Origin of the sequence: uncultured Pseudoalteromonas sp. (assembly GCF_963922945.1) — a bacterium.
Classification (GTDB): domain Bacteria; phylum Pseudomonadota; class Gammaproteobacteria; order Enterobacterales; family Alteromonadaceae; genus Pseudoalteromonas.
This window is the reverse complement of the sequence record NZ_CAWUKC010000024.1, coordinates 1-42,626: the sequence shown is the minus strand read 5'-3', so window position 1 is coordinate 42,626 and position 42,626 is coordinate 1. Positions and strand designations below refer to the sequence as shown.

Sequence of the window (42,626 nt, the reverse complement as noted above, 5' to 3'; positions counted from 1 at the left end):
GTATGTGACTTAGGCTAAAAAAGCACGACAACGCAGTCAAAGCGAACTACACGAAGCAGATGTTCATCTAAGTAGTTTAGCCTAAGACAAGGCATCCAACCCGACTTATCCCTATGAGCATACGGTTTGTATGTGATTAGGGTTAGAACTCTGTACCAAGCTATATCTGCAAGTGTAGAAGTGCTAGCAAGGCGGTAGAACTATTTATGCCAAGGAGCATACGGGTTTGTATGTGACTTAGGCTAAATAGTTTTACCAACGCAGCTAAAGCGAACTACACGAAGCAGAAGGTGATTACATTTGCTCCATAACTTCAATGCCAAGTAAATCCAATCCAGTTTTCAGCGTATCTGCCACTAAATTACATAGTACTAAACGGCTATCACGTACGTTTGGCTCTACACCCTCTTTTAGTACTGGGCAGGCTTCGTAGAATGTCATGTATAAGCTAGCTAATTCGTATAAGTAGCTACATAGTACATGTGGAGTGGCTTCATTGATCATTAAATCAAGGATTTCTTCAAGCTGAAGCAGTTTAAGCGCTAGCGCTTTTTCTTGCGGCTCTGTAATAGCTACTTCAGCATTTAGCGTAGCGGCATCTACACCAGATTTACGGAAAATACTACGCACGCGAGTATAAGCATATTGTAAGTAAGGTGCTGTCGCGCCTTCAAAGCTTAACATGGTGTCCCAGTTGAATATGTAATCGCTAGTACGGTGCTTAGAAAGATCAGCATATTTAACTGCGCCAATACCTACTTTACGCGCAATTTCGTTTCGCTCTTGCTCGGACAAATCAGATTCACGCTCTGCAAGTTTTGTTGCTGCGCGGCTGATTGACTCTTCCAGTAAATCAGCAAGTTTTACTGTACCACCTGTACGGGTTTTAAATGGTTTACCATCGGCGCCCATCATGGTGCCAAATGGGCAAAACTCGTAGCTTGTTTCATCACGTAAAAGGCCTGCTTTACGTGCAGTAAGCTCTACTTGGTTAAAATGAAGGCTCTGGCGCGCATCAACAAATATTAAAATACGCTCAGCGCCTAAGGTATTTGAGCGATAGTTACATGCGGCTAAATCGGTAGTTGCATATAAAAAGCCGCCGCCAGATTTTTGCACGATAAACGCCGATGGCTCGCCATCTTTATTGGCAAGTTCATCTAAAAACACTACCTGTGCGCCTTGCGACTCTACAGCTATGTTTTTATCTTTTAATAGGCTAATAATATCGTTAAGCTCACTGTTATAAGCACTTTCAGCCATAATATCATCTTGAGTAAGCGTTACGTTTAATCGTTTGTAAACTTCTTCAGAGTGCTTAACAGAGGTCGCTATAAATAACTTCCATAGTTTTTCACAATGCGCGTCGCCGCCTTGTAGTTTAACTACATAGTCACGGGCTTTATCGGCAAAGCCTTCTTCATCGTCAAAACGTTTTTTAGCATCGCGGTAAAAGGTTTCTAAATCAGCAAGCGCTACCGACTCTAAGTCTACGCCTTGGCTAATTTGATCTTCTAAATGCGCAATTAGCATACCAAACTGTGTGCCCCAATCGCCCATGTGGTTTTGACGAATCACTTTATCGCCTCTAAATTCAAGGGCACGTACAATAGCATCACCAATAATGGTTGAGCGTAAATGGCCAACGTGCATTTCTTTTGCAAGGTTAGGCGATGAGTAATCTACCACAACAGTTTGTGGGTTAGCGTGCTCGTTTACAGCCAGTTTTGCATCGCTGTTAGCGGCTTTTACACTGTGGGCTAAAAACTCAGGCTTTAAATGAATATTAATAAAACCTGGACCGGCAATCTCTTTTTTTTCAGCAATGTCGGTTACATCTAGGTTATCAATAATTTTTTGTGCAAGCTCGCGTGGGTTGCTTTTCATTTTTTTAGCGGCGCCCATTGCACCATTAATTTGATAGTCACCAAATTGTGGGCGTGTGCTTTGTGTAACCGCTGGGTTTGTATCTTCTGGTAGGCCTGCTGCAGTCATGGCTGCAATGGCTTTTTCTACTAAAATAGTACGAATGTTCATTATATTATTTACCTTTGTAAGCCCGCTGAGCAGGCTTTCAGTTAGCTTAAGTCTGTCGATTTTAGTTTTCGCGCGTGTGGCTAAAGGTTACATCAGGGTAACGCTCTACCGATAAATTAAGGTTTACACGGCTCGGCGCTATGTAAGTTAAATTATCACCACCATCCAGTGCTAAGTTGCTTTCGCACTTGCGTTTAAACTCTTCAAACTTTTTAACATCATCGCAGTGTACCCAACGGGCCGTATTTACGTTTACGCCTTCATAAATAGCATCTACGTTGTACTCTGCTTTTAAACGCGCTACAACCACGTCAAACTGAAGCACACCGACTGCGCCCACAATCAAATCATTATTAATAAGCGGTCTAAATACCTGAACTGCGCCCTCTTCAGATAGCTGTACTAAGCCCTTTAATAACTGCTTTTGTTTAAGCGGATCTTTTAATCGAATACGACGGAATAATTCGGGGGCAAAGTTAGGAATACCACTAAATTTTAGCTTTTCGCCTTGCGTAAAGGTATCACCAATCTGAATAGTACCATGGTTGTGTAAACCGATAATATCGCCCGCGAATGCATCTGCTGCACGTTCACGATCGCCGGCCATAAAGGTTACCGCATCAGAAATACTAATTTGCTTACCAATGCGCACATGGTTCATTTTCATGCCTTGGCTGTATTTACCCGACACAATACGCATAAAGGCAATGCGGTCACGGTGTTTAGGGTCCATGTTAGCCTGAATTTTAAACACAAAACCGGTAAAGTTTTCTTCGGTTGCAACAACTTGGCGATCTTCTGTTTCGCGCGGTAATGGCGTAGGTGCCCACTGTGTTAAACCGTCTAGTACATGGTCCACACCAAAGTTACCAAGCGCAGTACCAAAGTATACAGGCGATAGTTCACCTGCTAAAAACAGCTCAAGATCAAACTCATTTGAAGCGCCAATCACCAGCTCCAACTCATCACGTAGTTGCTCTGCTAGTTCTTCACCAATTTCTGTGTCAAGCTCAGGGTTATCAAGGCCTTTTACAGTACGAACTTCTTGAATGGTGTGACCTTGGCCTGTTTTGTATAAAACAGCTTCGTCGTTATGAATGTGATAAACACCTTTAAATTCTTTACCACAACCAATAGGCCATGTAACTGGAGCACATGCAATATTTAACTCGGTTTCTACTTCATCAAGTAGCTCCATTGGATCGCGAATATCACGGTCACACTTATTCATAAAGGTAACAATAGGCGTGGTTCGTAGGCGCGTAACTTCCATTAATTTACGGGTACGGTCTTCTACACCTTTTGCAGCATCAATAACCATTAAGCACGAATCAACCGCGGTCAAAGTGCGGTATGTATCTTCTGAGAAGTCTTCGTGTCCAGGGGTATCAAGTAAATTAACCAGCGCATTGTTATATGGAAACTGCATGACAGAGGTAGTAACTGATATACCACGCTCCTTTTCCATTTCCATCCAGTCAGACTTTGCATGCTGATTAGAGCCACGGCCTTTTACAGTACCGGCTTTTTGAATCGCCTGTCCGAATAAAAGTACTTTTTCGGTGATGGTGGTTTTACCAGCATCCGGGTGCGATATAATTGCAAAAGTCCTTCGCTTGCTAATTTCGTTGATAATATTCTGGTCTGCCATTAATAAGTTCTTTTAGTTTGATGCCAAGTTACATGCATAACATTAAGTGTATGCAAGGCAACCCGTTAAGTTGATCGTTATTAACTGGGCTTTGAGCAATTTAGTGTGAATAAATTGACAACAATTAACGCCATATAGCTAATTTTTTAATAGTGGCAATTGTAACAGGAGTCGGTATAAAAGTGTGCTATCTAACTTAAAAATATCTTGGCTTTGTCTAATCACTATTTTAGGGGGCCATCTAACTGTAATTTAATCGGTAGATACATTAAATTTTAACAATGATTTTTTCACTTAAAGCACAATTTATAGGGTAATTTTTTAAAACTTAACATATAAACTTAAAGTGCCAAGAATATAAAAGTCTCCTTAGCAATAACTTATTAACGGCCCATGTATTAAAACATTATATTTTTACTCTAAATTAACGCTAATCGACCTTAGCTTCTTGAGAATTAAACCTGTAACGCATATCATTGATAGATTGCACGGAGGATAAGTAGTTTGGTCATGAAAACCAGTAAGTTAAGCATTCGATTATTATGGTATATAACCCCTTTGGTGATATTACCTTTGCTATTTTTAGGTGGCTTTACCCTAACTAATGTAACCAATTCGACCCAAAAACAAGCCGATCTTATAATGAGTCGTTTTGTTGAGCAGCAACAACAAAAGGTTTTCAACTACATAGACTCGTTTCATTCAACTGCAAAACTATTATCAACCTCCCCTGTTTTAAACGATTTTTTATCGAACGACATTCATGCTGATGGCAGCTACACGCGCCGTTTAGGGGCGCTCATGGATGTTTTTGCCAGTTATAGCGAAGCCTACCCAGATATAATTAGTATCAATTTAGTGTCGGCCAGCGGTAAAAGTGACGCTTATTATTCAAATAATTTAACGACTGCACCACAGTCATACCCCTTTTTTAAGCAAGTATTGCAAAGCAATTTACGTCAGCAGCAATTTATGGTGCAAAACAGCGATGGCACCACCAATTTATTTTTTGTACAACGCGTGCAAAGTGTTGATTACTATTTAAAGCGGCCACAACAGCTCGGCTTTATAGTATTACAGGTTGAGCCATCTATATTGAACACCAGTATTTTAGAAGCGCCTTATAACAACACTCTTAATTTATTGCTTACAAACGATGGGCAAATTTTATTTAGCTCAGACTACAGCTTACGCGGGCAATACATTACCGAGCACGAGTTAGAGCAAGTGCATAACTTAGCCGATATAGGTATTCTTTCAACGATTGAGCTTTCGAGTATAGATAAAATTGAGAGAATGATATTTGCCGTGCAAATGAGTGGCGGTTATTACTTTGTATCAACTATTCCAAAAGGTGTACTTTATCAGTCAGGCAAGGCTATTAGCTTAATTACAGGCTTAATTGTTATTATCTCAGTGATCACTTTGCCGATTCTTATCTTTGTGGTTGTACGCAATTTATTGCTCAACCCTATTGAGCTTTTAGGGGCTGCCAGCCACCGTGTAGGGGATGGTGATTTATCGGTAAACTTGCCAGCTCATACCAATGATGAAGTCGGAGTATTGTTTAACGATTTTAATCACATGATCAATCAAATCAGGCACTACCAAGAGCAGCTTGAAGAGTACAAACACCATCTAGAGGACAAAGTAGAAAGCCGTACTAAAGCGCTTGAGGCAATGAACAGTCAGCTTGAACTTGCTATAGCTCAAGCAGAGCAAGCCAACCAGCTCAAAAGTCGCTTTTTAGCGAATATGAGTCACGAAATTCGCACCCCACTTACAGCCATTATGGGCTTTACCGAACAGTTACTAATTAACGACAAAGTAGTTAATGATAAACAGCATTTAAATACCATTTTACGAAACTCTAAACACTTATTAGAGCTTATAAATAATATTCTCGACTTATCAAAAATAGAAGCAGAAAAGCTCGCTGTAGAGCAAGCCCCCCTTAATGTAGTGCAACTGGTTCACGATATAGAGTCGATTATTGAACCGCTAGCGCACGAAAAGCAACTTGAATTTAGCATCCATTATGCACTGCCCCTACCGCGCACTATATACAGTGACATGACCCGCTTAAAACAAATTTTAATAAACATAGCCAGCAACGCCGTTAAATTTACAGAGCAAGGTAATGTCTCTATTTGTGTGCATTACTTACAAGATAAGCAGCAGCTTGAATTTGTTGTAAAAGACACCGGCATTGGTATGTCTGAGCATCAAATAGAGCGCATATTTAAACCTTTTGAACAAGCTGATGCCACCACTACACGCCGCTTTGGTGGCACAGGGTTAGGCTTATGTATCTCTAAAAACTTAGCGCAATTATTAGGTGGCGACGTTACGTTAAAAAGCGAGATTGGCAAAGGTAGCCGCTTTGCTATTACTGTAGATTGCCATGTTGATGAGCCTAAACAAACACTGGAGCTTCTAACAGATCGAGCGCAACTTGTTCCTGAGAAAGATCCATTGTTATCATTCGCTAGTTCAAGCTTTGATGCCAACATATTAGTGGCCGAAGATAACCCAGATAACCAGCTACTTATAAAACTGCTTTTACAAACCTGGGGCCTAGAGCCTGATATGGCTAATAATGGTGCACAAGCAGTAGAAATGGCATTAGTTAACGACTACCAGCTTATTATTATGGATATGCAAATGCCCGTTATGGGTGGCCTTGAAGCTACTAAAATGCTACGCCATGCAGCCTACGACGGCCCGATCATCGCGCTTACCGCCAATGTAATGAACCATGATATAGACACCTATATTGAGGCGGGTTGCGATAAAGCACTGGCAAAGCCAATCGATAAAGATGCGCTTGAAAACGTCTTGGTTAGTTACTTAAACCTTGAAAAAGATAATCAGAATAAGTGGGACAGCTTACTAAAAAGTGAAAAATTTCAACAGATTAACGATAACTATGTAGCTAACCTGCCAAGTTATCTGCAAAAGGTGAATAGCTTAAAAGCCAGTAACGATGCAGAAGCACTTCGAAGCGTAGCTCATAGCTTAAAAGGCAGTGCGGGATGCTTTAATTTTGACGATATTTACCACAGTGCCGCTTTATTAGAAGAGAACTTACTAAGTAACGACCAAACACAACGCCCTACTTTGATTGTTAATTTGATCAATGCACTAGAGCAAACGATTGCGAAAAGCAAAACAACAGCTTAACGCTTACAAAAACCCTAAGTTAAGCGCCATACCCATTAGTATGGCGTCCTCGTAACCATTTTTAGTCACATCATCGCTTGGGTAATAGTTTTTACGTACCGACATTTGCGTAAAGCCAGCATGTTCATAAAGCTTTATTGCGCGCACGTTAGATTCTCGTACTTCTAAAAACAGGTTTTCTGCATTTTGCTCCTCACCATAATTAATAAAGTGACAAAGCAACTGCTTAGCAATTCCTTTACCTTGCTCGCTAGGTGTAACGCAAATATCCATCAGGGTAAAATCAGGGCCTGCCTTTTCACCAATATAAAAGCCCACCAAATTGCTGCCATCAAACGCCGCTTGATTAAAATAACGACCGCCCATGCAAGAGCGCATTGTTTTTAAAGACCAAGGGTGAGAGTGGCATGCAGTTTCAATTGCCATTAATTGCGTAATTACGCTGTCATCTACGTGTTTAAAGTGTATCAAGGTGTGTGCTCATTAAAGCCCATAAAGCGCGCTTATCAGAAGCACTGAGCTGTGAGGTTGGTAGTGTAAGCTTATCGTCGGTTAACTGTAAGTCAGCCCCATTTAAAACATGATTAATTGCTATAGGCGCTGCACTTGACTTTATATCCGCGATTAACTGCTCATTTAAAATTAAAGGCTCAGCGTTTGAACTTGGCGAAGTGGGTGTACTTTCAGAACGATAATGCTGATTGAGTTCGAGGTTTTCTATACCAAAAATAGCTGCGTAACGTGGATGCATGACAACTCAGTAAAATTAACACTTGAACAATATAGGGAGTAATAAAAACGATGTAAAGAAGAAATGGCAGGGGCGGAGAGATTCGAACTCCCAACCGTCGGTTTTGGAGACCGCTGTTCTACCAATTGGAACTACGCCCCTGCAATGACGACGAATTATAGAGACCTTTTAGAAAAGGTAAAGTAAAATATTAACTTTTTAGTTTAACTGCTTTTTAATTAAACAAAACGCTGAATTAGCAAGCTAAAATTGCATTATGAAAGTCTCTTTACTCCCTCAAGCTCAGCTTAAATCTTGTGCTGTATATTATTTTTTAGGTATTAAGCCTGAGTGTAATATACAAATTTAAATTTTTAGCTATCTATTTTTTCAGCGAACACCTCGTAGCTCGTAAACATATAAACAAATCAATAACATTAGCAGCATTTATGATACAGTTTAGCGTATAGGGGATCCGCGCCTTACCACCTAATTGCATATTTCATCATGTATCTTACTTAGGCGGGTCATTCACAATGCAAATATGGAGGAGCTTTACTATCAGCAATTGCTGATCGTTCACGCCAATGTTTTATGAAGTTTAAATCAAAAAAATACAGTATCGATTCAACAGATTACCAAGTAGGACAAGATAACGTTAATAAATGGGGAATGGATATTCACACAAATGTGTTTTCTGTTTCTATTGGGTTATCTCTACTTTTTATAATTACCTTACTTGCCCTTTCGCCGAACGAAGCAAAAGAGGCTATTAATTCAATAAAGAACGCCGCGCTAGCTAATTTTGACTACGTATTTATGTGGGGCGCTAATATATTACTTTTATTCGCTATTGGTATTGCCGCTTCACCACTGGGTAAAATACGCCTTGGCGGCGACTCAGCAACAACAGATTACTCCACCTTATCGTGGGTATCTATGCTATTTGCTGCGGGTATGGGAATAGGCCTTATTTTTTGGGGGGTTGCTGAGCCCACCGCCTTTTTTACTGACTGGTTTGGCACACCTCTTAATGCAGAGCCCTTTAGCGAGCAGGGCCGCGAAATCGCTTTAGGTGCGACCGTATTTCATTGGGGACTGCACGCATGGGCAATCTACGGGATGACTGCTTTATGCTTGGCTTATTTTGTTTATAACAAAGGGTTGCCGCTATCAATGCGCTCTGTATTTTATCCACTTTTAGGAGACAAAGTATGGGGCAAATTAGGAGATTTTATCGATGTCATGGCTGTATTAGTAACCCTTTTTGGGCTTGCGACCTCGTTAGGCTTAGGTGGCGCACAAGCTGCAAGTGGTATTAGCCACGTACTCAGTTTCGAGAGCTCACTGCTATTACAACAGGGTATTATTTTATTAATTATGAGTTTGGCTATTCTTTCTATTGTGCGCGGTATGGATGGTGGTGTTAAGCTACTCAGTAACATTAATATGGGTATAGCTTTGGTATTTTTGAGCCTAGTATTTCTTTTAAACTTTACCACCGTACTTGACTCTGCCTACACAGCAATAGTGGGTTATGTTAAAAATATCCTTCCTCTAAGCTTCAGTACAGGGCGAGAAGATACGCAGTGGCTACACGGCTGGACAGTATTTTATTGGGCTTGGTGGGTTGCCTATGCCCCTTGTTTTGGCATGTTTGTTGCGCGTATTTCAAAAGGGCGTACCATACGCGAATTTTTAATATATGTCTTGCTCATTCCTACCCTTGTAACTACCGCGTGGATGTCGGTGTTTGGCGGGGTGGCTATTGATCAAGTTATAAATGAAATAGGAATGCTTGGTGCAAATCAAGGGATAACAGATGTAACGCTTAGCTTGTTTTATATGCTCGATGCCTATGCAATGGGTACTGTGCTTTCGCTTTTAGCTGTGGCATTAATTATTATATTTTTTGTTACCACTCTCGACTCTGGCTCTATTGTAATAGACAGCCTCACCTCTGGCGGAAAACTAGAAGTGCCAATAAAGCAAAAACTAGTATGGGCTGTTATTGCCAGTATTATTGCTATGTTAATGCTGTGGATCGGGGGTACAGATTCAATTCAAGCATTGCAATACATTACGATAATTGCCGCCCTACCCTTTACTATTGTTTTAATTTTAGGCTGTATTAGCCTAATTAAAGGGCTACTTACAGAGACCGAGCAGCCTACACCAATTCCTGCAAAATAAACTCACTGAGCTCACTTCACTTAATTAGTTTAGTGGGCTAGCGCTAACGTTTTTTAGGCATAAAAAAAGTCCGTGTAAGCGGACTTTTTATTACTTAGATAACAAAACTCTGTTAGCTACCTAAAAGGTATTGACCATTAGTAAGAACAGGTGTTATTCCCACTCAATAGTGGCCGGTGGTTTACCAGAAATATCGTAAACAACACGCGAGATACCGTCAATTTCGTTAATAATACGGTTAGAAACCACACCTAAAAACTCATACGGTAAGTGTGACCAGCGCGCCGTCATAAAGTCGATAGTTTCAACACAACGCAGTGATACAACCCAATCATACTTACGTGCATCGCCCATAACCCCTACCGACTTAACAGGTAAGAATACAGTAAACGCTTGGCTTACTTTATGATAAAGCTCAGCTTTGTGTAGCTCCTCAATAAAGATAGCATCAGCACGGCGTAGTAAATCACAATACTCTTTTTTAATTTCACCCAGTACACGTACGCCTAAACCAGGCCCTGGGAATGGGTGGCGGTAGAGCATGTCGTACGGTAAACCAAGCTCTAAGCCAATTTTACGTACTTCATCTTTAAATAATTCACGTAATGGCTCAACTAAACCCATTTTCATGTCATCAGGTAATCCGCCCACGTTGTGGTGAGATTTAATTACATGTGCTTTACCTGTCGCTGAAGCGGCTGATTCTATTACGTCTGGGTAAATAGTACCTTGGCCTAACCACTTCGCATTTTTAAGCTTTTTAGCTTGCTCATCAAATACTTTAATAAACGTATGGCCAATGGCTTTACGCTTTTCTTCCGGATCTGATTTGCCTGCAAGATCAGCTAAGAATTGATCCTCAGCGTCTACTTTCACAATGTTTAAGCCAAATTTATTGCCAAACATGTCCATAACTTGCTGGCCTTCGTTCAAACGAAGTAAGCCATTATCAACAAATACACAGGTTAGCTTATCACCAATGGCACGGTGAATCAGCATTGCTACAACAGATGAGTCAACACCACCCGATAGACCTAAAATAACTTCTTCATTGCCAACCGTTTCTTTAATACGCTCAATGGCATCATCAATAATCTTGGCAGGTGTCCATAGCTTTTCACAGCCACATATATCAATAGCAAAACGCTCTAATAAACGTTGTCCTTGATGAGTGTGCGTTACTTCTGGGTGAAACTGTACGCCATAAAAACGCTTTTCTTCATTAGACATCGCAGCGTGCGGGCATGTTGGAGTTTTTGCTGTGGTGTTAAAGCTTGCTGGCACTTCCATTACTTTGTCGCCGTGGCTCATCCACACGTCTAAAACACCGTTGCCACCATCGGTAATATGATCTTCAATAGCATCGAATAATGCACAGCTGCCCACTTTTTCTACTTGTGCATAGCCAAACTCTTTTTTATCTGAGCTGTGTACGCTACCACCAAGTTGAGCCGCCATGGTTTGCATGCCGTAACAAATACCTAGTACTGGCACGCCAGCGTTGAACACGTATTCAGGTGCACGCGGGCTGTTCTCTAATGTGGTTGACTCTGGGCCACCAGATAAAATAATACCTTGCGGATTAAATTCGCGAATTTGCTCTTCGGTTACATCCCATGCCCACAGCTCACAGTAAACGCCAATTTCGCGAATGCGACGCGCGATTAATTGAGTGTATTGCGAACCAAAGTCTAAAATTAGAATTCGTGAATCGTGAATATCTTTGCTCATGAAGGATCTCGTAAAGTAGATGCTAGACTCCACTAATTTGCTTAGTGGCTATTAAAGAGGGCTGGTAAATCCAGCCCCGTAATTTAAACGTGTTGTTTAACCTAAGCGGTAGTTAGGCGCTTCTTTGGTAATTTGCACATCGTGAACGTGCGACTCACCCATACCTGCAGATGTAACGCGTACAAACTGAGGTTTTGTATTAAGCTCTTCTATCGTTGCACAACCCGTTAAACCCATTGCGCTTCGAAGGCCACCCACTTGCTGATGAATAATCGTTGCAATTGGGCCTTTATAAGCAACGCGACCTTCAATACCTTCAGGTACTAATTTGTCAGCTTGGTTAGATTTTTGGAAGTAACGGTCTGATGAACCTTCTTTTTGATCCATCGCACCTAAACTACCCATACCACGGTAAGATTTGTAGTAACGGCCTTGATAAAGTTCAACTTCACCTGGTGCTTCTTCAGTACCTGCAAGCATTGAACCCACCATTACACACGATGCACCAGCAACTAATGCTTTAACAATGTCACCAGAAAAACGAATACCGCCATCGGCAATAACTGGAATATCACGACCTTGTAAACCATCTACCGCGTCAGAAATAGCGGTAATTTGAGGCACACCACAACCTGTAACGATACGCGTAGTACAAATTGAGCCTGGGCCAATACCTACTTTAACCGCATCAACACCAGCATCTGCAAGTGCAATTGCGCCTTCAGCTGTGGCAACGTTACCAGCAATAATTTGTAAATCAGGGTAAGTTTCACGAGTTTGTGAAACACGGTCGATTACACCTTGTGAGTGACCGTGTGACGTATCGATGAGTAAAACATCCACACCCGCCTCGACTAATGCAGCAATTCGCTCATCAGTACCTGCGCCTACACCTACAGCAGCACCTACACGTAAACGTCCTAGCTCGTCTTTACATGCGTTAGGTTTATCCTGCGCTTTTTGATAATCTTTTACTGTGATCATGCCTTTGAGTTTAAACGCATCATCTACCACTAGGATTTTTTCAATGCGGTGTTCGTGCATTAAACCTAAAATTTCTTCGCGCGACGCACCCTCTTTAACCGTTACCAGTTTGTCTTTTTTAGTCATTACACTAGAAACAGGCTGTTCAAGCTTAGTTTCAAAGCGCATATCACGACCAGTTACAATACCTAGTAGGTTATTTTCGTCGTCAGTAACCGGGAAACCCGAGAACCCCTTTTCTTGCGAAAGAAGCGTCGCATCTGCAATAGTTAAATCAGCAGAAACAGTAACAGGAAATGATACTATACCGGCTTCATAAGTTTTAACTTTACGTACGTTTCTTGCTTGTTCTTCAATGGTCATGTTTTTGTGGATAAAACCAAGACCACCTTCCTGTGCGAGGGCAATAGCTAAACGAGCTTCTGTTACAGTATCCATAGATGCTGAAATAAGCGGCAAGTTAAGTTTGATACCACGCGTTAAGCGAGTTGAAATATTTGCCGTGTGTGGCAAAACAGTAGAATGACCAGGTACTAAAAGTACGTCATCAAAGGTAAGAGCTTCTTTAGCGATTCTAAGCATTTTGGCAACTTCTCACATGTGGATCTAAGATAAGGAATTGCGGCCAAATTTTAACAGCGTTACGGGCATTCGTAAATAATATTTCGCAAATATTTATGATAAACTTACCTTATCACTTGCCTTATAAATAATTTTTGGTTGTTTTTATGTTTTCGAAGCCTTCGCAAACGGTTTATACCGTATCGCGCCTTAATAGAGAGATCCGTACAGTTCTTGAGCAGGGCTTTGCATCATTAGTTTTAACAGGTGAAATTTCTAACTTTATTACCCCTGCTTCTGGGCATTGGTACTTTTCGTTAAAAGATGACAAAGCACAAATAAAAGCGGCCATGTGGCGTGGCAATAACCGCTCTCAAAGTTACCGCCCTGAAAACGGCGCACAAGTAACAGTAAGGGCACGTGTATCACTTTACGAACCACGTGGTGATTACCAACTTATTGTTGAACATATGGAGCCTGCCGGTGAAGGGCAACTTAAACAAGAGTTTGATGCATTAAAAATGCGCTTAGCCGCAGAGGGGCTGTTTAGTTCGGCCTATAAAAAACCACTGCCGCAAAATATAAACCGTGTAGGCGTAATAACCTCAGCAACGGGCGCTGCTATAAAAGATATATTAACCGTACTAAAACGACGCGCACCGCAATTAGAAGTCATTATTTATCCAGCCATGGTGCAAGGCAAAGAAGCCCATGTGCACTTAATTAACCAAATACAATTAGCTAATGCACGCAATGAGGTCGACGTACTTATTTTAGGGCGAGGTGGTGGCTCGTTGGAGGATCTGTGGTGCTTTAACCATGAGCAACTTGCCCGCACAATTTACCAAAGTATGTTACCCATCGTAAGCGCGGTAGGTCATGAAATAGATACCACCATTAGCGATTACGTAGCCGATGTTCGCGCAGCGACTCCCTCAGCAGCTGCTGAGCTTGTAAGCCCTAATACACAAGAGCTACATAACCAAGTGGTTGCACTGGTTAATCGTTTAAATAACGCTTTTAAACACGATATTGCCGATAAGCGCGCACTGGCTACACAACTTCAGCACCGCCTTAACTTGTGCCACCCGCGCAATCAGCTCAACCAAAAAGCACAGCGCTTAGATGAATTAACAATTGCTCTGCAACAGGGTATGCGCAACCGTCTTTATCTACAAGAGCGTGCGCTTAACAATTTAATACCACGCTTAATGCGCCAATCACCCGATAAAAAGCTCACACAAGCTAGCCATCAACTCAAGCAGCTGCAAACTCGACTTGAGCAAGCAATTCAACATAAACTACAAAATGCGCAAAATAGCCTAGCACTGCAAGCAAGCAGGCTCGATTCAGTGAGTCCGCTTAGTGTTTTAGCGCGGGGTTACAGCATAACCAAAACACCACAAGGAAAAGTGGTTAAATCGGTAGAGCAAATAAAAACGGGCGATGTATTAATAACCGAGCTAAGTGATGGCGCTGTAAAGTCAACCGCATTGTAAAGGTTTAACTAAAGCTCTGTTGTCATTAATATGGTTAACTCACTGTCATTCGAGGTGGAGGCCGTTCTTTTGAACTGTCGCCAAAACGATTGCTGCATTAATTTATCATTTAGCTCTCGCCAATGAGTATGATCAAACCCCTCGTCATCTGTAGGTGCAGCGAGTTCAAATTTACACACTGTGCTTTTACACTCTGCGCTAACAATATCAGGCATAGCGGTTAGATCTGCAGTAAGTAAAAAGTCTTGCAGTGCTATTTCAGTTTGATAAGCCCATTCTTCATTGCGTACTTGCTCATCAAATTGCGTTTGTAGAACAGCTTGGGCATCAGACGGATTCCGCTGCTTTGCCGCGCTTTTAATTTGTGCTTTTTGCGCTACTAGTTGCTGTTTGAGCTGCGACACTTGCTCTTCTAAAGGAAGCTCATCTAGCGGTTGTAGTTCTGGTTTAGGGGGATTATCTTTTTGCTCTATACGAGCGCTTTGCTCAGGAGCTGTTGGTATAACACGCTTTGCAGTTGCTTCACTGCTTTTAGGCAGCTGAGCAAAAGTTGTCTGCTTTTTATCAGCATCTTGTAACTTTGCAGAGGTTGCGCCACTTGGAGCTAAGTTAAAGTAGCTCCACGTTAAACCAACACCCGCAATAAACCCTATGACTAATGTTAATAAGCTGTTTTTATTCATTTTAATTCCTTTTATAATTACTTTTACTTATGCCTTCGTTACAGCATGGCGCTGGTATGGGATTCGTTTTCAGGTTCTGGCGTGGCCAAAAAGTTTTGATTCATACTTTGTGCCGGACAAGGACAATCCGGTCTACCAATAATTTTAGCCGGTACGCCCACAGCGGTAGTATGCGGCGGCACTGCGGTTAAAACAACGGATCCTGCGCCAATACGTGCCCCCTCGCCCACTTCAATATTACCCAGCACTTTAGCACCGGCACCAATAAGCACACCCGCTCTAATTTTAGGATGACGGTCTCCTTGCTCGTTACCAGTACCACCAAGCGTAACAGATTGCAGTATTGATACGTTATCTTCGATTACCGCCGTTTCACCAATTACGATCCCCGTTGCGTGGTCAAACATAATACCTTGCCCTACTTTACACGCGGGGTGAATATCAACGCCAAATACCTCAGATGTACGACTTTGAATAAAGCGTGCAAGCTCTTTACGGTTTTGTTGCCACAAGCAGTTAGCCAAACGATGCGCTTGAATAGCATGAAAGCCTTTTAAATTTAAAATAACGGTAAGATAAGTTTCGGCCGCGGGATCCCTGTCTTTAACAGCTTTAATATCGTGGGCTACATGAGTAAGCATACGATCGCACCTTACAAATGCTTGATCAAACAGCTCACGAATTGTAAATGCCGATACCACAGCATCTGCCAGTTTATTAGCAACAATAAAGCTTAACGCCGAACCTAAACACTCATGATTCAAGATGCACGAGTATACGTGACTTGCTAAAAGAGGTTCGCGAGTTACAACTTCATTAGCTTCACTACGAAGCTGTTGCCAAATTTCATGACGCATAATACTGCCTTACATTAATATAAAAAGAGCCTTTGCTAAGTTTAACGGATTTAACAGCTTAAGTGTTAATCCCTTAACTATTTGTTCTGGTTATTAGTTATAACATGTTTCAAAAGGCTTTATATATGTTTATAAAATAGTCAATTATTAGAGGAATTTGTTTAAAGTTATACAAAATTTAAATCACTCACGCACAGCTGGTTTTTACCTTGATTTTTGGCTTTATAGAGCAAATCGTCAGCTTCCTTTAGCAACTCCTCGCTAGTGAAGCTATCACATGGAACTACTGTGGTCGCGCCCATACTTACAGTAAGTTTTTTATTAGGTAAGGAATGTTTATTTTCAATATTTAATGCTAAAAACGCTTTTTGTAGTGAGTATAAAATATTACAAGCTTGGTCTGAATTTGTATTACCGTACACTAATACAAACTCTTCACCACCAAAACGCGCACATAAATCACTCGGTCGTTTAGCAAAATCTTTCAGTAAGTTAGCAACCTTTTTTAAACAAGTATCACCTTGCTGATGCCCATAAGTGTCGTTAAGTAATTTGAAGTCATCAAGGTCTATAATCACAAGCGAAAGCGGCATATTTAAACGTTTACAGCGGTTCCATTCTTTTATTAAAAACTCATCAAAATAACCTCTATTTGCAATATTAGTTAAGCCATCTATTCCTAACTGTTTTTGTACTAATTCCTCTGCAAGTTTTCTCTCTGTAATGTTTTGATGGCTAATAGCGTAATACCCATTTTCTATATGGTTAAACGATACTACGCGCATCATAAACCAGCGCTTTTCATCTTCACTATGGCACGGGTATTCTAAATAAAAATCGTCACGGGTACCGGAAATTACTGAGGTAATACCGTTTAATGCCTTTAAGCCAAATTCATCGCCTTTTTTTGCTGCTTTTTCGCATTCGGTTAAGTAATTTTGCTGCTCCCATACTTCGCAACAGGCGCAATCATTTTGCTCACCAAAGTTTTGCCAACTCCTATTTATGTAAACTATGTCACCCACAGAGTTAATAACCACTACTTGGTCGGGCATGGTATCGAGTACCAACTTAAAAAACGCTTTATCGTTAATCACGAGCTTTCCATTTTAGCTTTGTTGTTAACTAGTATAATCAATAACAATTTTTTAACACAATATTGTTACTTTGCATCACGCTAATTGCTTAATTTATTAATGTGAAGTAATACACCGTATGACAGTTAAGTGATCTATAAAAATTCATAAAATTTACTTTTATATTAATAATCAAGTACTAATGAAGCATGACACAACTACTGTCATATGCCAAACTAGCTACTGACATACTATTGACGGCGTAAAAATAAAAACAAACGCTAAATTAGCATCATCAACTCAACAAGGATAACGATGATGAAAAACGATATATTAAATACAAAACGACTTGGTTATAAATTTTACTTTCAGGATGGCGACAACCAAATTGCCTGTTTTGGTAGTTACTTTACTGGTAAAGAAGAAGTGTACATAAATGATGATTTATTCAGTAAAAAGCGCACTATTAATTGTGCAAGCACACACTCTTTTGATTTTGAGGGTTCAAAGTACCAAGTAAAATTTGACATGCTTAATATACTTACAGGGCGTCTGGAGTGTACTCTTTATAAAAATAGCAGTTTGATAGCCAAACAAGTTCAAAGTAGTCTTTCGGACGACCCTAAAAAGGCAGCATTTTTTCTTGCCGGCTGTATATTAGGTGGGGCGGTGTTTGGCTATACAACGGCAACAATTGTTGAACTATTTGTAGGGAAGTTTTAACGTGCAATTAAATCCTACAACAGTTAAATCGCTTAGAAGTAAGTTAGATTGGACGCAGCAACAGCTCGCAGATGCCTGCGATGTAAGTTTGCGGACCATTCAACGGGTAGAAAAAGAAGGCGCCGCTTCTAAAGAAACCACTATGGCGCTTTGCGCGGTACTTGAAGTACGCCAAGGCGAGCTGATTAAACTTGATGAGCCTATAAACGATGATGTTAAAAGTACTCCAACTAAAAGCTTTTTAGCGGGCGTTGTTATTAGCTCCTTAATAAGCTTTGCTCTTGGGGCTGGCTCAGTGCTTTTAGCGACTAACTAATACCTTACGCTAATTAAATAAAAATGCCCCAGCGCTATAAGCACTGGGGCATTTTTTATATATTGAATAAAGCGCTTAAATTACTGAAACACTTTTTCAACGGCCATGACTTCAATATTTTTAGCTGGGATTGCTAATTTGTAATCGGCAATCACTTTATCCTCAGCAACAAGTTCTGCTGGTTTTTGTGTGTTGTAAACCATTGGCGAGGTTTGCTCTGACACTAAACGCTTTTTCATGTCTTCGCCGTCACCGGTAATAAACACATACTGCACGTTATCTGTTTGCAGGTTATCTTTAATCACGCGATTAACATCAGCAAGCGTTAGCTTTTCAAGTTTACTTGTCACGTATTTTACAAACGAATCCGTGTTATAAAATTCGCTATCAAGTGCATAGCCTAACTGGCGGTTTTGACTTGCGACAAGCTGAGGTACGTAGTTAATTAAAAAGTTACGTGTTGCTTCAAAGTCTTTTTCGGTTAAGCCATTTTTAATAAGCTTATCCAGCTCATACAATGCGGTACGTGTTGCAAAGTGTGCATCATTATTAGAGCGCAGTGGTCGTAACCAAATTTGGAATATTTGCTCAGAGCGCCCTAAGTTTGCATCAGGCTTAGTTTGAAACATGCCACGTGGGAAATATTCAATGTAGGCGTAATCACCGTAGTTCATACCGCGTGTTTGACGAATTCGCTCATACAGGTATGAATTAGAGCTACGGTGCTCACCAAAGTACGAACGCACCAGCCAAAGGGCTGTCCAATCTTCACTACTACGAATAGTATCAATTGGGAAACCAAACGATACCGCAGTTGATTGCGCCGATTTTTCTACAATTGTTGCATGGTGGCCTTTAAGCTCTGGCGCATCAGGAATAGTTAAACGACTTTGCTCGCCTTTGGGTAAGGTTGCTAAATCGCTCATCATTTCGGCTTTAAGCGCGTTAGGCACAGCGCCAATTAAACCCAGTGTTAGTTTAGATTGGGTAAGCTCTGTGTTGTAAAATGCTTTTACATCATCAAGCGTTAGTGCTTCTAAATCAGAAATATCACCATAGTTATAGCTTTCGTATGGGTGGCCTTTGTAAAGTGCGCTGTATAGCACTTCTTTACCTAGCTCTTCATCGTTAGAGGCTTTTAAGCCCGACTTAATACCGTCGATCATTTCTTTTTTAAGGCGTTTAAAGTCATCGTCTCTAAAGCCTGGGTTAAGTAACTGATCGCTTACAAGCGCATACCATGCAGCTGCGTTATCTTTATGAATACGCCCTTGGAATGACAGCATTTCTTTATCTATTTGATAACCAAAGCTGCCAGCAAGCGGATAAAGCGCTTTTTGTATATCTTTGTAACTCGTACTTTGCGAGCCACCTTGAGAAAGCATAGCGGCGGTAAGCGCAGCAACCCCTTTTTTACCTTGCGGGTCTGCAGCAGCCCCGGTATTGAATAAAAAGTTTACGTCAATCAGTGGCGAGCTATTGGTTTTATCAAGCACTTTAAATACGGGCGCTTCAGGCGCTTTATCAAGCTTTGCAACTAACGCGTTTAAGCTTGCTTCTTGTTCAAACCCTGGCGCTTTATCAAGTGCCGACATAGTTACGGTTGTACGCGCATTATCTACAAAATATTTATTAGCCACAGCTTTAATGTCTTGTGCTGTAATGTTGTCGGCCGATTTATAAAGCTGGTTAATTACCTCAGGATCGCGCTCAAAATGCATGTAACTTGCAAGTGTTGACGCAATCGCTTGTGATGAGTCTAAGCCGTTAATAAAGCTGTATTTAAGATTAGACTTTAAATCACTTAGTTTTTGCTCATCAACAAGTTCGGTACGTGCTTTTGCATAAGTGCGGTTGATAGCATCACGTGCTTTTGCTAAATCATCTTCGTTTTCTACTTTTACAAATACATGCAATAAACCAGGATCTTTTGTCTCTGGATTGTAGGTAAACATTTGGCTAGCAATTTGTTTATCAACAACCAATTCTTGGTATAAGTCTGAGTTGTTTGAAAAATAAAGCTGCGAGATCAAATCCAGCGCGGCTCTATCTTTTTTCGCAGGCTCCCAGGCCGCACCTTTGTAAGATACAAGCAACCAATGGCCAGGCAAACCTTCGTTTTTCTCATGTACATATTTAGGCGCTTGTTGTGCAGGCTCGGCTTTTATATCGGCAACGTAATCACCTTTTTTCCAGCCACCCCAATGTTTTTTCACCATCGCCATCGTGGCTTTAGGGTCTACATCACCGACAATTACGAGTGATACATATTCAGGCTTATAAAACTTATCAAAAAATTCTTTACCGTACGCCATTTGATCAGGCATGGCTTCAATATCTTCAAAAAAGCCCATGGTGGTATGTTTATAAGTGTGCGTGTCAAACGCCTCTTCGCGAACTGCGCTCAATAACTTACGAATTGGGCTGGCGTTATTTTTTAAATACTCCCCTTTAACCGTAAGCGCTTCGGTTCTAAATTGCTCTTCGGTGTAGGTTAAGTTTTGAAAAATATCGGCTTCAATTTCAAGTACTTTATCAAGGTGCTGCTTTGAAAAGTTTAAATGGTAGTTTGTGTAATCGTTAGTAGTGTAAGCACGGTTATCTACCCCTGCATTTTTAAATATGGCAGTGTATTCGTCTTGCGGAAACTTTTCAGAGCCTTTAAACATTATATGTTCAAAAAAGTGCGCAAAGCCGGTTTTACCCGCTTCAACCTCATTACGTGAGCCAACCGATACCGGAATTTGCAGCGAGACTACATCGGGGTAATCGGTTTTAACCACCATTACACGTAAGCCGTTATCTAGTTCTTCGATTAGGTACTCTTGCGAAAATACACGTTCGTCTGCGGCTGTTGTTTGCTGTTGTTGTGCCGCCTGGGTGTTTTCGCTTTGCTGTGCCACACAGCCTGTTAGTGCCAGCGATACCGCCAAGCTTGTTGCTAATAGTTTAAATTTCATTGTTGTCCCTTTTTAAATTGAACAAATTTATTATTAAATTTAATGCTAATTCATCGTTGATTATGCCTTAAAGCGAGTGATTGTAAGAGCTTTACGGCATTTTTAATGTAAACAACTGTGTCAATTACCTAATTTATGAACATTTAAGTATGAAAAAAGCTCATGCTGATTGAAAAACTTTCAACGAATAAATCTATCTAGACGTCTAAATGGCTGCTATATTAAATTTCATACAACTAATTAAGCTGGAATGAGGATTATGGCTTTATCACTTCAAGAAAAAATAGAGGACACCAATCAAGGTGTTTACCTCATTGGTACTACGCCGCCTAAAATTGGCACTGATAAAGCGCAATTAAATACCATCGCAAAAAAACTATTAGGTCGTTTACATGAAATTGAATACGACGGCGTTGTTATTTACGACATCCAAGATGAAAGTAGTCGTACAGATAAAGCACGCCCATTCCCATTTAAACAAACTGTAGATCCTCGTGAGTACAGCCACTTATTACGTAACTTATCTGCGCCTGATGTCATTACTTACAAAAGTGTGGCACAGCGTGGTGTTGAAGAGTTTAAAGGTTGGTTAGATGAAACTAAAAACGACTACAATTTAAAAAATGTGGTTTTAGTGGGTAGCCCCTCATCGGAAGGTGATATAAAACTAAGCTTGCCTGATGCCTATAAAACGCTAGAGAAGCAATCTGATGACTTCTTTTTAGGGGGCGTTACCATAGCAGAGCGCCACGCAAGTAAGCGTAATGAGCATGAACGCCTGATAGAAAAAACCGGCCAAGGGTGTCAGTTTTTTATATCGCAAGCGGTTTACGACGCACAAGCAACCATTGAGCTTATTACTAGCTATGCACGCACCTGTAAGGCACAGAGTATTACACCAAAACGAATTATTTTAACGTTTACACCATGTGGTGGCGATAAAACCTTAGAGTTTATGCAATGGCTGGGTATCTCAGTGCCAGAGGCCACCAAATGGCGCATGCTTGATGCAGAAAACACATTAAGTGAGTCTGTGCGTATTTGTAGAGAAAATCTCGATTTAATACTTAAAAGCTGTGCGCATCTTGATGTGCCACTGGGCTTAAATATTGAGAGCTTAACAAACCGTAAAGAAGAAATTGACGCATCAATAAACCTATACCGTTTATTAAAAGCGATTATGGAATTAAACCTAGCTGAAAAACAAATCGCTTAATGTTTTATTAGGCTAATTTGGCTTACTGGCAAGCCCTACTGCTTGCCTTTTTAGCTTGAGCTTAGGTGAGATGCGTTCACTTTCACACTTTTTTAGTCAATTTATAGGCTTGCTTATTTTTATACATTTCTTTATCGGCCAAGTTTAATAACGACTCAAAGGGCTGCTTTTCCTGGCTAGTATAACTTTCGCCTACGCTCAAAGTGAGCGCGCATATACCATTTTGTAACAATATTTTAGAGTATTCAGTACTTATTTTATCAATAATAGGATCCAGTTGACTTAGCTCACTCAGCTGCATAACCACTACAAACTCATCTCCCCCTAAACGACCGACTATATCAGCTTCTCTTAAATGAGTTGTTAGTGTATTTGCTAAGAGGATTAATGCTTTATCGCCGACTTCATGTCCGCAGGTGTCGTTTAATTTTTTAAAGTCATTTATATCAATAAATAAGCAACATACATTAAAACTTAATCGCTGCGCTAAATTTAGCTTTTGCTGAGCAAGCATGCAAAGTGCACGACGATTATAAATATGGGTGAGGGGGTCGAGCATGGCTATTTCGCGCATTTGCTCAAAACTATAAATAAGGGCTAAGTCGTCTTCAATTAAATCCCTAAGCTGCTCTATCAGCTCAAAGTATTCGTCGGTATAACTGGTTTTTTTTGAGTCTTTCAAGCACAAGGTGCCAAATACTTCGCCTTCTGGCCAATGTATTGGCAGCCCAAGGTAGGATTCAACACCGTCTTCAACCACCTCAGGCATGGTACTCCACTGCGCATCATTACTGGCATTATTTACATATAAGGTGTTGTTGTTTTCGGCTACATATTTACAAAATAAGGGGGTTTCTGGGGGGAGTATTGAATTAGTTTCAAAATGTGAGCCGCCTTCATTAGCTCTAATAACAACGCGATAACCTTTGCTAGTAGCCTGTACTATATAGCCGCAAGGGGCAGAAAAAAGCCCAGTAATAAGATCAATGGTTTTTTGCCACTTATGCAGGGAAATTTGTCCATCCACACCGGAAAATGCCCATTGATCTGTATCGAACATAACTACACCTCAGCTATTTAGTAGCCTTAGTATAGTCAAAAAAATACGCTAAAGACTACTTTCTGCGACGTTTACTGGATGCTCTTTGCCCAGTAATACGCTTTTTATCACGATCTTTGCGCGCTTTATTGGTGTTTTTACGATTATCTTTAGGTGGCTTATTTAAATCAGGCTCATAACCTTGTAGCCATTGCGGTGTTAGGCGCGTATCTAGTAATACTTCTATTTCCTCGAGTAGCCATTGCTCATCAATGCTTACCAGTGACATAGCCAGGCCTTGCTCGCCAGCGCGACCAGTTCGACCTATACGGTGTACGTAGTCTTCGGCTATATAAGGTAGCTCAAAGTTTATTACGTATTTAAGCGTCGGAATATCTAAACCACGGGCAGCCACATCGGTGGCAACTAATACCCGCGTTGTGCCTTCTTTAAAGTTTTGTAATGCACGGTCGCGTGCACCTTGCGATTTATCGCCATGGATAGACTCAGTTTTTAAACCGTCTTTGCACATTTCTTTGGCCAGTTTATCGGCCATTTGTTTTGTGCGGGTAAATATAAGTACTTGGCGCCAATTTTTCATGCCAATCATGTGTGATACAAGCTCGCGCTTTCGCTCTTCATCAACGGCGTAAATAACTTGCTCTACTTCAACAGCAGCGGAGTTACGTTTATCAACTTCAACCAGCTCGGGGTTTTTAAGTAGTTTTTTACTCAGCTCAAACACGCTGTCATCGAATGTAGCTGAGAACAATAAGGTTTGGCGATCACCTGGAATATGGCGCAGAATACGTTTTATTTCATCAATAAAGCCCATATCTAGCATGCGGTCAGCTTCATCGAATACTAACGAATCAACACTTGCGAGCTCCACACTGCCTTTAATTATATGATCGAGTAAGCGCCCTGGTGTTGCGACTATTACTTGCGCTGTTTTGAGTGCTTTAATTTGCGGGCCAATACTTGCCCCGCCATACGCTAAGGCGCCTAGAATATTGCTGCCTTGGGCGTATTTTTCAAAGCTTGCAAACACTTGCTGAGCAAGCTCACGTGTAGGCGTTAAAATAACCAATCGGGCTATACCTGGCTCATCTTTTTTTGGTGTATTTAAAAGCTTATGCAGTAGCGGTAATACAAAAGCAGCCGTTTTACCTGTGCCTGTTTGCGCGCTACCCATTACATCGTTGCCCGCTAAAATATACGGAATAGTTTTAGCCTGAATTGCGGTTGGCGTGGTGTAATTATTTTGCTCAATTGCAGTGAGTAATAATGGATCGAGCTTAAGAGATGAGAACGAAGTAGCAGACATAGGCTTAGCTTTAAAATAACAAAGAGCGCTATTGTACGCATATTACGGTACTGCGTAAATTAACCAGCCCAGAAAAGTATTGAGCTTAGCGTGTTCCCTGCACCAATAATAAGGCGCTAAATAGCTGTGTATTTAGCGCCTTTTGATCGTTTTAAACCGGTTTTAAGGTGGCTTTGCGCTCATTATAAAACGCGATTAAGTCATCAACCGTTGCTTGACAGTATTCACGAATACCCGACACCACCATGTGTTTTTCACCAAAGCCTACTTTTTCGCCGTTTTCTAATAGGTTAAAGCGCAAGGTAATTTTACCGCGCTTACCTGTATACTCAAAACTTGGCTCAGCAAACTCAAGCGTTGGCGCTTGAATATTAATATTTTCAAGATTAATGATCATCGACTCGTAAATAACCATAGGGCGCGCAGGATTAATCATTACATCTTGCTTACCCATTAGCGGAATAATTACATGCGGAAATGCAGCACCAGAAAACTCAACATAGTTTTTTATTAGGCTATTTGTAAGTGTTGGGCATTTGCTGGTTTGACCTTCGCGCTTTACCTTTAATATCACTTTATCGCCGTTGGTTACATCAAACTCATCAGCCCCTTCGGGAAAGTTAAGTTTGGTGTTTTCATCAACCATACCGGCAAAGGTAAATTCCATTCGCTCACTGATACCGTAGCGGTCTAACACTAAAGAAAAAAGTAAGTCTCCTGGCGCGCAAAACTTTTTGGCATCTTTGTCATGAAGTGGGTTGTAATCATCGGCCACACATTTTGCGAAACGACACCCTTGCTCACGAGAGATAGAAACATAATCAGCATGCTGCTGAAAGTAAGGACTTAACATAGATTGTTCACTGCTTAAACTGCTTATAACCTGCCCATACTACCAGAAAAAATTTAAAGAGAGGTCGAATCACTTACAAATTCATACAATTAACTTAAGGGTAAATATTGCGCATACCTGTTTTAATTAGTAATTTAGGCAGCAAACTAAATAAGGGACTAATTATTATGTTACGTGTTTTTGCAGCAATAAGCGTGCTCACTACTTTGGCTGGATGTTCTAGCGTGACTTTTCATACCGATATAGATAACGATGTTTTATCTAAGGAAATTGGTACGTACGTTAAAAAACGAGATTTACAACAGTTTTATAGTGACCAAGAAGCACACGAAAGTGGAGCCACACTTTTAGGCCGAATTGAAGGCGAAAGCTGCAATGGAGACGGTAATATAAGCTACAACCGCGCAAAATCAAATGCTATAGATTTACTTAAAGCAGATGCTATGCGCAGAGGGGGTAATGCCTTTACTATTAATTCTTGTAGTGAGGTTTCTGTATCGTATTGTGACCTGTCTGTTTTATGCAGCGGACAGGCCTACGACTACTAATAAATCATATATTAAGCGCAAAACTAAGTAGTACGCGCTTTCCTGACTCAATTTTAGATACGCTGTGCTCGTACTTATCGGGTCTAAATAAATACACACGGTTAAACCAATTAATAATGCATTTTGAGCATTTAAAAACCCCACCCGCTTTAGGTTTTACTAGTACAAAATTAAGTTTGTAGTAACGCCCTTGCTGCACAGGGTCTATATGGGTCATTACGCTGTGGTTTGTGGGGTAAGTAACTAGGTTTATTGAAAAAGTATTACTGCTAAATAAAGCTTTGTTTTTAACAGGTGCAATCATACTGCCTCCTTTTAATCTACATGCAGCATTGTAGCATTTGCTAAAGCGCCACGGCTTGCGCTAAACAATATCAAAATACCATGACATATAGCCAAACAACCTGAAACAAAAAAGCCGAGCTTATTTACTAAACTCGGCTTTTAACATGCACTATTTAGTCATTATGCACTTGGGTAGGTGCGGTACGCACGCTCAATATTTTTTGCCTGCTTTTTAGAAATACCTAAATGAGCAAGCGCTACACGTAAACGCGCACGTGATAGGTCTGAGCCTAAAATTTCCATTGCATCAAGCACTGAGGTAGATGAAGTTTTACCCGTGATTGCTACAAATATTGGCTCTAAAAAATCTTTAATTTTAAGCTCGTGGAATGTAGCAACTTCTTTTGCAATGGCAAAAATAGCTGACTTTTCGAAGCTACGTAGGCCTTCTAATTGCCATACAAAAAATTGTAGCGCTTGGCGTATTACATTTTCGTCAGCTTTGCCCGCCGTTAACAGTGCTGGGTCGTAAGTTGGAATGCCGCCTACGAAATGGCCTGCTAAATCAACCATATCTGAAAGCGTATTAATGCGTGTTTTAGCTTCTGGTAATACTTTAGCTAACATTTCGCCATTAAACTTCCAATCAACAAAGCGTTGTACAAGCTCTTCATCGGTTAGGTTTTCGCGGATCCACATGCCGTTTAACCAACTTAATTTTTCTACATCAAACACTGGGCCGCCCAGTGATACACGCTTCATGTCGAAGTGTTCAATCATTTCGTTAAGAGTGAATTTTTCACGCTCATCAGGCATTGACCAACCCATGCGGCCTAAGTAGTTAAGCACAGCCTCTGGCAGGTAACCCATTTCTTTATAGTAATTAATAGAAGTTGGGTTTTTGCGTTTAGAAAGCTTTGATTTATCAGGGTTACGCAGTAGTGGTAAGTGGCCTAGTACGGGTGCCTCCCAACCTAAATCTTGGTAAAGTTTTAATAGTTTAGGTGCTGAGTTAATCCACTCTTCGCCACGGAAAATATGGCTTATTTGCATGTGGTGATCATCCACAACGTTTGCTAAAAAGTAGGTTGGGAAACCATCGGCTTTTAATAGCACTTGCATGTCTACATTTTCCCACGGGATCTCAATTTCACCGCGTAGGTAGTCGTTAAACTTAAAGGTGCCTTCGCTTGGTATTTTCATACGTATAACGTAAGGCTTACCTTCAGCCAGGTTTGCTTTTATTTCATCGTCGGTAAGGTTTAAACCTCGGCCGTCGTATTTAGGGCGCAGGCCTTGTGCCATTTGCTCTTCGCGCATTTGATCAAGCTCTTCACTGGTTGCAAAACAGTAAAACGCTTTACCTTGCTCAACTAATTGGTGTGCGTATTTTTTGTATAAATCGCTACGCTCAGATTGACGGTACGGGCCAAATTCACCACCTACATCAGGACCATGGTCCCATTCAAGACCTAACCAACGTAAGCTATCCATAATCGCTTGCTCTGACTCTGGCGTGCTACGAACTTGGTCTGTGTCTTCAATACGAAGAACAAACTCGCCGCCTTGTTGTTTAGCAAAACAGTAGTTAAATAAAGCAATATAAGCGGTGCCAAGATGCGGGTCACCTGTTGGAGATGGGGCAACACGAGTACGGATTGTCATGATAATGTCTCTTTTAATAAGTGAGATAAAAATTAAGGGGGTCGTTTAAGCCGCTACTTTATTTAAGTAAGCAATAATATCGTTAGATTCGTAAAGCCATTGTACCTGGCCATCTTTTTCTATACGAAGGCATGGCACTTTTATTTTGCCGCCTTGCTCTAACAGCTCTTGACGAAATTGTTGATTATTTTTTGCATCACGCGTTTCTATTTTTAAGCCTTCGCGTTTAATTGCACGACGAACTTTTACACAAAACGGGCATGCTTTAAATTGGTAAAGTTTAAATTGTGAGGTTTGTTGATCAAGCTTTGCCTGCGCATCGGTAGCACGCTTTTTACTACGAGGAGTAAATACAAAATTAAAGAATAAAATGATACAACCTAAAAACCAACGAACTAATCTCATGTTTTGTGTCTGCCTACAACAATTTAAGGAGCCAGATTTTAGCACAAATTTTCAATCAAAAAAGCTCAATACTATTATCGATGCTCACTTGTTCATTTACCTCAAGCTCGCTATATGCAGTCACTTTATTCCGGCCAGTATTTTTGGAATGATACATTGCCATGTCGGCTTGGTTAACAATGCTTGATACGGTATCAGGGTTTGTTAGTTCTAAAAAGCCAATACTAATAGTGAGTTGGCCAACTTGAGGAAAGGGGTACTCTGCAATATTTAAGCGCAAACGGTTAAGTGCAACGTGTGCTTGCTCTTCGGTTTTGGTTTGAAATAATACCGCAAACTCCTCCCCACCATATCTAAATACATAATCTTCTAGCCTAAAGTTATTTTTTAACAGTCGAGCCACAAGTAAAATCACCTCATCCCCAATAACGTGGCCATAACTGTCGTTAACACGCTTAAAGTGATCTATATCGACAATGGCTAAATACCATCGTCGCTTTTCGGTTACATCATCTCGCGGTAATAAAAAGCCATTGCCTGAAACAATTTCAATGACTTTTTTATCAAAGGTTTGTCTATTTAAAAGCTCAGTTAAGGGGTCTAATCGCGATTTATGCAGTAGCCCTAGCTGGTTGGCATAAATATTTAAAATATGCACGGCTAGCATAGAGGTGCTTTGGGCTAACTCTTTTGTGGTTTCTATCAGTAATATGCCAATGACTTTACCAAAGTAATACACTGGCACATACGTTGTTATGACACCCAATGCACGGCTTATTCTTATTTTATTTTGAGTCACTTTATTAAGCAGCGCTAGTGCTTCGTTAGGATCAAGTAGTTCAAGGCGAGAATCAGGGTTGATTAGTGTAGGCGGGCATTGCGTATTAAAGTGCTTATTAATATAAATAGCAAAGTTTTTAACTTCGAGCAGGTCGCCAATAATCTGCACTAACGATGCATCTAAATCACTTTCTTCTTCTTGCTGAGTTAAACTAATAATCCATTCATGACCGCACTTGTTCGCCTTCATTCATTTGCCTAAATTGTTCTAACTTCAATCAGTTTAGACAAAACACTCAACTTTGCTAAATAATTACCCAATACTTTTTAACTAATTAAAGAATAAAATCTAAAATAAAACTAAATCGTCTCTGTGTAGCACCACTGCACCACTATCAAAATCGAGTAGCTCACCTATCTGCTCTGAGTGAGCACCTTTAATTTTATTAACTTCAACGTGGTTAAAACGCGTTAACCCGCGGGCAATTACTTGGTTATTGGCGTCAATTAAATCAATTAAGTCGCCTCGCTCAAAACGACCAAATGCATTTGTGATACCTTTGGCCAATAAACTCGCCCCTTTGTTTTGCAGTGCAGTAATAGCCCCTGCATCAATGACTATTTGTCCTGTGCTTTTAGGCCCAGCCATTAGCCACTTTTTTCGCCCATCTTTTGGCGCAGTAAGTTTTAAAAACCGCGTGCCGGGTAATTGCTCACTCATGCATTTTAAAATAACATTTTTGCCAGCGCCTTTTGCAATAATAACCTCCACCCCTGCGCGCCTTGCTACGTCGGCGGCTTGTAGTTTTGTAGCCATACCGCCGGTGCCTAAACTTGTACCGCTGCCACCAGCCAGTTGGCGTAACTCATCATTTATGTGGGTTACTTCATCAATTAGCTTTGCATCCGTATTGGTGCGCGGATCGCTGGTAAATAAACCTTCTTGGTCGGTAAGCAGTAATAGCTTGTTGGCATTAGCTAAAATAGCCACAAGCGCCGATAAATTATCGTTATCGCCTACTTTTATCTCGCTAGTTGCTACTGCATCGTTTTCGTTAATAATAGGCACTACATTGTGACTAAGTAATGCATTTAAGGTGTCGCGCGCATTTAAATAGCGTTCGCGGTCATCTACGTCGGCACGGGTAAGCAGCATTTGCCCTACGTTTATGCCATACAAAGAAAATAAACTTTGCCAAATATGTATAAGCTGACCTTGCCCTACGGCTGCCAACATTTGTTTATCTATTAGGCCGCGGCCACAGGGTTTAATAAGTTGTTCGCGCCCCGCAGCAACCGCGCCACTCGATACTACTATAACTTGGTGGCCTTGCTTTTTAAGTTCGCTACATTGGCGAACCAGCTCAACCATATGGGCTTTGTCTAATTTATCGGTGCCGCCGGTCAGTACACTTGTACCAAGCTTTACAACTATTACCTGTTCCCTTTGCATTATTTTTTACTATTAAAATTTTTAGATAATTTAACTTATACCAGCTCGGTATTTTTGAACAAGTTAAAATTATTCATGCTAGGATCGGCGTTAATTTAATTTGATAAAATCTCATTTATGCCAGCCAGTTTATGCCTAATTATTGCCACCTTTTTATGGGGTAGCTCTTTTATTGCACTTAAGTATGCCATTGCCGTTTACGACCCTGCACTAGTCATATTTTTACGCATGCTAACCACCTTAGTTTTATCGCTGTGTTTATGGCGTTATGTTATTCGCTTTGAGTATTTAAAAGGCGATTGGAAGTACTTATTAGGCATGTCGCTGGCTGAGCCTTGCTTGTACTTTTTGTTTGAAGGCCACGCAATGGAATACACCTCGGCCTCTCAGGCGGGTGTTATTGTTTCGTGCTTACCTATTATTGTGGCATTGATGGCGTTTTTTATGCTTAAAGAGTATATAAGTAAAGCCATTGTGATTGGGTTTACCTTATGTATTGGCGGCAGTATTTTACTTACTTTGCTTTCACCAAATACCGAGCAAGCCCCTAATCCATTATTAGGTAACTTTTTAGAACTAATGGCGATGGTTTGCGCGGCGTTTTACACCATTAGCATCAAGCACTTAGCTAATCGCTACTCGCCACTTACTTTGATTGCTTTACAAGGCATAAGCGGTAGTTTATTTTTTGCACCGTTTTTATTTTTTATCGAGCTACCAAGCGAAAACCAACACGATTTAACCGCCTTATTAAGTATTTTATATTTAGGCTCGTGTGTCACCCTTGGCGGCTACGGCATGTATAACTACGCGATAAGTAAAGTATCGGTGTTAACCGCGGCAGCGTATTCAAATTTAATTCCTATTTTTACCCTTATTTTATCAGCCATTATTTTGGGTGAAGTGCTCGATTTTTGGCAATGGGTGAGCATATTTATCGTGTTTGCAGGGGTGATGATAAGCCAACGACATCAAGAGCTGGTGGTCGACATACCGCTTAATGAAGCTAGTGCTCACCCTATCAACTCAGCCGATACAAGCCATCTTAAATCAGTACCCGATGCCAACGAGTCAAAAGGGTAACAGGTTAATAAGTAAAGCCCAGGCGTTTGTAAAAACGCCTGTTGGGATTGATGAATAACCTCAATCCTTTTTACTTTATAATGCTGAATTACGCCATTTTGCAACTGCAGCGTAAACGTTTCACCCACTTTGGTGTGTTGTAAAAATGCAAAGTGAGTGTCGTTGTGACCCGCTATTAACGCACCGCCATGCTTATCACCAAGCTCTGCCCCTGGTAAAAAGTGACTAGGAGCAAACGCTAAATTACGCCCGCTTGCCCCCGCTAAAACGGCCAATATTTTACTATGCTTAAGCCAGCTAAGCTGTGCTGTTACATAGGTATCGGCGTAAAACCATGGTTTAACGTGAGCGTTTGGCTTAACTAATACCTCTTGCCAAGCCTGCGCTATCAATATTTGCGCTAACCATGCCTTTGCTTGCATGTATATGCCGTGACCAAATAGCCCAAGACCGATGATTAATAAGCCCGCACTTAGCCACTTTTTCATTTAAACACTCGAGTATATTTTATAGCGGTAAACCCAGCTAATAACATGCACCCAAGCAATATATGCAACCTACTTTGCCCATCGGTTTGCGGTAAACGCATAGCGAGTCCTTGTGGAGCTGCGTTTTTAGCTAGTGCAGTTTGCTCTGCAGGCTCTTTAACTAGCGAGTGTTCAATAGCTATAAAGGCCGTAAATGGACTAAGTAATTGATGTGTGAGCGCAAGCCCTTGCACCTCATTTTTAACTGACTGAGGGTCATTATACAAAAGCAAGGATTTCATTTTTTGGCGCGCCCACAGCTTATCAATCCCTTTTGCGTTTGCGCTATTTTGTGCGCTTAGTTTTATATTTAAAGGGCCTTGAGCAGTTTGCCCATTAAGCGTAATTTGATTCGTATCATTTAATTTTATAGCCACCATTATTGGCTCGCCAAAATATAAATCGGGCAGGGGTGATGGCCAAAAGTCTAAGCTATTAGTGCTTTCATCACTTAGCGTTAAATTAGTGATCGCAGGATGCGCGAGCTTATCAAATAACTGCTGCATTTTAGGCTGCACTTCATGTGTGCTACCTATAAACGTAAATGATCCTTTGCCTATATCTGCAGCGCGGCGCATAAAAAAGCTATTAGGTGCGCTACCAATACCGACAGTAAATAAGCGGCTATCGCCCAATTTACGCTGAATATTTTTAAATAAGGCATCTTCGTTACTGACACTGCCATCCGTTAAAAATACCACTTGGCGTACAAAGCCTTCAAAACGGCTACCATCAAGGACGGCATCAAGGGCACCTTGTATTTCGGTGCCGCCATCTGCCTCTAAGCTATAAATAAAGCGCTCAGCGCGGCGCAAATTAAAATCGCTGGCAACGAGGGGTTTATCACTCATGGGGGTAACCACGTTATCAAAGCCAATAATGTTAAAGCTGTCGTCGCTATCGAGTAAAGAAAGCGCATAAAACAGCGCCTTTTTAGCTTGCTCCATAGATTGCCCATGCATAGAGCCAGAGGTATCTACAACAAACACCATTTCACGTGGTAGGCGCTGCGTTTGCGTAAAGTGATCTGCTGGTGGCATTAGCATAGCAAGTCCGTAGCGGTCGCCATTTTTAAACTGCTGAGTAAAAAATGCCGCCTGAGCGCTTTCTTTTTGCAGCGGTTTAAACTCAAGAACAAAGTCGCGGTTTGTCGCATTTTGCTCATTTAATGCAACGGTATATTGGCCAAATGCAGGATTATGAATGTCTACGTTATAAAATTTAGAATTTATTTCTACCAGCTCCAGCCCTACGTCTATATCTATATTTAAACTAAATTTACTACTAGGTACATCGCCTTGGCTATGCTCTGAACTTTGTATATTGTAAACAGGGTTTAACCAGCCGCTCGGCGCCTGATTTAATACGGTTTTGTCGGTGTTACTTTGCCCAATTTCACCGCTAATTGCGTGATAACGTGGCGTAATAGTCGTCGGAAAACGAATCGCAAATGTACCACTGCTATAATCAATTATTTCTTGGTACTCAAGCTCTATAATTACCTGTTCACCTGGGCCAATATTAGCTACGTTAGTAATAAACATATTCGCGCGTTGCTGGCGTACGAGTGCTGCTTGTTTACCTGCTTTTTTAGCTGCTTGGTATTTTTTTTCGGCCTCTACTTTTTTATCAATTTGGCCTTTGATGACTCGCTCACCTATACGCATTGTCATCGCATGCACGGCGCTTTCATCAGGCAGTGGAAAAACGTAGCGCGCATTAACCGCAAACGGATTATCATTTTGATAAGTTTGCCTAACAACCACGTGGTTTATCAGCCCGGTCAGGGTCATGTTTGCATCACTTTTTAATATAATAGCGGGTGCTACAGATGCGCCACTGCTGTCAAAAAGTTCAAGCTTAGGCGACTGTGCATGGCTATTAAAGCTAACCAGCAGCACACTCACCAAGAAAATAAAAATGCTTACTTTTGTAAGCATTTTGGTTGGGTTACTCAACATAAAATCACTCCATCGAACACTTAACTTTACTCAAATAAAAATGGCTTTAGTTACTTGCCGTTTGGCCATTTACTGGGTTGATTGAGCGAGTCGTAAGTGTTACGCGTCGATCAAAAAAATTATCTTCAACGGTGTTGCTATTAGCTAATGTATGCTGCTCGCCAAATGCTTGGGCGCTTAAACGTTTATGACTAATACCGTGCTTTATTAGGTAACTTTGCACTGCGTTTACACGTTTTTTAGAGAGCACCAAATTTGCTTGCTCATCTCCACGCTGATCGGCAAAGCCACTTAAATCTAATGCTAGTTGCGGCTGATTTTTTAACAGCACCACAAGCTGGTCTAACTGCGTAGCAAAGTGCGGGGCAATCGCACTTGAGCCAGTTTTAAATTGCACAGTCATGGCAAGTAAGCTATTTATTTGCGATTGTGTTAGCTGCTCATTTTGATTAGCAAGTGCCTCTAACTGTTGCTCTAGCCTATTGTTGTGGTTAAGCACGTGCATGTAGTCGCTAGTTTTTTCCTGCATCACTGTTATTGCCCTTTGCTGCTGGGCAATTTTGTCATCAGCGACTTTTGAATCGCCAATTAAGCCCCCTGCAAATGCGCCAATAAAGGCCCCAATCGGCCCACCGACGACCCCCCCAATAATGGCGCCAGTACCTAAACCAATCGCGGTTTCTTTATGTGCTTCTTTAGCAGGTGTGTGAGCAGTTGCTGCAAATGCAGGTGAACAAACACTGGCGACTAGCGTTAATGCGATTAATGTTTTCTTCATGATGTAATCCTTAAACTTGTTTTAATTTGCGATGTTTTGTTTTGATGGTTGTATTAAAACAGCTACAAGTGGCAACAAAGGGGAACAAAAATGGCAAAGTGCTGAGCAATTGTGGCAAAAAAAAGGCAATTGCCTTTTTAAGCGTACATAACTGAAAAACTTCGATATAGTGCAAAACAAGTAAGATAAAATAATGATTAAGATGAAAAAAATAGCCATCGTTGAAGATGAAACCGCCATCCGTGAAAACTATATTGAAATGCTTAGCGCGCAAGGTTATCAAGTTAGTGGTTTTGCAGATCGTGTCAGCGCGGAGCGGGCATTTAAAGACGCCCTACCCGATTTAGCCATTGTTGATATTGGGTTAGGCCATGAAATAGACGGCGGTTTTTTACTTTGCCAAACTTTGCGTACGCTTTCTAAAACACTGCCTATTATTTTTTTAACCGCCCGCGACAGCGAAATAGATACCGTGTGTGGCCTGCGTATGGGCGCAGACGACTACTTAACCAAAGATATTAGCTTAGCCCATTTAGCTGCCAGAATAGGCGCGCTATTTAGACGCATGGAAGCACTTGAGCAACCCGCCGATGCCAATGCATTAATTACACGCGGCCCACTTAAGCTCGACACCCAACGCATGCAAGTGTTTTGGCAGCAGCAGTTGGTTGATTTAACCGTGACCGAATTTTGGATGCTGCACTCCCTTGCGCAGCACCCAGGCCATGTAAAAAGCCGTAACGATTTAATGAGCGATGCAAAAATTTACGTAGACGACAGCACGATCACCTCGCATGTAAAACGCATTCGTAAAAAGTTTATGGCACTTGATAGCCACTTTGACTGCATAGATACCGTATACGGTATGGGCTACAGGTGGGAACAACGCTAATGTTACGATTTGGCCTACGCAGTAAATTTATACTTCTGTCGTGCTTTTTGTTTTTACTGCCGTGGCTTGGCTACGAGTACGTATGGGAAATGGAAAAGTTTTTACGCCAAGGCCAAGAAAAAACCCTCGTTGGCACTACTCGCGCACTTGCCACGGCTTTGCACGAGCGCCCTGCACTCTTTGACGAGCAAACTAACTTTTTGGACCAAGTCGTAAAAGGGCGCGATTTATATGCCTATAACCTCAAAAATCCCATTCAACTTGATGGCAAGCTGAGCGACTGGCAAAGCTATCTAGCTCTTTTTTGGCATTATGACAAACGCTACTTACAAAAAACCAACAGCGAACATAACAGTGCGGATTTATCGTTTGATCATATGGTGGGCAAATTTGATAACTATTTGTATGCCGTGTTTAAAGTCACTGACGATCACCTTGTTTATCGTGCTAAAAATAGTTTAAGTATAACCAATAACGATCATTTAAAAATTGGCCTTAAAAGCCCAGACGGCGATTTTAATACGTACATTATTGCTCCACGCCAAGATGGCTGGGTAAATGCGTTTAATGCGAAAACCAAAACACCGTTTACAAAAATTCAGGGCTATTTTATGCGCACTGCATCGGGATATAACGTAGAGCTGCGCTTCCCCATTAATATGCTGGGTAACAAGCTAGGCTTTGCCGTGGTCGATATCGACACAAAAAAAGCGCCGTTTGATTCTAAAACAATGTCGACTTCTAATTTAAATAACCCCAGCGATTTAGGCTCTGTATTGGTGCCCTCACCCGAAATTAATCGAATTTTAAAAGGTATGGGCCACAGCGGCAGCCGTATTTGGGTGGTTGATAACCATCATCGCGTATTAGCGCAGTCGGGCACCATTCAAAATGCCGATGGCGTATGGGCCGACGGGCTCAAAAACCAGCCGCCTAAAAATGCTTGGCAGCGCTTTGAGCAAACGTATTTACACCCGCTTTATTATAAAATTTTAACTCGCCCCGAAAACGAATTTTTAGATACCCTGCACGATGTAGCCTCAATGCAAGGCACACACTTAGCTAAAGCACTCAAAGGCCAACCCGCATCATCTTGGCGGTTAACGCCCGACAATAAAGCCGTTATTTTATCGGCGGCTTACCCTATTTGGATAGAAGATAAAGTGATTGGCGCAGTCATCGCTGAGGAAACCACTAATGGTGTACGCACCCTGCGTAATAAATCCCTCGAGAAACTTTTTAACATTATTTTAGCTGTGATGCTAATTGGTACCGTAACCTTGTTCTTTTTTGCCTCGCGTATTTCGAGCCGTATTAGACGACTGCGTGATACCGCAGAGCAAGCCATTGACGCCCAAGGGCGCATTACCGGCAGTATTAATTACAGCGACTCAAACGATGAAATTGGCGACCTTTCACGAAGCTTTGCCAATATTGTTGGCCGATTAGGTGGGTACACTAACTATTTAGAAAATATGTCATCGCGGTTATCGCACGAATTGCGCACGCCGGTGGCTGTGGTGCGCTCATCACTTGAAAACTTACAAAGCCTGCCACAAAACGAGCTAAGCCAAAAATACTTAGAGCGCGCCAGTGAAGGGGTTGAGCGCTTAGGTAAAATAATAACCACCATGAGCGAAGCTACACGCCTTGAGCAAAGCATTCAAAGCAACGAGAGCGAGCCGTTTGATTTACAAAAGGTCATTAATGGCTGCATGCAAGGCTATCAGCTTACTTACCCTGAACAATTATTTGAGCTTGATGTATGCCAAAACCCTTTACCTATGCAAGGAGCCCCCGAATTTATAGCTCAGCTGCTTGATAAGCTTATTAATAATGCGCTGGAATTTAGTGAAGCCAATACGGCTATAAATGTAGGCCTTAAGCAGAGCGAAAATAAAGCAATATTAACAGTGAGTAATACAGGCCCCGTACTGCCTGAAGGACTAACTGAGCATATTTTTGATTCTATGGTGTCGGTGCGTAGTCAGCAAATGCAGCAACAACCACATTTAGGGTTAGGGCTTTATATTGTAAGGCTAGTGTGCGATTACCATAAAGGCAGTGTAAGTGCGCAAAATAATACACAAAATAATGGGGTCACTTTTACAGTAAGTTTACCGTTAGTAAATTAGTTAAATGATTTTTAGTCTTCATTAGTTTTTACCTGCTCTGCCGGGGGAGCTAATAAGACTTACTTAAACCAAGTAGCTTAATGCCTGCTGCTGATTATAAATCATTAGTAAGACGACTAGCAAAGCAGAAAAATAGTGGGTAAACGGGCATAAAAACAAAAACGTTATGCTACTGAGGTTTAATACCAGTGCTAGTTGCTAACTTTTAGAATTAAGTAAGTATAACCAATATATAAAATTACAAACACATACCCTACAGATATCAAACCATTAAGCCCCCAAACACCGTACCAAAATTTACCATAAAAATAAGTACTTTTTCTTAACTTGGTATTAAATAGTGCGATAGATGAAGGGATTAACAACAAGGCTGAAAAACTAAAGAGTGGCGCTACAAAAAACATTAAAAACAAGCCAATAGCACCTTCTGCTGAAGCGCTACTGTCAGGCGAAAGCGGTGCTAAAGCCCAAAACAAACACAAAAACGACATTATTGATGTCAATAAACCTAAAAATTGAATTGTACGCAAATTTTTTTGTTAGCCTCGCTAAAAATTATGCCTTTGATAGAGCTAGTAGTTTTTCAGCTGCACACTCACTTACGGTTTGCCACGAATCATTAACTAGTATTTTTAAAACTCGCTCGGTAACCTTGCCATTATTTACCAGTGTGTTTCTGATTGACGGATCACTGTCAGTCGCAAAGGCTAACATTAAAGATTCTGTTATTTTCTTTTTCTTGCAGCCATACCTCTAACCTTTGGCTCTGGATGCTTTGATAACACTTCGAGAACTTCGATTGGAACAGCCTTATTTTGTGCCACCCAAAATGCCATATCTGGGTATTTTTCTAGCACACATTTCCATACTTGAATGTCGGCTCCTTCATGAGCAGCGCGACAATACTCCTCTGGAGTATCGCTTTCTCTCAATCTTTTAAACTCCTCCGCGCTCTCGATCATAGGTAACTATGGGCCCCCTTTTAGGTTAACTCGTTTAAATTTATTTTATTAATAAAACAACCATATATGGGCTCCTATTTTGGTTCAACTTGTTAATTAAACTTAGCGAAAATAAAGTAAAGCATTATTTTTAAATTATATTTTTAATTTATTTTCCCTCTTATTTTTAAATTTTCTTTCTCATTTTTATTCAAGTATTAGCTTAGTACAGGCTCAATACTCACTTAACTGGAATTAAAGAATAAAAAAGGTTGCCTTTATGTAACCTTTGGGTATCATTGATACCTAGAGGTTACATATGGTGTATTTAGGTATCAAATGAAACCTTGAACGGAGTAATCACAACGCGACATCATTCGGTCGCCACTAAAAATGGATATACAACAGATGGCAAAATCAATATCAGTACTACCAGAACAAGAACAGCAGTATTTAACAGTTACAGGAAAAGTCAGTATTACCCTAGCGTTTTTCCTTTTAGCACAGCTGCTTTCAACAGAAATGAGCGAAACCGATTCATTAATTAATTGGCTACTAGATTTAACTTTATTTGTGAGTTTTATCTACTGTATTGTGTTAGGCACTAAATCCATGAAGTTTGCTAAACATATATCAAACCTAGGTTACTGGACATTGAAATTTAATGACGAGTATGTAGATTATGTCAGTTCGCTCAGCCTGCGCGCTACATGTCATATTATGGTAATTGGCGGAGCATTCCTCGCATATAGTGGCGACAGTAAGTGGTTTGTTGAATTAATAGCCCCTTTTAACACCACAGATGCACTTCAAGTATTGCTTTGCCTAGCAGCAGTTACACATGGCGCATTGATTTTATGGAAACTACGCAAGGAAGAGCTTTATGAATGAAGATTTAGATAACCATATTCACAAACTTCGGTTGCAACATAAAATTTCTCAGCAAGAGTTGGCAGATGCCATAGGCGTTTCTAGAAAAACCATAAGCACAGTAGAAACCGGGCGTTTCACACCATCGGTGGTTATTGCATTAAAAATAGCGGCTCATTTTTCTGTTTCTGTTGAGCAAGTATTTACCTTGAGATAAGCATTCTGACTCAACAACCGATGAAAATGCATTAAGCAAAAAACTAATAGCAACAAATTAGGCGCTTTTAATATAATAAGGCCTGTACTTAATAAGCCCAACAAATGTTGGGCCTATTTAATAATGCGAAGAAACAGCTCCAGGTTTACCTCATGCAAGTTTTAGGTTCTACGGTATTGCTCTAACAATGAACCTGACTGCGATGAGATCACACTATGAGATTACTATGTAGCGCACCTAAATATTTTTGCCCTATGCAACTTGTTTAACAACCACATCGGCAAACAAAGTAAACTGAATTTTTATTGATTTAGAATTGACCGCACTGAATAAACCGGTAAAAGAAATACGCGTGCTTATTGGCAGAATAAAGGCTGATATATTTTTATGTAAATTACACCTTAACCAATCTTATATCTTTAATCATATTCACAGACATTTTAGCCCACAAAAGAATACCAATAAAATCTAAACCAAGTAAAAAGTAATACTTAATATTATTTAATCCATCAGCATACATAAAGATGATAAAGCTTTACCCGAATAAAAATACCGCAAATAATGGGATGGTAATTATTGCAGTAAATATTCTAAATTTACGTGATTGGCGATCCATAGTATTTACTAATCTTTATATGTAAAACCGTTAAAGTCGAATTTAAATGGTTGGCTTAAATGAAGCGAACAGCCCGCTAATATTTAGCCCTTGTTAAATTACTATTTATATTTTTGTTAAGCGAATCATTTTCAAATGCTATAGAAACCATTGAAAGTTTCGCCACCAGCTTTTCTCCCTTAAATAGAGCTAAGTCAGTTCCTATCTCTGCACCATCAATATCGGAAAGTAAAATAGTTTCATCAATTTTTTCCAACCCGATAACCCTCTGAGTAGGATTGATTCACTATCTATTTCGATTCCGTATTGACGAAAACTAGTTACCACCCACCAAGCAAAAATAGATGTTGTAAACACAGCTAGAATTAACGCCAAAAGTTGTTCAATTAGCGATAACGAAGTATTGTTCTCTCTAACTAACAAAAGAGTACCTGCGTATATCTGAAAGAATCCGATAAAGTTCAATAGTAGTAAATATCGATTTAAAAATAATTTGAAAAACTGAACTACGAATAACAGACATAGACTCTCTATTAATTTAACGAACGTATAAACTGCGCAGTAAGCTGAACGCTTTTTTGCGCCTTTTTTATGCAAAAAATCGAATAGCTTTCGGAGTAAGATTTGATGCGTTTGTTAGAGCTCTAGCGCTCAGAATACGGCTCCCAGTTTAAATACGCTTCATCTGCCACTCTCAACATTGCCAAGTCTTCTGCTGTATCACCATTGACATAGCGTCCAGATAATTTACCACTCTCTACTTCAAGTTCACTACAAACGAGGGAAAACCATTTTGAGTACACCAAGGCTTTAAATAAACGTCGAGAGATGCTGAAACAATAACGATTTGATCTCCATTATTTTTGTGCCAGTTCAGCTTATCTAAAGCCACTTTTCTAAGGTAGTTAGGAACAACACTCTCAGCGTATTTCTCCCCGGCGGCTGCGACTTCATCAACCTTACGGCCAGAGAAAGCCACAAAGCTAACAATGGTTCTCATCTTAGGTGCCGGAATAACACCCGCTTTATAAAGTATGAAAAATGGTGGCAACAGTACCTTAGCCAGTAATGCTCTCAGTCTTGTTCCAGAAAAGTGCAGAAACTTAGTGTACATATCCGCATTATTGATTGTCCCATCGAAATCAAACAGTGCAATATTCAAAGTTTTCTCCTAGCTCTAACAACTTTGTATCGACATATGTCGCTTTATAAGCCGGCACATGTCCAAATATTACAATCAATCTAATGTAACCAGCTAATAAGCGCGTGTAAGCAAATAGTTATGTAGCATTTAAATATTCTAAATGTAGAAATACCCCAAAATGGTAGGGTTCAGTAATATTGAACAAAAAAGTAACGTGCTAATAAACAGTAAAAATAAACAGACACCATCTTTGTCATTATTCACTTTTAATTCAGTCGCGTTCACATACTCTGGGGCTATATTAACGCATTAAGCAGTAGGATTTGCCGTGACCCCATCACTTGAACGAGAAGAGATCGACTTTATTTTTAGTTTATATAAATCAGATAAAAACGCTGAGTCTGAGGCAACTAAATCACAGCACACGCAAGTAAACGACCTTCAAAAAGTGCCACGCCTTGATGTTCAAGGCGTATCGCAGTACTTAATTTAATCTATACAAATTAATTTGCCGTACTTGGCTCATCGCTTAAAAACGCTTTGATACAGTTTATTTCTGCCAGCTTTACCGCCTCGCCTATTTCTGGGCCTTTTTTGCCATTTTTAAGTGCATTTTGCACTATCTGCTTTTTATCCATTTTTTGTAGTTCGCTAAAAATTGCACGTAGCTTAGCTCCTTGCGGATAGGGCTTATCTACGAGCGTTTC

Annotated in this window: 38 protein-coding genes, 1 tRNA gene and 1 pseudogene; 13 read left to right on the top strand and 27 right to left on the bottom strand. The window is 40.6% G+C overall.

The window, feature by feature from the left end:
* Window positions 1-294: 294 nt before the first annotated feature.
* Both argS and prfC read right to left on the bottom strand, forming a co-directional pair.
* Window positions 295-2,037, bottom strand: coding sequence for an arginine--tRNA ligase (gene argS / locus AABI99_RS07510; RefSeq protein ID WP_338365027.1), 1,743 nt, complete (start codon window positions 2,035-2,037; stop codon window positions 295-297).
* Between the two features lie 61 nt (window positions 2,038-2,098).
* Window positions 2,099-3,688 (bottom strand): peptide chain release factor 3, encoded by a 1,590-nt coding sequence (gene prfC / locus AABI99_RS07505; protein ID WP_338365024.1) that lies wholly within the window; start codon window positions 3,686-3,688, stop codon window positions 2,099-2,101.
* Window positions 3,689-4,198: 510 nt separating this feature from the next.
* On the opposite strand from prfC, the gene AABI99_RS07500 reads away from it, so the two are divergent.
* Window positions 4,199-6,871: an ATP-binding protein gene (locus AABI99_RS07500; RefSeq protein WP_338365022.1), complete on the top strand. Its 2,673-nt coding sequence runs from the start codon at window positions 4,199-4,201 to the stop codon at window positions 6,869-6,871.
* A gap of 3 nt (window positions 6,872-6,874) precedes the next feature.
* Here the strand turns inward: AABI99_RS07500 and rimI are convergent, their stop codons facing one another.
* From rimI to AABI99_RS07485, 3 genes are all read right to left on the bottom strand, one after another.
* A complete protein-coding gene (gene rimI / locus AABI99_RS07495; RefSeq protein ID WP_338365020.1) occupies window positions 6,875-7,342 on the bottom strand; it encodes a ribosomal protein S18-alanine N-acetyltransferase in 468 nt (155 codons plus the stop codon).
* Window positions 7,329-7,622, bottom strand: coding sequence for a hypothetical protein (locus AABI99_RS07490; RefSeq protein ID WP_338365018.1), 294 nt, complete (start codon window positions 7,620-7,622; stop codon window positions 7,329-7,331). Before AABI99_RS07490 ends, rimI begins: the two co-directional genes overlap by 14 nt.
* 64 nt (window positions 7,623-7,686) lie before the next feature.
* Window positions 7,687-7,763: transfer RNA gene (locus AABI99_RS07485), tRNA-Trp, on the bottom strand.
* A 432-nt stretch (window positions 7,764-8,195) separates the two neighbouring features.
* Here AABI99_RS07485 and AABI99_RS07480 point away from each other — a divergent pair.
* Window positions 8,196-9,794: a BCCT family transporter gene (locus AABI99_RS07480; protein ID WP_338365016.1), complete on the top strand. Its 1,599-nt coding sequence runs from the start codon at window positions 8,196-8,198 to the stop codon at window positions 9,792-9,794.
* A gap of 153 nt (window positions 9,795-9,947) precedes the next feature.
* Here AABI99_RS07480 and guaA read toward each other — a convergent pair whose 3' ends face one another.
* A complete protein-coding gene (gene guaA, locus AABI99_RS07475) occupies window positions 9,948-11,525 on the bottom strand; it encodes a glutamine-hydrolyzing GMP synthase (RefSeq protein ID WP_338365013.1) in 1,578 nt (525 codons plus the stop codon).
* A 96-nt stretch (window positions 11,526-11,621) separates the two neighbouring features.
* Window positions 11,622-13,091, bottom strand: coding sequence for an IMP dehydrogenase (gene guaB / locus AABI99_RS07470; protein WP_338365011.1), 1,470 nt, complete (start codon window positions 13,089-13,091; stop codon window positions 11,622-11,624).
* A gap of 146 nt (window positions 13,092-13,237) precedes the next feature.
* Here guaB and xseA point away from each other — a divergent pair, with 146 nt between their 5' ends.
* Window positions 13,238-14,569, top strand: a complete 1,332-nt coding sequence (xseA, locus tag AABI99_RS07465) for an exodeoxyribonuclease VII large subunit (RefSeq protein ID WP_338365009.1) — start codon at window positions 13,238-13,240, stop codon at window positions 14,567-14,569.
* Between the two features lie 8 nt (window positions 14,570-14,577).
* Here the strand turns inward: xseA and AABI99_RS07460 are convergent, their stop codons facing one another.
* From AABI99_RS07460 to AABI99_RS07450, 3 genes are all read right to left on the bottom strand, one after another.
* Window positions 14,578-15,252, bottom strand: a complete 675-nt coding sequence (locus tag AABI99_RS07460; protein ID WP_338365008.1) for a hypothetical protein — start codon at window positions 15,250-15,252, stop codon at window positions 14,578-14,580.
* Window positions 15,253-15,290: 38 nt separating this feature from the next.
* Window positions 15,291-16,109: a serine O-acetyltransferase gene (gene cysE / locus AABI99_RS07455; protein ID WP_338365007.1), complete on the bottom strand. Its 819-nt coding sequence runs from the start codon at window positions 16,107-16,109 to the stop codon at window positions 15,291-15,293.
* A 167-nt stretch (window positions 16,110-16,276) separates the two neighbouring features.
* Entirely contained in the window at window positions 16,277-17,206 is a 930-nt protein-coding gene (locus AABI99_RS07450) for a sensor domain-containing diguanylate cyclase (protein WP_338365006.1), read from the bottom strand.
* A gap of 294 nt (window positions 17,207-17,500) precedes the next feature.
* Between AABI99_RS07450 and AABI99_RS07445 the strand changes: the two genes are divergently transcribed.
* Window positions 17,501-17,908: a hypothetical protein gene (locus AABI99_RS07445; protein ID WP_338365005.1), complete on the top strand. Its 408-nt coding sequence runs from the start codon at window positions 17,501-17,503 to the stop codon at window positions 17,906-17,908.
* A gap of 1 nt (window position 17,909) precedes the next feature.
* Window positions 17,910-18,224 carry a helix-turn-helix transcriptional regulator gene (locus AABI99_RS07440; RefSeq protein WP_338365003.1) on the top strand — a complete coding sequence of 105 codons (315 nt, stop codon included), beginning with the start codon at window positions 17,910-17,912 and terminating at the stop codon, window positions 18,222-18,224.
* 80 nt (window positions 18,225-18,304) lie between these two features.
* On the opposite strand, the gene AABI99_RS07435 is transcribed toward AABI99_RS07440, so the two are convergent.
* Entirely contained in the window at window positions 18,305-21,184 is a 2,880-nt protein-coding gene (locus AABI99_RS07435; RefSeq protein WP_338365002.1) for a pitrilysin family protein, read from the bottom strand.
* A 259-nt stretch (window positions 21,185-21,443) separates the two neighbouring features.
* Here AABI99_RS07435 and AABI99_RS07430 point away from each other — a divergent pair, with 259 nt between their 5' ends.
* A complete protein-coding gene (locus AABI99_RS07430; RefSeq protein WP_338365000.1) occupies window positions 21,444-22,400 on the top strand; it encodes a hypothetical protein in 957 nt (318 codons plus the stop codon).
* A gap of 82 nt (window positions 22,401-22,482) precedes the next feature.
* Here the strand turns inward: AABI99_RS07430 and AABI99_RS07425 are convergent, their stop codons facing one another.
* From AABI99_RS07425 to AABI99_RS07415, 3 genes are all read right to left on the bottom strand, one after another.
* Complete coding sequence (locus tag AABI99_RS07425) at window positions 22,483-23,460, bottom strand: sensor domain-containing diguanylate cyclase (RefSeq protein WP_338364998.1); 978 nt, start codon at window positions 23,458-23,460, stop codon at window positions 22,483-22,485.
* Between the two features lie 55 nt (window positions 23,461-23,515).
* Entirely contained in the window at window positions 23,516-24,766 is a 1,251-nt protein-coding gene (locus tag AABI99_RS07420) for a DEAD/DEAH box helicase (RefSeq protein ID WP_338364996.1), read from the bottom strand.
* Between the two features lie 151 nt (window positions 24,767-24,917).
* Window positions 24,918-25,619 carry a DUF3581 domain-containing protein gene (locus AABI99_RS07415; RefSeq protein WP_338364994.1) on the bottom strand — a complete coding sequence of 234 codons (702 nt, stop codon included), beginning with the start codon at window positions 25,617-25,619 and terminating at the stop codon, window positions 24,918-24,920.
* A gap of 167 nt (window positions 25,620-25,786) precedes the next feature.
* Between AABI99_RS07415 and AABI99_RS07410 the strand changes: the two genes are divergently transcribed.
* Window positions 25,787-26,167, top strand: coding sequence for a hypothetical protein (locus tag AABI99_RS07410; protein WP_338364992.1), 381 nt, complete (start codon window positions 25,787-25,789; stop codon window positions 26,165-26,167).
* A gap of 4 nt (window positions 26,168-26,171) precedes the next feature.
* Here the strand turns inward: AABI99_RS07410 and AABI99_RS07405 are convergent, their stop codons facing one another.
* The 5 genes from AABI99_RS07405 to proB all read right to left on the bottom strand — a co-directional run bounded on the left by AABI99_RS07405 (window position 26,172) and on the right by proB (window position 30,755).
* Complete coding sequence (locus tag AABI99_RS07405; RefSeq protein WP_338364990.1) at window positions 26,172-26,471, bottom strand: 2OG-Fe(II) oxygenase; 300 nt, start codon at window positions 26,469-26,471, stop codon at window positions 26,172-26,174.
* A gap of 161 nt (window positions 26,472-26,632) precedes the next feature.
* The gene (gene gltX / locus AABI99_RS07400; RefSeq protein WP_338364988.1) at window positions 26,633-28,117 is read right to left on the bottom strand and encodes a glutamate--tRNA ligase; all 1,485 of its coding nucleotides are present in this window, start codon (window positions 28,115-28,117) and stop codon (window positions 26,633-26,635) included.
* Between the two features lie 45 nt (window positions 28,118-28,162).
* Window positions 28,163-28,522, bottom strand: coding sequence for a glutathione S-transferase N-terminal domain-containing protein (locus tag AABI99_RS07395; protein WP_338364986.1), 360 nt, complete (start codon window positions 28,520-28,522; stop codon window positions 28,163-28,165).
* A gap of 55 nt (window positions 28,523-28,577) precedes the next feature.
* Window positions 28,578-29,552: a GGDEF domain-containing protein gene (locus tag AABI99_RS07390; RefSeq protein WP_338364984.1), complete on the bottom strand. Its 975-nt coding sequence runs from the start codon at window positions 29,550-29,552 to the stop codon at window positions 28,578-28,580.
* A 99-nt stretch (window positions 29,553-29,651) separates the two neighbouring features.
* The gene (proB, locus tag AABI99_RS07385; RefSeq protein ID WP_338364982.1) at window positions 29,652-30,755 is read right to left on the bottom strand and encodes a glutamate 5-kinase; all 1,104 of its coding nucleotides are present in this window, start codon (window positions 30,753-30,755) and stop codon (window positions 29,652-29,654) included.
* A 117-nt stretch (window positions 30,756-30,872) separates the two neighbouring features.
* Between proB and AABI99_RS07380 the strand changes: the two genes are divergently transcribed.
* Window positions 30,873-31,838 (top strand): DMT family transporter, encoded by a 966-nt coding sequence (locus tag AABI99_RS07380; RefSeq protein WP_338364980.1) that lies wholly within the window; start codon window positions 30,873-30,875, stop codon window positions 31,836-31,838.
* On the opposite strand, the gene AABI99_RS07375 is transcribed toward AABI99_RS07380, so the two are convergent.
* Genes AABI99_RS07375 through pdsO form a run of 3 tightly spaced genes read right to left on the bottom strand, consistent with a single transcriptional unit; the run spans window position 31,769 to window position 35,104 of the window.
* The gene (locus AABI99_RS07375) at window positions 31,769-32,326 is read right to left on the bottom strand and encodes a class GN sortase (RefSeq protein ID WP_338364978.1); all 558 of its coding nucleotides are present in this window, start codon (window positions 32,324-32,326) and stop codon (window positions 31,769-31,771) included. The two genes, AABI99_RS07380 and AABI99_RS07375, sit on opposite strands and share 70 nt — an antisense overlap.
* Window positions 32,323-34,326, bottom strand: a complete 2,004-nt coding sequence (locus tag AABI99_RS07370) for a marine proteobacterial sortase target protein (protein ID WP_338364975.1) — start codon at window positions 34,324-34,326, stop codon at window positions 32,323-32,325. Before AABI99_RS07370 ends, AABI99_RS07375 begins: the two co-directional genes overlap by 4 nt.
* A 46-nt stretch (window positions 34,327-34,372) precedes the next feature.
* Window positions 34,373-35,104, bottom strand: a complete 732-nt coding sequence (pdsO, locus tag AABI99_RS07365) for a sortase-associated OmpA-like protein PdsO (protein WP_338364974.1) — start codon at window positions 35,102-35,104, stop codon at window positions 34,373-34,375.
* Window positions 35,105-35,306: 202 nt separating this feature from the next.
* Here pdsO and pdsR point away from each other — a divergent pair, with 202 nt between their 5' ends.
* Together pdsR and pdsS are read left to right on the top strand one after the other, a co-directional pair.
* Window positions 35,307-35,996, top strand: coding sequence for a proteobacterial dedicated sortase system response regulator (pdsR, locus tag AABI99_RS07360; RefSeq protein WP_338365029.1), 690 nt, complete (start codon window positions 35,307-35,309; stop codon window positions 35,994-35,996).
* Complete coding sequence (gene pdsS / locus AABI99_RS07355) at window positions 35,996-38,131, top strand: proteobacterial dedicated sortase system histidine kinase (protein WP_338364972.1); 2,136 nt, start codon at window positions 35,996-35,998, stop codon at window positions 38,129-38,131. Before pdsR ends, pdsS begins: the two co-directional genes overlap by 1 nt.
* Window positions 38,132-38,686: 555 nt before the next feature.
* On the opposite strand, the gene AABI99_RS07350 is transcribed toward pdsS, so the two are convergent.
* A complete protein-coding gene (locus tag AABI99_RS07350; RefSeq protein WP_338364971.1) occupies window positions 38,687-38,845 on the bottom strand; it encodes a hypothetical protein in 159 nt (52 codons plus the stop codon).
* A gap of 11 nt (window positions 38,846-38,856) precedes the next feature.
* Window positions 38,857-39,063: a hypothetical protein gene (locus tag AABI99_RS07345; protein ID WP_338364969.1), complete on the bottom strand. Its 207-nt coding sequence runs from the start codon at window positions 39,061-39,063 to the stop codon at window positions 38,857-38,859.
* Between the two features lie 417 nt (window positions 39,064-39,480).
* Between AABI99_RS07345 and AABI99_RS07340 the strand changes: the two genes are divergently transcribed.
* The gene (locus AABI99_RS07340; RefSeq protein ID WP_338364967.1) at window positions 39,481-39,963 is read left to right on the top strand and encodes a hypothetical protein; all 483 of its coding nucleotides are present in this window, start codon (window positions 39,481-39,483) and stop codon (window positions 39,961-39,963) included.
* The gene (locus AABI99_RS07335) at window positions 39,956-40,159 is read left to right on the top strand and encodes a helix-turn-helix transcriptional regulator (RefSeq protein ID WP_008130424.1); all 204 of its coding nucleotides are present in this window, start codon (window positions 39,956-39,958) and stop codon (window positions 40,157-40,159) included. Before AABI99_RS07340 ends, AABI99_RS07335 begins: the two co-directional genes overlap by 8 nt.
* A gap of 692 nt (window positions 40,160-40,851) precedes the next feature.
* Here the strand turns inward: AABI99_RS07335 and AABI99_RS07330 are convergent.
* Window positions 40,852-41,031, bottom strand: coding sequence for a hypothetical protein (locus tag AABI99_RS07330; RefSeq protein WP_338364961.1), 180 nt, complete (start codon window positions 41,029-41,031; stop codon window positions 40,852-40,854).
* Window positions 41,032-41,532: 501 nt separating this feature from the next.
* A complete protein-coding gene (locus AABI99_RS07325; protein WP_338364959.1) occupies window positions 41,533-41,937 on the bottom strand; it encodes a haloacid dehalogenase-like hydrolase in 405 nt (134 codons plus the stop codon).
* A gap of 310 nt (window positions 41,938-42,247) precedes the next feature.
* Between AABI99_RS07325 and AABI99_RS07320 the strand changes: the two genes are divergently transcribed.
* Window positions 42,248-42,412 (top strand): hypothetical protein, encoded by a 165-nt coding sequence (locus tag AABI99_RS07320; RefSeq protein WP_338364957.1) that lies wholly within the window; start codon window positions 42,248-42,250, stop codon window positions 42,410-42,412.
* Window positions 42,413-42,422: 10 nt separating this feature from the next.
* Here the strand turns inward: AABI99_RS07320 and AABI99_RS07315 are convergent.
* A pseudogene (locus AABI99_RS07315) lies at window positions 42,423-42,626 on the bottom strand (multifunctional CCA addition/repair protein); the annotation flags it as partial.

Coding starts and splice junctions, on each gene's coding strand:
- argS (WP_338365027.1), bottom strand. CDS start 2,037: ATGAACATTCGTACTATTTTAGTAGAAAAAGCCATTGCAGCCATGACT.
- prfC (WP_338365024.1), bottom strand. CDS start 3,688: ATGGCAGACCAGAATATTATCAACGAAATTAGCAAGCGAAGGACTTTT.
- AABI99_RS07500 (WP_338365022.1), top strand. CDS start 4,199: ATGAAAACCAGTAAGTTAAGCATTCGATTATTATGGTATATAACCCCT.
- AABI99_RS07490 (WP_338365018.1), bottom strand. CDS start 7,622: ATGCATCCACGTTACGCAGCTATTTTTGGTATAGAAAACCTCGAACTC.
- AABI99_RS07480 (WP_338365016.1), top strand. CDS start 8,196: ATGAAGTTTAAATCAAAAAAATACAGTATCGATTCAACAGATTACCAA.
- guaA (WP_338365013.1), bottom strand. CDS start 11,525: ATGAGCAAAGATATTCACGATTCACGAATTCTAATTTTAGACTTTGGT.
- guaB (WP_338365011.1), bottom strand. CDS start 13,091: ATGCTTAGAATCGCTAAAGAAGCTCTTACCTTTGATGACGTACTTTTA.
- xseA (WP_338365009.1), top strand. CDS start 13,238: ATGTTTTCGAAGCCTTCGCAAACGGTTTATACCGTATCGCGCCTTAAT.
- AABI99_RS07460 (WP_338365008.1), bottom strand. CDS start 15,252: ATGAATAAAAACAGCTTATTAACATTAGTCATAGGGTTTATTGCGGGT.
- cysE (WP_338365007.1), bottom strand. CDS start 16,109: ATGCGTCATGAAATTTGGCAACAGCTTCGTAGTGAAGCTAATGAAGTT.
- AABI99_RS07445 (WP_338365005.1), top strand. CDS start 17,501: ATGATGAAAAACGATATATTAAATACAAAACGACTTGGTTATAAATTT.
- AABI99_RS07435 (WP_338365002.1), bottom strand. CDS start 21,184: ATGAAATTTAAACTATTAGCAACAAGCTTGGCGGTATCGCTGGCACTA.
- AABI99_RS07430 (WP_338365000.1), top strand. CDS start 21,444: ATGGCTTTATCACTTCAAGAAAAAATAGAGGACACCAATCAAGGTGTT.
- AABI99_RS07425 (WP_338364998.1), bottom strand. CDS start 23,460: ATGTTCGATACAGATCAATGGGCATTTTCCGGTGTGGATGGACAAATT.
- AABI99_RS07420 (WP_338364996.1), bottom strand. CDS start 24,766: ATGTCTGCTACTTCGTTCTCATCTCTTAAGCTCGATCCATTATTACTC.
- AABI99_RS07415 (WP_338364994.1), bottom strand. CDS start 25,619: ATGTTAAGTCCTTACTTTCAGCAGCATGCTGATTATGTTTCTATCTCT.
- AABI99_RS07410 (WP_338364992.1), top strand. CDS start 25,787: ATGTTACGTGTTTTTGCAGCAATAAGCGTGCTCACTACTTTGGCTGGA.
- AABI99_RS07405 (WP_338364990.1), bottom strand. CDS start 26,471: ATGATTGCACCTGTTAAAAACAAAGCTTTATTTAGCAGTAATACTTTT.
- gltX (WP_338364988.1), bottom strand. CDS start 28,117: ATGACAATCCGTACTCGTGTTGCCCCATCTCCAACAGGTGACCCGCAT.
- AABI99_RS07395 (WP_338364986.1), bottom strand. CDS start 28,522: ATGAGATTAGTTCGTTGGTTTTTAGGTTGTATCATTTTATTCTTTAAT.
- AABI99_RS07390 (WP_338364984.1), bottom strand. CDS start 29,552: ATGAAGGCGAACAAGTGCGGTCATGAATGGATTATTAGTTTAACTCAG.
- proB (WP_338364982.1), bottom strand. CDS start 30,755: ATGCAAAGGGAACAGGTAATAGTTGTAAAGCTTGGTACAAGTGTACTG.
- AABI99_RS07380 (WP_338364980.1), top strand. CDS start 30,873: ATGCCAGCCAGTTTATGCCTAATTATTGCCACCTTTTTATGGGGTAGC.
- AABI99_RS07375 (WP_338364978.1), bottom strand. CDS start 32,326: ATGAAAAAGTGGCTAAGTGCGGGCTTATTAATCATCGGTCTTGGGCTA.
- AABI99_RS07370 (WP_338364975.1), bottom strand. CDS start 34,326: ATGTTGAGTAACCCAACCAAAATGCTTACAAAAGTAAGCATTTTTATT.
- pdsO (WP_338364974.1), bottom strand. CDS start 35,104: ATGAAGAAAACATTAATCGCATTAACGCTAGTCGCCAGTGTTTGTTCA.
- pdsR (WP_338365029.1), top strand. CDS start 35,307: ATGAAAAAAATAGCCATCGTTGAAGATGAAACCGCCATCCGTGAAAAC.
- pdsS (WP_338364972.1), top strand. CDS start 35,996: ATGTTACGATTTGGCCTACGCAGTAAATTTATACTTCTGTCGTGCTTT.
- AABI99_RS07350 (WP_338364971.1), bottom strand. CDS start 38,845: ATGTTAGCCTTTGCGACTGACAGTGATCCGTCAATCAGAAACACACTG.
- AABI99_RS07340 (WP_338364967.1), top strand. CDS start 39,481: ATGGCAAAATCAATATCAGTACTACCAGAACAAGAACAGCAGTATTTA.
- AABI99_RS07335 (WP_008130424.1), top strand. CDS start 39,956: ATGAATGAAGATTTAGATAACCATATTCACAAACTTCGGTTGCAACAT.